The sequence below is a fragment of the Streptomyces canus 299MFChir4.1 genome, assembly GCF_000383615.1.
Classification (GTDB): Bacteria; Actinomycetota; Actinomycetes; order Streptomycetales; family Streptomycetaceae; genus Streptomyces; species Streptomyces canus_C.
Map to the genome: position 1 here is coordinate 114,435 of NZ_KB911600.1, position 52,682 is coordinate 167,116.

Here is a 52,682-nt window from a genome sequence, read left to right on the forward strand (position 1 = left end):
TGCATGCGTCACCCCATTGCCCGGGCGCTGGCCCGGCCGCTGATTCTGGCAGCCGTGGCGGCGGCCATACCGCTGGCGTCGGCCGCCCCCGTGGCCGCCGACAGCGTCGTCCTCGGGGGATTCCCCGTCGACGTGTCCAAGGCGCCCTGGACGGTGGCCCTGTCCAGCCGTGACCGGTTCGGAGGTACGCGCGCCGGGCAGTTCTGCGGCGGTGTCGCCGTCGGCCGGACCACGGTGCTCACCGCGGCCCACTGCATGAACGAGGACGTTCTGGGGGCACCGGCCGAGCAGGTGAGGGATTTCCGTGTCATCGCGGCCCGTACGGATCTGCTCTCGGACCAGGGCAAGGAGATCGCCATACGTGGAGCCTGGGTGAATCCCGGCTACGACCCGCAGAGCAACGCCGGGGACTTCGCCGTCCTCACCCTCGCCGAGCCGCTGCCGCAGAACGCGGTCGTCGCCATGGCGGCCGCCGGTGACGCCGCGTACGAGCCGGGAACCGGCGCCACGGTGTACGGCTGGGGTGATGTCACGGGCGGCGGCGACTACGCGCGCAGTCTGCGGGCGGCGAACGTGCACGTACTGGCCGACGCTGACTGCGAGACGGCTTATCCGGGCGGCGCCGAGGGCACCTACCGCGCCGACAGCATGCTGTGCGCCGGAGACGACTCGGGTGGTCGTGACGCCTGCCAGGGGGACAGCGGTGGGCCGCTGGTGGCCCGGGGGAAGCTGATCGGGCTGGTGTCGTGGGGGAGCGGCTGCGGGCGAGCGGGCCGACCCGGTGTCTACGCCCGTGTGTCCGACGTCACGCGGACGCTGGACTGGGACGGTCGCAACGCGGCCGACCGACGCCGGGGGACCGCGTGACAGCCCCTCGGGGGCGCTGAGCGCCTCGTGAAGGCATGAGCAAGGGCGGCTGCCCCTGGGAGCAGGGCAGCCGCCCTTGTGCCGGCCTGTGCCGGAGCTGGCTCGTCGTGGACGCGAAGTGTCAGCGCTCTTCTTCTGATACGGATGCGGGAACGGCCGTGAGCCGCTCCGTCTCGTCCTGTATCTCAGCGGCGATCTTCTTGAGTTCCGGCTCGAACTTGCGACCGTGGTGGGCGCAGAAGAGCAGTTCTCCGCCGCTGAGCAGCACGACGCGCACGTACGCCTGGGCGCCGCAGCGGTCGCAGCGGTCAGCGGCCGTCAGCGGGCTCGCGGGGGTCAGAACAGTAGTCACGTCGCCTCTTCTCTAGCTCGACGAGCTGTCGTACCAGGGTCAACATCCAACCAGCCCCAAAACGTTCCCGCTCGGGGCTTCACCCAGAGAGAAATTTTCCAGGCGGCCGGCTGCTGCCGGTTTGGCGGCGAATGTGCCGTATTGCGTGTCTGTGTGTCTTACGGTTTCGCGCTGTCGGTCAAGGTCGGTCCTCCCGGCTGGGTTGCCGGTTGTTCATGAGGACGTGCCCGGAGCCTAAATGGTTCATGCCCCCAAGGGAACGTGATATGTACTTCACCCCATCGAGGGATCGAACAGGCATGCGACCCTGGACTACTCTGTGTTTCCGCACGAGGGTGGCGTTACAACGGCTCTACCAGGCCTCGGTACCCTCTTGGCGGCGACCGAAGCCGCGCCCTTACCCACAAGGGCCCCACTTGAAATTCAGCGAGGAGCGAACCGCGTGACCGCCGAGACGTCCGTGCCGTCCACAGCTCTGCTGGCAGGAGCAGACCGGGACGGGTCCAACTACACCGCGCGGCACCTGCTCGTCCTCGAGGGGCTCGAGGCCGTACGCAAGCGCCCTGGTATGTACATCGGATCAACCGACAGCCGTGGCTTGATGCACTGTCTGTGGGAGATCATCGACAACTCCGTCGACGAGGCCCTGGGCGGATACTGCGACCACATCGACGTGATCCTCCACGACGACGCCTCCGTGGAGGTCCGGGACAACGGCCGGGGCATCCCGGTCGACGTCGAGCCCAAGACGGGCCTGTCCGGCGTCGAGGTCGTCATGACCAAGCTGCACGCCGGCGGCAAGTTCGGCGGTGGCTCGTACGCCGCCTCCGGCGGTCTGCACGGCGTGGGCGCCTCCGTGGTGAACGCCCTGTCGGCACGGCTGGACGTGGAGGTGGACCGCGCCGGCAACACCCACGCGATCAGCTTCCGGCGCGGTGTGCCGGGTGCCTTCGCGGCGAACGGCCCCGACGCCAAGTTCGACGCCGAGAGCGGCCTGCGCAAGACCAAGAGGATCCCCAAGACCCGGACCGGCACGCGCGTGCGGTACTGGGCCGACCGGCAGATCTTCCTCAAGGACGCCAAGCTCTCCCTGGACAACCTCCACCAGCGCGCTCGCCAGACCGCCTTCCTGGTGCCCGGCCTGACCATCGTCGTCCGTGACGAGTACGGCCTGGGCGAAGGCGGCAGCAAGGGCGAGGAGTCGTTCCGTTTCGACGGGGGCATCAGCGAGTTCTGCGAGTACCTGGCCTCCGACAAGCCGGTCAACGACGTCCTCCGCTTCTCCGGTCAGGGAAGCTTCAAGGAGACCGTCCCGGTCCTCGACGACCACGGCCAGATGACGCCCACCGAGGTCACCCGCGAACTCGGCGTGGACGTCGCGATGCGCTGGGGGACCGGCTACGACACGACCCTGAGGTCGTTCGTCAACATCATCGCCACTCCCAAGGGCGGCACCCACGTCGCCGGCTTCGAGCAGGCCGTCACCAAGACGATGAACGAGGTGCTGCGCGCCAAGAAGCTGCTGCGTGTCGCCGAGGACGACATCGTCAAGGACGACGCTCTCGAGGGCCTGACCGCGGTCGTCACCGTTCGTCTCGCCGAGCCGCAGTTCGAGGGTCAGACCAAGGAGGTCCTCGGTACCTCGGCGGCCCGCCGCATCGTGAACACCGTGATCTCCAAGGAGCTCAAGGCGTTCCTGACGTCCACGAAGCGGGATGCCGCGGCCCAGGCCCGGGTCGTCATGGAGAAGGCGGTCGCCGCCGCACGCACGCGCATCGCGGCCCGCCAGCACAAGGACGCACAGCGCCGCAAGACGGCTCTGGAGACCTCCTCGCTGCCCGCCAAGCTCGCCGACTGCCGCAGTGACGACGTGGACCGCAGCGAACTGTTCATCGTCGAGGGCGACTCCGCGCTCGGTACCGCGAAGCTCGCCCGGAACTCCGAGTTCCAGGCGCTGCTGCCCATCCGGGGAAAGATCCTCAACGTCCAGAAGTCGTCCGTCACCGACATGCTGAAGAACGTCGAGTGCGGTGCGATCATCCAGGTCATAGGAGCGGGGTCCGGCCGGACCTTCGACATCGACGCGGCGCGCTACGGCAAGATCATCATGATGACCGACGCCGACGTCGACGGCTCTCACATCCGGTGCCTGCTGCTGACGCTGTTCCAGCGGTACATGCGGCCCATGGTCGAGGCGGGCCGGGTCTTCGCCGCTGTGCCGCCGCTGCACCGCATCGAGCTGGTCCAGCCGAAGAAGGGGCAGGACAAGTACGTCTACACGTACTCGGACCGTGAGCTGCGCGAGAAACTGCTGGAGTTCCAGAGCAAGGGGGTCCGGTACAAGGACTCCATCCAGCGGTACAAGGGTCTCGGCGAGATGGACGCCGACCAGCTGGCCGAGACGACCATGGACCCGCGGCACCGGACCCTGCGGCGGATCAACCTCGCCGATCTGGAGGCCGCCGAGCAGGTCTTCGATCTGCTGATGGGCAACGACGTGGCGCCGCGGAAGGAGTTCATCTCGGGCTCGGCGGCGACGCTGGATCGGTCGCGTATCGACGCGTAGCGCTGCGCTGAGCTTCGGCGGACGCCCTGGTCGGCCTGGGCCTGAGGCCTCCGTGTGGAAGAGGAGAATCATCCTCGCCGCACGGAGGCCTTCGTTTTGCGTCGTGCCACCCGTTACGCCCGGCTGCCCCTTCACCGGGGGCGGGCGGCCCGTGGCAGGGCGGGAGAGGGCAGGCGGCAGCGGCCCGTGGCAGGACTGGCGCGGCGGCGTGGTCAGCCGTCGCGGCCCGGGTTCTCCACCCCTGGGTGGAGAACCCGGCAGCCTGGGAATCCACCCGTGATCCACCCCTGCTCCGATCTCCCGACCTGCGGATTTCCGTAGCTTCGAAGGTGTCGGCGGCGTCCGCTGCCGACAGACCCTTCCTCGCTCACGGAGGCTGTGATGTCCGGGCTCGTCGACACGTTGCTGATCGTGGTCGCGGTGGTCGTGGTGATCGCCCGGCAGTTCCGGGCGAGCCGGATCGACACCGGGCGGCGCTGGTGGCTGCTGCCCGTCGTCCTGGCCGTCGTGGCCCTGCGCGAGCCAGGGCTGGTGGACGCCCAGCACCGCACGGCATCGATCGCCCTGCTCACCGTCGAACTCCTCACCGGCCTCGCCATCGGGGCCGGCTGGGCCTGGACGAGCCGTATATGGACGGAGCCGGACGGCGCGGTGTGGAGCAGGAGCACCAAGGCGAGCGGGGCTGTCTGGGCCGTCGGAATCGGACTGCGTGTCGGCCTCTTCGCGCTCGGCGCGGCCCTCGGCGTCCACCAGGACTCCTCCGCGCTGCTGCTCGCCCTCGCGGCCACCCTGCTCGTGCGCTCCGGGACCCTCGACTGGCGAGCGCGTTCCCTGAGCCCTGCCGCCGCACCCGCCCCGGCGTACGGTCAGCCCATGGTCCGCTCCTCGGGGAAGGAACGTGTGTGACGGACAACGTCTGGACCCGCTGGCCCTCCCGGGAGGCGCTCGGGCGTGAGGCGACCACGCGTCCTCGGCGGCTGCTCGGCTGGGTCACGCGGTCGCTCGTGCTCGCCATGCTCATCTGGGGCGCTTTCAACAGCAGCCATGTGCACGGCTGGGGCGTGTTCGGAGCGGTGGCCGGAATCCTCCTGTCCGCAGTCGTCGCCTGGGCGCTCTACCGCACCACCCTGGCGCACCGGATCTGGCCCTCCCTGGCGCTCTTCGGCGTCCTCCTGGTGGTCGCGGTCGCCGCCCAGGCCGCTGACTTCGGGGTCGTCGCCCTCGTCCTGTGGTGCGGCTGCGCCATCACCGCTCTGGAACGGCTGCCCGTCGCCGCCGCCATGCCCGTGACCGCGGTCGCCCTCGCCCTCTACGCCGCCGTCAACGACGACGTGTGGCTGACGACCTTGGCCACGACCGCGGGTCTCGCCCTGGCCGGCTACGTCCTGCGGCTCGACGCCGAGGCCCGCGGCAACGCGCAACGGCTGCTCAACCAGGAGCGGGCCGCGCGGGCGGCCGAGGCGGAGTCGGCGGCACTGGCGGAGCGGGCCCGGATCGCTCGGGAGATCCATGACGTGCTGGCCCACAGTCTCTCGGCCCAGCTCGTCCACCTGGAGGCTGCCCGGTTGCTGATCGAAGGGGGTGCGGACCGGGATCAGATCCTCGAAAGGGTGGTGGCGGCCCGAGGCATGGCTCGCGACGGTCTCGCGGAGACCCGGCAGGCGCTGTCGGCTCTGCGCGGGGACATGACTCCGCTGGAGGACTTCCTGAACCAGCTCGTCGGGACGGCCGACGGAGCCGAGACCATCATTTCGGGTGAGCGCAGACCGCTGCCGGTCGAGGCGTCGCAGGCCGTGCGCAGGGTCGCGCAGGAGGCCCTGACCAATGTCCGTAAGCACGCTCCTGGCGCCAGGATCCGGATGCGGCTGGAGTACGCCGAGGAGCAGGTGACGCTGGTCGTGCGGGACTTGGGCGGTTCGCCGGGTGAACTCACCACCACCGGAGGCGGGTACGGTCTGCTGGGGATGCGGGAGCGCGCCGAACTGCTGGGCGGTTCGCTGCACGCCGGGCCGGACGACGAAGGGTTCGTGGTGACGTTGAAGGTGCCGGTATGACGGAGGCGGCGGAGACGAAGCCCGCGCGGGTGGTGGTCGCGGACGACCAGACCGTGGTGCGCGAAGGCATCGTGATGCTGCTCGGTCTGCTGCCCGGTGTCGAGGTCGTGGGCGCGGCCGGGGACGGGGAGGAGGCGGTGGCGCTCGTCGCCGAGCTCGCCCCGGACGTGGTGCTGATGGACCTGCGCATGCCTCGCTGTGACGGGGTGGAGGCGACCCGGAGGATTCGGGCCGAGTACCCCGGGACCCAGGTCGTGGTGCTGACGACCTTCGCGGACGACGAGTCGCTGTTCCCCGCGCTTAAGGCGGGCGCGCGCGGTTATCTCACCAAGGACGCGGGCGGTGACGAGATCGTGCGAGCCGTGCAGAGCGTGCTCTCCGGGGACGCCGGACTGTCGCCGAGCATCCAACGGCGGCTGCTGGAGCGGCTGTCCGAGCCCGAACCTCCGCAGCGGGCACCCGCGGAGGCGCCCGACGGGCTCACCGCCCGGGAGGTCGAAGTGCTGGCGCTGATCGCCGAAGGGCTGACCAATCAGGAGATCGCCCGGGCACTGCATGTCTCCACCGCCACGGTGAAGACCCACATCAACAACCTCTTCGCCAAGACGGGAATCAAGGACCGGGCACAGGCGGTGCGTTACGCCTATGCGAAGGGTCTTGTACGACCACCGATGAGAGGAGTCACCTGATGGGGTGAAGAGCGCCGGGAAGAAGAGTCAGGGATCTTCCCGTTCTGTCCATCCTTGGGCATGCAGTCAAGCAACGCTCGTCCCCGCGGAAGCGAGGGTGATGCCGAGAGCCCGGCCGAGAACCACGACGGCCTCGATACGGCCGGCGCCGAAGCGTCCGCCGGGGTGCGGTACGACGATCCCTGGTACGACGAGCTCGCCTCCGGCTGGGGTGAGACGGGCGGCGACGGCACCCCCGTGGCCCCGGTCGCCACGGCACGCGCTCAGCGCGAGGACCGGGCCGCAGCGGCGGCCGACGTCTACCTCGAGGTGCAGCGCAGCGCGGCCTTCCAGGAGGTGCGCAGCAGGTACCGGAGGTTCGTGGTGCCGGCGGGCATCGGGTTCTTCACCTGGTACGTGGCCTACGTCGTGACGGCGACGAGCGCGCCCGGACTGATGGCACGGCCGGTGGCCGGCGCGGTGAACGTGGCGATGGTCGCGGGGCTCGGACAGTTCCTCACCACCTTCCTGCTGACCTGGGCCTACGCGCGGCACGCGAGACTGCGCCGGGACCGGGCCGCACTCGAACTGCGGTGGGACACCCAGGAACTGACGCGTACGGCCCGGGGCGGTGCGTCATCGTGACGGGAGACCACCAGACTCTGGCGCTGCTGCTGTTCAGCGCGTTCGTCGCGGTCACGCTGGGGATCACGACCTGGGTGAGCCGCCACCGGCACGGTTCGGCTGAGGAGTTCTACGCGGGCGGGCGGTTGTTCTCGCCGATGGAGAATGGTTTTGCCATCGCGGGCGACTACATGTCGGCCGCGTCCTTCCTCGGTATCTCCGGGCTGATCGCGCTCTTCGGGTACGACGGGATGCTCTACTCGGTGGGCTTCCTCGTGGCCTGGCTGGTGGTGCTGTTCCTCGTCGCCGAACTGGTGCGCAACTGCGGGCGGTTCACCCTCGCCGACGTGGTCGCCGCGAGAATGAGCGAGCGGCCGGTGCGGATCGCGGCGGGAACGTCCTCGGTCACGGTGTCCGTGCTGTATCTGGTGGCGCAGATGGTGGGCGCGGGCAGCCTGGTCGCGCTGCTGCTCGGAGGCACCAGTCAGGCGGCCCAGTCCTGGACCGTGATCGCCGTCGGGGCGCTCATGGTGATCTATGTGTCCCTGGGAGGGATGCGGGCGACGACCTGGATCCAGATCGTCAAGGCGGTCCTGCTGCTCGGTGGGACCGTCGTGCTCACCGTCCTCGTGCTGGTGCGGTTCCACGGCGACGTCGACCAGTTGCTGCTCACGGCCGCGGAGCGCAGCGGCCACGGCAGGTCGTTCCTGGCACCCGGTCTGAAGTACGGCGGGGACTGGACCGCCCGCCTCGACTTCATCAGCCTGGGACTCGCTCTCGTGCTCGGCACAGCGGGGCTGCCGCACATCCTGTCCCGCTTCTACACCGTGCCCACGGCACGCGCCGCACGGCGTTCGGTGGTCTGGTCGATCGGGCTCATCGGAGGCTTCTACCTGATGACCATCGTCCTCGGGTTCGGCGCCGCGGCGATCGTGGGGCCCGAGACGGTCCGGGGATCGAACGCCGCGGGGAACACCGCGGTCCCCCTCCTGGCCCTCGACCTGGGCGGCGGCGCCGACTCCACGGGAGGAACGGTTCTGTTCGCGATCGTCGCCGCCGTCGCCTTCGCCACGATCCTCGCCGTGGTCGCTGGCATCACCCTCGCCTCCTCCGCCTCCGTCGCCCATGACCTGTACGCCTCACTACGGCGCCGACGCGCCAAGCCGCGCAGTGAGGTGGCCGTGGCCAGGACCGCCGCCGTCGGGATCGGCGTGATCGCGATCGCCCTCGGTCTGCTGGCCCGCGATCTCAACGTCGCCTTCCTGGTGGGCCTCGCCTTCGCCGTCGCCGCGTCCGCGAATCTGCCGGTGCTGCTCTACTCGCTGTTCTGGCGCGGGTTCACCACCCGGGGCGCCGTCTGGTCCGTCTACGGCGGACTGATCCCGGCCATGGCCCTGGTGCTGCTGTCGCCCGTGGTGTCCGGCAGCCCCGAGTCCCTCTTCCCCGGCGTCGACTTCCAGTACTTCCCGCTGCAGAACCCCGGTCTGGTCTCCATCCCCCTGGGCTTCGTCGCGGGCTGGCTCGGTACGGTCACTTCGGCGGAGGTCGCCGACGAGGCCAAGCACGCGGAGACCGAGGTGCGGTCGCTCACGGGGGCGGGAGCCGTGTAGGCGCGGCGACTGCGAGCGGGCGGCGCCCTCGTCGTCGTACGGCATCCGCCTTCGTCGTACGACATCTGCCGGCGAGGTCTTTCACGGCGTACGGCCGGCGTACGGCTATGGCGCCACCCAGGCGTACCGGTGCTCCGGGCGCCCCGTGTCGCCGTATCTGAGGGACAGGCGGAGGCGGCCGGCCTGTTCGAGGTGGCGGAGGTAGCGCTGGGCGGTGGAGCGGCTCAGGCCGGTCTCGGCGGCGACCTCGTGGGCCGACAGCGGGTGCTCGGCGTGGTGCAGGACGTGGCAGATGAGGTCCGTGGTCGGCTCCGAGTGGCCGCTGGGCAGGCCGGGGGAGGCCGGAGCCGGTGTGGTGCGCAGGGCGCTGAAGATCCGGTCGACCTGTTCCTGACCGGCGATGCCGCGGCCGCCGACCCGGTCGACGGTGCGGCGCAGGGCGGCGTAGGAGTCCAGGCGGGTGCGCAGGGCCGCGAAGGTGAAGGGTTTGACCAGGTAGTGGAGGGCGCCCAGGCGCATCGCGGCCTGGACGGTCGTCACGTCCCCTGCTGCCGTGACCATGATGACGTCGGTGCCGTGCCCCTGTTCCCGCATGCGGTGGACGAGTTCGAGGCCCGTCTGGTCGGGCAGGTAGTGGTCGAGCAGGACCAGGTCGATGGTCCCGCGCTGCACGCTGGCCAGCGCCTGGGCGGCGCTGTGGGCGCGGGCGGCGACCCGGAAGCCGGGAACCTTCCCCACGTACTTCGCGTTGATCTCGGCGACGCGGAAGTCGTCGTCCACGACCAGGACGTCAATCATCGGGCCTCTTTCCCTCAAGGCCTGGCGGGCGTAACGCCCGTGTTTCGGCTTCGCTGTTTGTAGCGCGCGCAAAACGAGCACAACAGGCTGTTGCAGGCAAAAGAACGGCATGTGCCCAGAAGACTGATGCCGTGGCGCAGGCCACATCTACCGTCCCCGGCCATGAGCGCAGACACCAGCCCCGCCATCGAGCTGCGGGGCGCGAGCAAGACATTCCGGACCCCGTCGGGGGGTCTGCACACGGCTGTCAGGGGACTTGACCTCACGGTGGGGCGTGGGGAGTTCGTGGCGGTCGTCGGGCCCACGGGCTGCGGCAAGTCGACTACGTTGACGCTGGTCAGCGGGTTGGAGGAGCCCTCCGAGGGTGAGGTCCTGGTCGTCGGGGAGCCGGTCCGGGGAGTCGGGGACAAGGTCGGTTTCGTGTTCCAGCAGGACGCCACCTTCCCCTGGCGCACGGTCCTGTCCAATGTCATGGCCGGCCCTCGCTTCCGCGGTGTGCCCAAGGCGGAGGCCAGGCAGAAGGCGCGGGAATGGCTGGCCCGGGTCGGGCTCGCGGCCTTCGAGGACCGCTACCCCCATCAGCTCTCCGGAGGCATGCGCAAGCGGGTCGCGCTCGCCGCCACCTTCGTCAACGATCCCGAGATCCTGCTCATGGACGAGCCGTTCTCCGCGCTCGACGTGCAGACCCGGGCCCTGATGTCCGACGAACTCCTCGAACTGTGGGAGGGCACGGGCGCCTCCGTCGTCTTCGTCACCCACGACCTGGAGGAGTCCATCGCGCTGGCCGACAAGGTCGTCGTGATGACGGCCGGACCCGCCACCGTCAAGCAGGTCTTCGACATCGACCTGCCGCGGCCGCGCAAGGTCGAGTCGGTGCGACTGGAGCCGCGGTTCATCGAGATCTACCGCGAGATCTGGGAGTCCCTCGGCGAAGAGGTCCGCATCACTCGCGAGAGGAGCGCCGCCCATGTCGCCTGACGTCATGCCCGAGGCCCAGGTCGCACCGGCCTCGACCGACCCCGGTGACAAGACCGACCGCGCGCACTCACGCGCGCGTGCCGCCCGCCGACGCCGGATCGTCGTCAGCGTGTCCCGGGTGCTGCTCCTGGTGGCCGTACTCGGTCTGTGGGAAGTGCTCTCTCGGACCGAGGCCATCGATCCCTTCAACTTCTCCATGCCCTCGAAGATCTGGGACCAGATCTGGACCTGGGTGACGCACGGGACCGCACTCGGTTCGTTGGGCGAACAGATCTGGTACACGCTGTACGAGGCGCTGCTGGGCTGGGTCGTCGGTGTGGTGGCCGGTGTGGTGTTCGGTATCGCGCTGGGGCGGATCACCTTGCTTGCCGACGTCCTTGGTCCATACATCAAGGTGCTCAACTCGATACCGAGGATCGTCCTCGCACCCATCTTCGTGATCTGGTTCGGGCTCGGACCGGCCTCCAAGGTGGCCTCGGCCGTCGTCCTGGTCTTCTTCCCGGTCTTCTTCAACGCCTTCCAGGGCGCCCGAGAGGTCGACCGCAACCTGGTCGCCAACGCGCGCATCCTTGGCGCGAGCGACCGCAGGGTGACGCTTCAGGTCGTCATCCCGTCCGCGACCTCGTGGATCTTCACCAGCCTGCACGTCAGCTTCGGTTTCGCCCTCATCGGCGCGATCGTCGGGGAGTACATCGGGGCGACCAAGGGCATCGGACTGCTCGTCGCGCAGTCGCAGGGCACCTTCAACGCGGCCGGTGTGTACGCCGCGATGGTCATCCTCGCCGTCGTCGCACTCCTCGCCGAAGGGCTGCTCACCTTCGCCGAGCGCCGCATCTTCCGCTGGAAGCCGACGGGTTCCGACAGCTGAGCCCGTCAACGGCAGCCGCCCCCTCCCCAGCTCCAGCTTCAGCCCTTCCCGCACCGCCCCTCACAAGGACGTGAACTCCATGCGCAAGACCGCCAGACTCACCTCCCTGGCCGCCGCCGGCCTGCTCGCCCTCTCCTCGCTCACCGCCTGTGCCAATGACGCCGCCAGTACGGCGTCGGCCGACTCGGGAAGCAAGGGCGACGGCAAGGGGACCAAGGTCAAGATCATGGTCGGTGGCCTCGACAAGGTCATCTACCTGCCCGCGATGCTCACCCAGCGGCTCGGCTACTTCGACTCCGAGGGACTCGACGTGGAGCTGCTGAGCGAGCCCGCCGGTGTCCAGGCCGAGACCGCGCTCGTCTCCGGACAGGTCCAGGGGGCCGTCGGCTTCTACGACCACACCCTCGACCTGCAGGTCAAGGGCAAGGACGTGGAGTCGGTCGTGCAGTTCTCCCACGCGCCCGGTGAGGTGGAGATCGTCTCGAACAAGGCGGCGAGCGACATCACCTCGGCCAAGGACTTCAAGGGCAGGAAGCTCGGCGTCACGGGGCTCGGCTCCTCGACCGACTTCCTCACCAAGTACCTCGCCGTCAAGAACGGCGTGAAGGTCAGCGACTTCACCCCGGTCGCCGTCGGCGCGGGACCGACCTTCATCTCGGCGCTCCAGCAGGGCTCCATCGACGGCGGCATGACGACCGACCCGACCGTCGCGACGATCCTGGACAAGAAGGCCGGCAAGATCCTCCTGGACATGCGCACGCCCCAGGGCTCCGAGGAGGCACTCGGCGGTCCGTATCCGTCGTCAAGCCTGTACATGCAGACGGACTGGGTCAACGGTCACAAGGAGACCGTCCAGAAGTTGGCCAACGCGTTCGTCAAGACGCTCAAGTGGATGTCCACCCACAGCGCCACCCAGATCGCCGACAAGATGCCCGCCGACTACTCGCAGGGCAACAAGCTGCTCTATGCGGTGGCCATCAAGAACACGCTGCCGATGTTCACCAAGGACGGCGTGATGCCCAAGGGCGGCCCCGAGACCGTCGAGAAGGTCCTCAAGGCGTTCAACCCCAACATCCAGAACGCCGACGTGGACCTCGACAAGACGTACACGACCGAGTTCGTCGAGAAGGCCGCGCAGGGCACCACAGGCTGAGCGCGAGGCCCCTCCTCACGCGCGGGTCGCCCACACGTAACGGTGTTCCGGGCGGCCCGCGTCGCCGTACTTGAGGGTCAGTCTGGCCCGCCCCGTGCGCTCCAGGAGCTTCAGATAGCGCTGGGCGGTCTGCCGGCTCACCCCGGTGCGGTCGGCGATCTCCTGAGCCGACAGAGGCCCCTCGGCGTTCATCAGAGACCTGCGGACCACCTCCACCGTGGTCGGGGAGTGCCCCTTGGGCAGATCGGGCTCCGCCGGCGAGGAGAGAGCGCCGAAGATGCGGTCGACCTCCGCCTGTTCCGCCTCGCCGCCGCCGTCCAGGGTGCGCCGCAACTCGGCGTACGCCTCCAGCCTGGCCCTGAGGCCCGCGAAGGCGAACGGCTTGACCAGGTACTGCAGCGCGCCGTGCCGCATCGCCGCCTGCACGGTCGTCACGTCCCGTGCCGCCGTTACCATGATGACGTCGGTCTGGTGGCCGCGCCGGCGCATCTCCTGGACGACCGCAAGACCCGTCTCGTCGGGCAGGTAGTGGTCCATGAGGACCAGGTCGACGTGGGGCAGCGCCTCCAGCTGCCGCAGCGCGTCCGCGGCGCTGTGCGCCTCGCCGGCCACATGGAAGCCGGGCACCTTCTCGACGTAGGCGGCGTTGACGCGCGCCACGCGGGTGTCGTCGTCCACGACCAGGACCTCGATCATCACGACTCCTCCTCGATGGCGGTCCGCTGGGCCGGCGGCGCGGTGAGCGCCGGTTGCGGCTCGGCCAGCGCGTCGGGCAGTACGACGGTGAACTCCGCGCCTCCGCCGTCCGCCTCCGCCACGGCCACGCTGCCCCCCTGGCGTTCGGCGAGCTTGCGCACGAGGGAGAGCCCGAGGCCGCGCCCCCGGTGCGCGGGGGCCTCCTTGGTGGACCAGCCCTCGGTGAAGACCAGTTCCCGCTGTTCCACCGGGATTCCGGGCCCGGTGTCCCGCACCCGGAGGACCGCGGCACGCCCCTCCGTGCGCAACTCGACCTCCACGCGCGCGTGGAGGTCGCCGGCGACCGCGTCCAGGGCGTTGTCCACCAGGTTGCCGACGATCGTGACCAGGCCGCTCGGGTCGACCAGCCGGTCCGGCAGCCGGGTCCGGTCGGAGACCCACAGGGCGACCCCGCGCTCGGCGGCGACGGTCGCCTTGCCCACCAGCAGTGCGGCGAGCAGGGGATCCTCGATCTTCTCGGTGACCTGCTCCGCGGTGGCCCGGTGGTCGCCGACGACCTCTCCGACGAACTCCACGGCGTCGTCGTACATCTCCAGCTCCAGCAGGCCCAGGAGCGTGTGCATCCGGTTGGCGTGCTCGTGGTCCTGGGCGCGCAGGGCGTCGATGAGACCGTGGGTCGAGTCGAGCTCCCGGCCGAGCTGTTCCAGTTCGGTGCGGTCGCGCAGGGTCGCGACGGCACCGCCGTCGTCGGTGGGCATCCGGTTGGCGACCAGCACCCGCTGGCCGCGCACGGTGACCAGATCGGTGCCCGTCACGCGACCGGCCAGGACGTCGGCCGTACGGCCGTCCCCGAGCGCCTCGTCGGGGGAGCGTCCGACGGCCTCGTCGCCGATGCCCAGCAGGCGCCTGGCCTCGTCGTTGAGCAGGCGGACGCGTCCGGCCCGGTCGAGGGCGACGACGCCTTCCCGGATGCCGTGCAGCATGGCCTCGCGCTCGGCGAGGAGGGCGGAGATGTCGGAGAAGGCCAGGTCACGGGTCTGCCGCTGCACTCTCCTGGAGATGAACCAGGCGGCCAGCGCGCCGACGGCGAGGGCCCCGCCGGCGTACGCGAACAGCCCCGGGATCGCGTGGATCAGCCGGGCGCGCACGCTGTCGTAGGCGATGCCGACGGAGACGGCCCCGACGATCCTGTGCCGGCTGTCGTACAACGGCACCTTGCCGCGGGCGGTGCGCCCCAGGGTGCCGCTGTCGATCTGCATGATCTCTTTGCCGGACAGGGCCTGGCCCGGGTCGGTCGAGACGGTCCTGCCCACCTCGCCGCGGGTGGGGTGCGACCAGCGGACGCCTCGCCAGTCCATCACGACGACGTACTCGGCCCCGGTCGCCCTGCGGATCCGCTCGGCCTCCCGCTGGACGGGGCCGTCGGGCAGCGGGGGCGTGTCCTTGACCTGCTCGGCGATCTGCGACTCCGCGGCGGTGGTCTGGGCGATGGCCAGCGCCCGGCGCATCGCCTGGTCGTCCAGCTGGTTGCTCAAGGGTGCGAGGAACAGACCGGTCGCGAGCACCACGACTCCCGCGGCGATCGCCAACTGCATCAGAAGCACCTGCGAGAACACCCGGCGGGGCAGTCCGAGTCGCAGGCGGCGGGCGGGGGGAGTGCGGCTCATACCCATGAACGGTACGGGGAGGCGACGGATTCGCCGCAGGGGGTGTGGCATGGATCTCTTGATCAACACATTGACGGACCGGTGCGGCGGACGAGCGGGAACCGGGGCGCCGTGATCAACCCGCCTGTCGTGTCAGCTCGCCATCGCCGGCGACGTCCTCAGCTCGCGCACCCCGACCACGTCCATCCGCGCGGGAGAGCCGAGCACCGCTGCCCCGCAGCTCTCGGGCCGGTGCGGCAGGGACGCCGTCTGGGCCACGAGGACGCGCCAGTGGCGGCCGTCGGTGTGCGCGACGGTCACCTCCCAGTGCGGGGCCGCGCCGTCCGTACGGACGACGGTCAGGGCCTCTGCCTCGTACTCGCGCACCGCCGTGCGGACGGCCAGCTCGGCCGCCTGGCCGGGACGCTCCCAGGCGGAGTTGCCGCGACACCCCTCGACCACGATCCGGCCCTCCTGGACGCTGTGGAGAACCTCCATGACGGCATGGGTCTCGGCGCGGCCGTAGGCGTAGCCGTACGGCAGGACGAGCAAGGTCGGGGAGAACCGGTGACCACCCAGATGGGTGACCTCCCAGGCACCCTCGACGCCGGAGGCGGCCAGTGCCGCGGCGAGCGGACGGCCGAGGAGCGCGCAGCAGCGGTCCCGCTTGCCGTTGGTGCAGACGAGCGCGAGCGGATCGCCGGTGTGGGGACCTCCGCCGAGCACCGCGTCGAAGCCGCTGTGATCGCCGCTGCCGAGTGCGGCGAGGTCCAGGCCGAGCAGGTCCCGCGGGTCGCGGGTCGTCGCGCTGTGCAGCCACACGTTGCCGGGCACGGTGTGGGCGGCGTACACCTGCCGGATGGTGGGTGTTCCGCTGTCGGCGTGCCGGCCGGGGCGGCGGATGAGCGCGATGCGCACGCCCGTGTCCTTCGCCGCGGCCTCCAGGGCGCGGCCCAGCGCGGGGTCGAGGTGGCTCGAAGTGAGCGCCTTGGCACCCCAGGGGCCGGACTGCTCCAGCAGCAGCCAGGTCCGCGCGGTGGCCGCGGTTCCGGAAACGGGCTCGTCGAGGTCGTGCGAGACCGTTGAGCAGGTACTCACAGAGGTGAGCCTAACCTGACTCGGTGCGAGGCGATTCCGGCCGCCTCCCCGTCAGGGCTCCGGCAGCGGTTGCGGTGGTTTCGGGCCCACATAGGTGCCGCTCGGGCGCATGCGCAGCGGGCGTTCCCCGTACTCCTCCAGCGCGTGGGCGATCCAGCCCGCCGTACGGGCGACGGCGAAGATCGTCTCGCCGGCCGTGGACGGCATCCCGGAGGAGGCGGTGAGTACGGCGAGGGCCAGGTCCACGTTGGCCTTCAGGGGAGTGTGCCGGGCGGTGGTGGCCACGATGTCCTGGGCCGCGAGGAGGGCGGGCTCGGCCCGTGGGATCTCCTCAAGGAGGGCGAACAGGGCGCGCGCGCGTGGGTCCTCGCCCGGGTAGAGCCGGTGGCCGAGGCCCGGGATGCGGCGGCCGGCCCGCAGCTCCTCCGCGATCACGGGGGCCGCGTCGCCACGGTCGAGCACGTCGAGCAGCAGCCGGTGCGCGAGCCCGCTGGCCGCGCCGTGCAAGGGACCCTCCAGGACACCGAGTCCGGCGGAGACGGCCGCGTACGCGTGCGCGCGTGCCGAGGCGGCGACGCGTACCGCGAGGGTCGAGGCGGCGAGGTCGTGGTCGACGAGAAGGCCGAGCGCGGTGTCCAGGGCGTGCAGGGACGCCTCGTCGGGCTTGCGTCCGCTCAGTCGCGTCCACAGCCGGGGGGCCAGTCGGCCGTCGTCCCTGCGGCGGTCGTGGAGCACGGGTGGCAGGGCGGCGACAAGGGTGGGGATGAGGGTCCGTGCGGTGCCGAGCACCGCCTCCTCGGACAGGTCGAAACGCAGCGGGTCGGCCGCCGCGGCTGCGATCGCGGCGACGCGCAACCGGTCGGTGGGGCCGGTGTGTTCGGGCAGTGCGTCCACCGCGCGGCGGGCCGTGTCGACGGTGGCGTCGGGGGCGGTGAAGGTGACGCCGGGCTGCATTCGTCCGGTCCAGAGCCACTCCGCGATCTCTTCGTAGGAGTGGCGCGCGGCGAGTTCGGTCGCGTCGACCCCCCGGAAGTAGTAGCGGTCCCGGTCGATGAACGTGATGCGGGTCCGTACGGACAGTTCGCCGCCGGAGCCCGGACTCGCGCCGCTCTCCCGGCGGTTGCGCCGGGCGAGGGTCTCCACCTCCTTGGCGTCGAAGGTGCTGCCCCGGCCGCCGGGGACACGTCGGCTGCTGAGCTGGCCGCGGCTCACATAGGCGTAGACCGTCTCGGGTTTCACGCCCAGCAGTTCGGCGGCTTCCTTGGTGCTGAGCCGGTGGTCGGCGGGACCGGGGAGGGGGTCTTGATCGCGCATAAGAGGTCACCGTATCCGCAGCCGGGTAGGTTGATCGGGATATGTTGATTCAATCAACATTGACAGCTATTGAGTCAACCATGGACAGTCGAATCAAGTCCAGGGAGGAATCATGTCGGTCAACAGGTCCACAACCCCACTCGTCGACGTACCACGAGGACTCGCCGGCGTCGTCGTCACCGACACCGAGGTCGGGGACGTTCGGGGGCGCGAGGGGTTCTATCACTACCGCCAGTACTCGGCCGTCGAGCTCGCGCAGACACGCACCTTCGAGGACGTCTGGCATCTCCTGGTCCACGGCGAACTGCCGGACGCCGGACAGGCCCTGGCCTTCCGCGCCGAGACCGCTGCGCCTCGGCGACTGCCGGACGGGGTGCGGGCGGCGCTGCCCGCGATCGCCGCGGCGAGCGGACGGTCGGGTCCTCTCGCCGGTATGCGCACGGCCTTGTCGCTGCTCGGTGCGGCGAAGGGGTTCCGGCCGGTGTACGACATCGGCCCGGACGAGCGGCGGCGGGACACACTCATGGCGGCCGCCGCGGTGCCGACGCTGCTCACCGCACTGCACCGGCTGGGCAAGGGGCTCGAACCGGTGGAGCCGCGTGAGGATCTCTCGTACGCGGCGAACTACCTCTACATGTTGACGGGTTCCGAGCCGGAGCCGCAGCGGGCCCGGGCGGTGGAGCAGTACTTGATCTCAACCATTGATCACGGATTCAATGCATCAACCTTTACGGCACGGGTCATCGCGTCGACGGGGGCGGATGTCGTGGCGTGTCTCGTGGGGGCCGTAGGAGCCTTGTCCGGGCCGCTGCACGGGGGAGCGCCGAGCCGGGCGTTGGACACCCTGGACGCGATCGGTACGCCCGACCGTATCGACCCCTGGATCCGCGAGCGCGTGCTCGCCGGTGAACGGATCATGGGCTTCGGCCACGCGATCTACCGCACGGAGGACCCGCGTTCCCGGATGCTCCGGGAGGTCGCCCAGCGGTTCGGCGGGCCCCGAGTGGATTTCGCCGTCGAGGTGGAACGGCATGTCGAGGCGATCCTGGCCGAGCTGAAGCCGGGGCGGGAGCTGCACACCAACGTCGAGTTCTACGCCGGTGTGGTCATGGAACTGTGCGGGCTGCCTCGCGAGATGTTCACGCCTACCTTCGCGGCGGGGCGGGTGGTGGGGTGGAGCGCGAACATCCTGGAGCAGGCGGCGGATTCGAAGATCATTCGGCCGGTGGCGCGGTATGTGGGGGCGGAGGCGCCGGTGGCGGTGCCGTTGATTTGACGCTCAGGCTGCTGGGGGCGTAGGCGCCAGACTGCCTCCGTCGGCCTCGGCTATGGCACGCTCGAACACCCTGAACATGCGTCCTTCGTCGGAGTCGGGTGCCAGAGACTCCTTCAAGGAGCGCGAAGCCGCCCAGTAGCGGCGAAACGCCGGGCTGCGCAACATGTATCTGGCTTCGCGGAGTAGGTCTGCCTCCGACCGATCGCCCCACTGGTGGACCAGTAGCAGGTGGCTGTACGTCAGATTGGCAAAGAGATGCTGTCTTATCACAGCAGGGGGCTGGCCTGGGTAGTCGTTCCACACCTCACTCAACGCAGGGTCGTCCATCTGCATTTGAGTGAGTTGTATGTGGAGCGCCCGCAGGTCCGCTGCGGCGCTTCGTCGAAGCTCGGTTCGAGAAGCAATCAACTCCTCGCGTTGTAAGGCAAGTTCCCGGCGCTGCAGCTGGATCTCTCGCTGCTGGAGCAGGACTGTCACCACCAGCAGGATCAGTGCGAGACCTGAGAAGACGGCGCTGGCAGCGCCGAAGTAGTCGCCCACGACGCTGCGCTCAATGGCAGTACGCCGACTACCGTTGGCCTGCTCCACTCCGTCGATGAGCCATCCACTGACGACAATGGAAGCTGCGCCTACCACTGCAATTCCAGCTACGGCCGCAGCTGACCATGCGCAGGCCTTGACGACTGAACGCGATGCGCGATCATTCGCCATGCCGGCCACCTCCCCCGAACCCGACCGGAACATACTGCCCGCACTGCGGGTAGAGAAACCGGCTGGGAAACGTCGCATGCTGCGGGACCGGGTTGTATGAGAGAGGTCCAGTCCCGCAGCGTGGGCCGTTGTCAGGCGGCCTTGATGTTCGACAGTGCACGTAGGAGCGTGCTACGCGGAATGATGATCGCTACCTCGCCTGGCTTGATCGGTCGGAGGTTGCCTGCTTCTTCTGCGGTCGTGCGACTCCCGATTGCTGCGTAGTGCTTGTTCGACAGTTCCAGTACTGCCGGACACGTCTGGCCGGTATGGCACTTGGAGATGCAGCGGACTATGTGGAGGTGGTCAGGGACGTCCATGGGCCTTCGTCCTGAAGAGTGTGCGGGAGGGATCGGTAGAACTGCGCGGTGCAGACTCAGGAGTTGGGAATGTCCCGTTTCGCGCGGAGAAGCGTTTCGCGAGTGATCATCACGATCCGCTCGTACTCGGCTCGTCCTGCGTCCGGCGGCAGTTTCCCGTCCAGTTCCTCAGTGACATCTGTCCCGATGACGGCGAAGTTGCCGTCCTGCAGCTCGAAGATGTCCGGACAGGTCTGGCCGGCGGCGCTTCCGCGCTCACGGGGGGACGCACCGAGTCGGCGCACGATCTTCACAGGGAGATACCACCTTCATGGCTCTGAATGATGAGGTGCTCTCCGAGCCTGGCCTGACTGTCCGTTGGGTGTGCCGGCAGGGCGATCTCTCCGAGCGCCTGGTGTCCGTCGGAGCGCCCGGAGAGGGCAGGGCACAACATATCGACTCTGGGGCGTATGGTGCGCGAGATATGGAGAGGCGAGTGAGTGAAGTTCTGCGCCCATTCTTGACTCGCGACGCTCCGCCCTGATCGTTTTGTGTCTGAGCTATGGGGCGTGAGGTGCGGTTTGTGACAGTGTGAACGCTGTCAGGTCGGTTCTTCCGGTGGTTCGCCCACAACCCACCACTCGTCTGTGTCCGCACCATCGAGTTCTTGGATCAGGTCGTCCATCATGCGTCCGAGAGTGGATTCCTCGGATGTATCCGGCAGGCTCTTGCGGTGATGTCGCGTGGCCTCCCAGTACTCGCGGAACACGCGGTTCTGGCAAATGACCCGCAGATGCCCATAGAGCTCCGGCAGGGTCAGGGCCCCGATGCGGTGGAAGTACAGGGCGTTGACGTACAGGGCGTTCGCGAACAGGAACTGACGCTGCTTCTCGAGCGGGATGTCGGCCTCGTATGTGTCGAGAACTGCAGCCAGGGTCGGGTCGTCCATCGCTTTGCAAAGCAGATCGAAGTGGAGCCTGTGCTGTTCGGTCAGCGAGGCCCGCCTGCGGTGGTACGAACGCGCAGAGACAAAACGTGCCCCTGCTGTCAACTTTGCCCTGGCAGTCGAGGCGATCCCCCGCATCCCAGACTTCTGTGTGGCCATGTCAATCCCCGATTCAAACGGCCGTCCGCCGGTCGTCGGGGTGCGGGTCGACTGATGGGGACCGGCGAGCGGTGGGCGGCGCTTGCCGTCTCCCAGGGTGCCGAGCGGCTCTGATCGGCGGGGGAGGCGGAGAGGAGGCGCACGGAGGGAAGTGAGGGTCGCACGGACCGGCGCCTTGCCCAACGTCTGCCCCGCAAGTGCTGCTAACAATCGTTCACTTCGCGGTGATTATTCCGGCTCGTATCCTGGTCCGGCAGAGAAACCTCGTACGTGCGCCGGGACCGCGATCCGGTGCACGCAGCAGCGCGAAAGAGGTCGTACGTTGAGTCAGCCGAGCGGGAGCCCCCGGCAGATCCCGGTCGTCGTGCTCGCCGGATTCCTGGGTTCCGGCAAGACCACGCTCCTCAATCACCTCCTCCACCGCAGCGGAGGCAGCCGTATCGGAGCCGTCGTCAACGACTTCGGTGCCATCGAGATCGACGCCATGGCCGTCGCCGGCGCGCTCGGCGACTCGACCGTCTCCCTCGGGAACGGCTGCCTGTGCTGCGCCGTCGACGTCGGCGAACTCGACCAGTACCTCTCCCGGCTCGCCCACCCCGATACCGGCATCGACGTCATCGTCATCGAGGCCAGCGGGCTCGCAGAGCCGCAGGAACTCGTCCGCATGGTGCTCGCAAGTGAGCAGCCCCATGTCGTCTACGGCGGCCTCGTCGAGGTCGTCGACGCCGCCGAGTTCGACGACACCCGCGCCAGACATCCCGAGCTCGACCGGCACCTCGGCCTCGCCGACCTCGTCGTGGTCAACAAGCTCGACCGGGCGGCTCCCCAGGATGCCGAGCGCGTTCTGGCCGTCGTCCGGTCCCTCGTCGACCGCGCCGCCGTCGTCCCGGCCACCTACGGCCGTATCGACCCCGAGTTCCTCTTCGACTGCCGGCCCAGCGAGGAGCGCATCGGACAGCTCTCCTTCGACGACCTCGACGACCTCGACGACCACACCGACGAGCACGGCCACGAGGACCACCTGCACTCCGGCTACGACAGCGTGGCGTTCCGTTCCGATGTGCCCATGGACCCCCGTCGGTTGATGGCCTTCCTCGACAGCAGGCCGGAGGGGCTGTACCGGATCAAGGGGTACGTCGACTTCGGGCCGTACGACGCCCGCAACCGTTACGCCGTCCACGCCGTCGGCAGCTTCCTGCGGTTCTACCCGGAGCCCTGGGACGCCGGGGACGACCGGCTCACCCAGCTCGTCCTCATCGGCTCCGGTATCGACACCCAGGCGCTCGGCAAGGAACTGGAGGCGTGCGGGGCGGACACGACAGACGCCCCGCACACCGCCGACGAGGCCGGTATGTGGGGCGTCCTGCGCTACGTCCAGGGCACCGAGGAGGACCCGGAGGAACCGGCCTAGACCGGACCCGCCACCACCGACACCGTCTTCGCCAGCGACACGCCCGAGCCGTCGCGGCGCGGGTCGATCTCAGGGAGGTCGGCCGGTGTGCCGTTCTTCTGCGCCGCGCGGGCCGGGACGGCGCCCGCCCAGGCCAGGGACAGGCAGTCCTCGCCCTTGAGGAACCGCTGGCAGCGGACGCCGCCCGTGGCGCGGCCCTTGCGCGGGTACTGGTCGAACGGGGTCAGCTTGGCCGTCGTCTGCACCGAGTCGTCGAGCGTGCCGCGCGAGCCCGCGACCGTGAAGACGACCGCGTCGGCCGCCGGGTCCACCGCCGTGAAGGAGATGACCTTCGCGCCCTCGGTGAGCTTGATGCCGGTCATACCGCCCGCCGGACGACCCTGCGGACGGACCTGTGAGGCCTGGTAACGCAGGAGTTGGGCGTCGTCGGAGATGAAGACCAGGTCCTCGTCGCCGGTGCGCAGTTCCACCGCGCCCACGATCCGGTCGCCCTCCTTGAGGGTGATGACCTCCAACTCGTCCTTGTTGGACGGGTAGTCGGGGACCACGCGCTTGACGACGCCCTGTTCGGTGCCGAGGGCCAGACCGGGCGAGGACTCGTCCAGCGTGGTGAGGCAGATCAGGGTCTCGTCGTCCTCCAGGGAGAGGAACTCCGCCAGCGGGGCGCCGCCCGCGAGGTTCGCGGCCGACTCCGGGAGCTGCGGCAGGTCGATGACGTTCAGCCGCAGCAGACGGCCGGACGAGGTGACCGCGCCGATCTCGCCGCGCGCGGTGGCCGGCACCGCGGAGACGATCACGTCGTGCTTGGCCCGATTGCCGCCTGCTTCCTCCGGGAACGGCTCGCCGTTCGCCGTACGGGCCAGCAGACCCGTCGAGGACAGCAGCACCCGGCACGGGTCGTCCGCCACCTGGAGCGGTACGGCGGCCACGGGGGCCGTCGCGCCGGCCTCCAGCAGGACCGTGCGCCGCTCGGTGCCGTACTTCTTGGCGACCGCGGCCAGTTCGGCGGAGACCAGCTTGCGCAGCTCGGCGTCCGACTCCAGGATCCGGGTCAGTTCCGCGATCTCCGCGTTGAGCCGCTCCTGCTCCGACTCCAGCTCGATGCGGTCGAACCGGGTCAGCCGCCGCAGGGGCGTGTCCAGGATGTACTGCGTCTGGATCTCGCTCAGCGAGAAGCGCTCGATCAGGCGCTCCTTCGCCTGCGCGGAGTTGTCGCTGGAGCGGATGATCCGGATGACCTCGTCGATGTCGACGAGCGCGGTGAGCAGGCCCTCGACCAGGTGCAGCCGGTCGCGTCGCTTGGTGCGCCGGAACTCGCTGCGGCGGCGCACCACTTCGAAGCGGTGGTCGAGATAGACCTCCAGGAGCTCCTTGAGGCCGAGCGTGAGGGGCTGTCCGTCCACCAGCGCCACGTTGTTGACGCCGAAGGACTCCTCCATCGGCGTCAGCTTGTAGAGCTGCTCCAGGACGGCCTCCGGCACGAAGCCGTTCTTGATCTCGATGACCAGGCGCAGACCGTGCGCGCGGTCGGTGAGGTCCTTGACGTCGGCGATGCCCTGGAGCTTCTTCGCGTTGACCAGGTCCTTGATCTTGGCGATCACCTTCTCCGGGCCGACCGTGAAGGGCAGCTCGGTGACGACCAGGCCCTTGCGGCGGGCCGTCACCGTCTCCACCGAGACCGTCGCGCGGATCTTGAAGGTGCCGCGGCCCGTCTCGTAGGCGTCCCGGATGCCGGAGAGACCGACGATCCGGCCGCCGGTGGGCAGGTCGGGGCCCGGGATGTGCTTCATCAGGGCGTCCAGATCCGCGTTCGGGTAGCGGATCAGGTGGCGGGCGGCCGCGATGACCTCGGTGAGGTTGTGCGGCGCCATGTTGGTGGCCATGCCGACCGCGATGCCGGAGGCGCCGTTCACCAGGAGGTTCGGGAAGGCGGCGGGCAGCGCGCCCGGCTCCTGCTCCTGGCCGTCGTAGTTGGGCGCGAAGTCGACCGTGTCCTCGTCGATGGACTCGGTCATCAGGCTCGCGGCCTCGGCGGCACGGCACTCGGTGTACCGCATGGCGGCCGGCGGGTCGTCGTTGCCCAGCGAGCCGAAGTTGCCGTGGCCGTCGACCAGCGGGACGCTCATCGAGAAGGGCTGGGCCATGCGCACCAGGGCGTCGTAGATCGACGCGTCACCGTGGGGGTGCAACTTACCCATGACCTCGCCGACCACGCGGGCGCACTTCACATAGCCGCGGTCGGGGCGCAGGCCCATCTCGCTCATCTGGTAGACGATGCGTCGGTGCACCGGCTTGAGGCCGTCGCGGGCGTCGGGGAGCGCGCGGGAGTAGATGACCGAGTACGCGTACTCGAGGTACGAGCCCTTCATCTCGTCCACGACGTCGATGTCGAGGATCCGCTCCTCGTACGAGTCGTCGGGCGGCGGGGTCTTCGTGCTGCGGCGGGCCATCGCTGCCGGCTCCTCTTTTCTGGTCGCTCGCCTACGGGTCGCTCACTTCGGCCCTTTGGCTCACTCTTGCTGAAGCGTGAACAGGATCTGACGCGGACCATTGTGGACCGCGGCACTGACAGTTCGGGCCGGGGCCCGGCCGGGCCGCCCGGACCGGCGACCGCACAGCGCCTCCCTCACGGTTGCCCGCAGGCTACGCGATCCGCTGTGGGCGTATGTGCTCCGGGAACTTCGCCGAGGGTCCGCACGCTTGCATACAGTGGCAGGACCGGCAGGAAAAACGCGGTTTTGACGACCGCGACCGCGATCGAAGGGACGTACATGCCCATGGGTCACACGGCCACAGACCAGGCAGGCACCGGGGGCCTGACAGCGACCGAGCACCGCCTGGCCAACGGGCTGCGCGTGGTGCTCTCCGAGGACCACCTGACCCCGGTCGCGGCGGTGTGCCTCTGGTACGACGTCGGCTCGCGCCACGAGGTCAAGGGGCGTACCGGCCTGGCTCACCTTTTCGAGCACTTGATGTTCCAGGGCTCCGGACAGGTCAAGGGCAACGGGCACTTCGAGCTCGTCCAGGGTGCGGGCGGCTCGCTCAACGGCACCACCAGCTTCGAGCGCACCAACTACTTCGAGACCATGCCGACGCACCAGCTGGAGCTCGCCCTCTGGCTGGAGGCCGACCGCATGGGCTCGCTGCTGGCCGCCCTCGACGACGAGTCGATGGAGAACCAGCGCGACGTCGTCAAGAACGAGCGCAGGCAGCGCTACGACAACGTCCCCTACGGCACCGCGTTCGAGAAGCTGACCGCGCTCGCCTACCCGGAGGGCCACCCCTACCACCACACCCCGATCGGTTCGATGGCCGACCTGGACGCGGCCACCCTGGAGGACGCGCGCGCGTTCTTCCGCACGTACTACGCGCCCAACAACGCCGTCCTGTCGGTCGTCGGCGACATCGACCCGGAGCAGACGCTCGCCTGGGTCGAGAAGTACTTCGGCTCCATCCCCTCGCACGACGGCAAGCCCGTGCCCCGCGACGGCTCGCTGCCCCAGATCATCGGCGAGCAGCTGCGTGAGGTCGTCGAGGAGGAGGTCCCCGCGCGCGCGTTGATGGCCGCCTACCGGCTGCCGCACGACGGCACCCGCGAGGCGGACGCGGCCGACCTCGCCCTCACCGTCCTCGGCGGCGGCGAGTCCTCCCGCCTCTACAACCGGCTCGTACGGCGCGACCGTACGGCCGTCGCGGCCGGCTTCGGTCTGCTGCGGCTGGCCGGGGCGCCCTCCTTGGGCTGGCTCGATGTGAAGACCTCGGGGGACGTCGAGGTGCCGGTCATCGAGGCCGCCATCGACGAGGAGCTCGCGCGGTTCGCCGAGGAGGGCCCCACGGCCGAGGAGATGGAACGCGCCCAGGCCCAGTTGGAGCGCGAGTGGCTGGACCGGCTCGGCACCGTCGCGGGCCGCGCCGACGAACTGTGCCGGTACGCCGTCCTGTTCGGCGACCCGCAGCTCGCCCTGACCGCCGTACAGCGCGTCCTGGAGGTGAGCGCCGAGGAGGTGCAGGAGGTCGCCAAGGCCACACTGCGCCCCGACAACCGCGCGGTGCTCGTCTACGAGCCCACCGCCCCGGCGGAGATCGCCGACAGCGCGGAGGACGCCGCCGAGGATCCGGAAGCCGCGGCGACCGTAGAAGCCACCGACGAGAACGAGGAGGCGGCCAAGTGACCGAGCTCGCCGCGATGGAATTCCACCCGCAGCCTCAGGCGGGCGAGCCCAAGGTCTGGGCCTTCCCCGCCCCCGAGCGCGGGACGCTCGACAACGGCCTCACGCTCCTGCGCTGCCACCGCCCCGGCCAGCAGGTCGTCGCCGTCGAGGTGCTCCTGGACGCGCCCCTGGACGCCGAGCCGGCCGGCCTGGACGGTGTCGCCACGATCATGGCGCGCGCGTTCTCCGAGGGCACCGACAAGCACTCCGCCGAGGACTTCGCCGCCGAGCTGGAGCGCTGCGGCGCCACCCTGGACGCGCACGCCGACCACCCGGGCGTCCGCCTGAGCCTCGAAGTGCCCGCCTCCCGCCTGGCCAAGGCGCTCGGTCTGCTGGCCGACGCGCTCAGGGCGCCCGCGTTCGCGGACAGCGAGGTGGAGCGGCTCGTCCGCAACCGCCTCGACGAGATCCCGCACGAGCTGGCCAACCCGTCCCGCCGCGCGGCCAAGGAGCTCTCCAGGGAGCTGTTCCCGGCCGACTCGCGTATGTCGCGCCCCCGCCAGGGCACCGAGGAGACCGTCGAGAACATCGACTCCGCGGCTGTGCGCGCCTTCTACGAGAAGCACGTGCGGCCCGCCACCGCGACCGCCGTGGTCGTCGGTGACCTCACCGGCATCGACCTGGACGCGCTGCTCGCCGACACCCTCGGCTCCTGGACCGGCTCCACCGGCCGGCCGCGCCCCGTGCCGCCGGTGACCGCCGACGACACCGGCCGGGTCGTCATCGTGGACCGCCCCGGCGCCGTCCAGACGCAGCTGCTGATCGGCCGTATCGGAGCGGACCGGCACGCACGCGTGTGGCCCGCGCAGGTGCTCGGCACGTACTGCCTCGGCGGCACCCTCACCTCCCGCCTGGACCGCGTCCTGCGCGAGGAGAAGGGCTACACCTACGGCGTACGGTCGTTCGGCCAGGTCCTCAGGTCCGCCCCGGACGGCTCGGGCGCCGCGATGCTCGCCATCAGCGGCTCGGTCGACACCCCGAACACCGGTCCCGCCCTGGACGACCTGTGGAAGGTGCTGCGCACGCTCGCCGAGGGCGGTCTCACCGACGCCGAACGCGATGTCGCCGTACAGAACCTCGTCGGTGTGGCACCGCTCAAGTACGAGACGGCCGCGGCCGTCGCGAGCACGCTGGCCGACCAGGTCGAGCAGCACCTGCCCGACGACTACCAGGCGACCCTGTACCAGCAGCTCGCCGCGACCGGCACCGTCGAGGCCACCGCCGCCGTCGTGAACGCCTTCCCGGTGGACCGGCTGGTGACGATCCTGGTCGGCGACGCGGCCGCCATCAAGGAGCCCGTCGAAGCCCTCGGCATCGGCGAAGTCAAGGTCGTGACGGCCGAGTAGAGGAACCCGGCTCAGGGGGCCCTGGTGGCGCACACGTCACCAGGGCCCTCAGATGTCCGGATTGGGCAGGAGGTTGCCTGTCTGCCCTGTGGGATTCGCTACAAACACCCTGATCGGTTTGGGGATTGAAAGCAGGCCCGCTTAGCGTCCTCTGGGCTGTCCGTCAGGCACCGCGCCGCGCCCGCGGCACCGGACAGTCATCGCCGAGTCCCCGCATGGCGCGAGCCAGGGGAGCCGGGGACCCACGTCCCTGGGGTGAATCGGACGCCCGCGCACCGCGAGGGGGTCCGTAGGAGACCTTCCTGCTCCGAACCCGTCAGCTAACCCGGTAGGCGAGAAGGAAGGAAAGGATCAGCCACCACATGGCGTTCACCTGCGCCGCCGGGAAGCACCGTCGTCCCAGCCGTATGAAGCGCACGACCGCCCGCGCCGCGGGCGTCGCGGCCCTTGCCACCACCGGCGTCCTCGGCGCCGTCGCGGCCCCGGCGCTCGCCGCCGACAACTCCGTCGAGCAGACCGGTCTCATGCCCGTCGTCACCGTCGGCGACTCCCTCGCGGACCAGCTCGGCGCCCAGGCCGAGGCCCAGGCGCAGGCCGCCGCGCAGAAGAAGGCGGCGGCGGAGGCCAAGCGCAAGGCCGAGGCGCGCGCCAAGGAGATACGCGAGGCCAAGGAGCGCGCCGCCCGTGAGGCCGAGCGCAAGCGCCTCAACGCCTTCGTCGCCCCGATCTCCGGCTCCTACATCTCCACCGGCTACAAGACCGGCGGTTCCCTGTGGTCCTCCGGCAGCCACACCGGTGTCGACTTCCACGCCGCCAGCGGCACCTCCGTGCACGCGGTCGGCCGCGGCACCGTCGTGGAGACGGGCTGGGGCGGGTCGTACGGGAACCAGATCGTGATCAGGATGGCCGACGGCACGTACACCCAGTACGGCCACCTGTCGTCCATCGGCGTCTCGGTCGGCCAGTCGGTCATCCCCGGCCAGCAGATCGGCCTCTCCGGCGCGACCGGCAACGTCACCGGACCGCACCTGCACTTCGAGGCGCGCACCAGCCCGGAGTACGGCTCGGACATCGACCCCGTCTCCTACCTGCGCTCGCACGGCGTGAACGTCTGACGACCCGTCGCGCACACTCCGCGAGACCCCGGCTCCCCGAGCCGGGGTTTCGTCGTTTCCAGCGGCCCGTTGTCCAAAAAATATCTCTGGATTCCGGTCCGCCGTCGGAAATTCCCGCTGATTGCAATAGAGTCACTGAACACACGTCAATCGGCGACGTTTCACGGGGATTAAGACGGAGGTCGGACATGCGTATTCCGGCGCACTCGGTATGCACGGCGATCCGGGACGACATCGTCGCAGGTGTCCACGAGCGCGGGAGCCGGCTCACCGAGGAACTGCTCGCCCGTCGCTACGGAGTCTCCCGCGTCCCCGTCCGCGAGGCCCTGCGCACCCTGGAGGCCGAGGGCTTCGTGGTGACGCGGCGGCACGCGGGCGCGTGCGTGGCCGAACCGACCGAGCAGGAGGGCGCCGACCTCCTGGAGATGCGCATGCTCCTCGAACCGCTCGGCGCCACCCGGGCCGCCCAGCGGCGCACCGAGGCCCATCTGAAGGTGCTGCGCGGCCTGGTCAGGCTGGGCCAGGAGCGGGCCAGGCGGGGCAACAGCGACGACCTGCGCTCCCTGGGGGGCTGGTTCCACGAGACGCTCGCCCAGGCCTCCGGCAGCCCCGCGCTGACCTCCCTGCTGACCCAGCTGCGGCACAAGATCGCCTGGATGTACGTCGTGGACGCCCCCGCCAACCCGGCGGAGTCCTGGGCGGAGCACGGCGCGATCGTGGACGCGGTGGCACGCGGGGACGCCGAGCGGGCGCGGGCGATCACGGCGCTGCACACCGAGCGCTCGGGCGCGGCGCACCGGCTGCGGTTCGCCTCGGGGCAGGACCGCGCGGACCGTGTGAGGACCTCGCAACCTCCTGTAAACGTGACGGGTGTGCGGCATTAACACGGGCGCCGTATACAAAGAGGAGTAATTCGCGGGGGAGTATTTCTGCTGCCCGCAAAAGGGAAAAGCGAAGGGCCCGCCCGATAATTCGGACGAGCCCCTCGGTGCTTTTCGGGAAACCCGAACTCAGACGGTCTCGGGAAGCTCCTCGAGTCCCTCGGCGACCAGCTTCGCGAGCCGGTCGAGGGCCGCGTCCGCACCCTCGGCGTCGGAGGCGAGGACGATCTCCTCGCCGCCCTGGGCGCCCAGGCCGAGAACGGCCAGCATGGAGGCCGCGTTGACGGGCTTGCCGTCGGCCTTGGCGATCGTCACCGGGATACCTGCGGCCGTGGCGGCCCGGACGAAGATGGAAGCGGGGCGGGCGTGGAGGCCCTCGGCCCAGCCGACGTTGACGCGGCGCTCAGCCATGTGATGCTGCCCTTCGGTTCTCAAGGTTGTCTAGACCAGTTTCCCACACGTGAAGTGTCTCCGGACAGGACCCGAAGTCCCTCCGGGGCAAGTCGTCGGACCGCGGCCTCGGCCCGACGTCCGTCCTCGCGCGTTCTCCACAGACTGCCTCGCGCCGTTGTCGTACGCGAGCCGTACGCTGGGGCCCATGCAGAGCGCGTCGGACCGGCACGAGTACCCCGCCCACTGGGAAGCCGACGTGGTGCTGCGCGACGGCGGCACCGCGCGCATCCGGCCCATCACCGTCGACGACGCCGATCGCCTGGTCAGCTTCTACGAGCAGGTCTCGGACGAGTCGAAGTACTACCGTTTCTTCGCGCCCTACCCGCGCCTGTCCGCCAAGGACGTCCACCGCTTCACGCACCACGACTTTGTGGACCGGGTGGGTCTCGCCGCCACCATCGGAGGCGAGTTCATCGCCACCGTACGCTACGACCGCATCGGCGCCGACGGCCTGCCCGCATCGGCTCCCGCCGACGAGGCCGAGGTCGCTTTCCTCGTGCAGGACGCCCACCAGGGGCGCGGTGTGGCCTCCGCCCTCCTCGAACACATCGGGGCCGTCGCCCGCGAGCGCGGCATCCGGCGCTTCGCCGCCGAGGTGCTGCCCGCCAACGTCAAGATGATCAAGGTGTTCACCGACGCCGGGTACACCCAGAAGCGCAGCTTCGAGGACGGCGTCGTACGCCTGGAGTTCGACCTGGAGCCCACCGACCGCTCGCTCGCCGTGCAGTACGCGCGCGAGCAGCGCGCCGAGTCGCGCTCGGTGCAGCGGCTGCTCACCCCCGGTTCCGTCGCCGTCGTAGGCGTCGGACGCGCCGAGGGCGGTGTGGGCCGCAGCGTGCTCGGCAACATCAGGGACTACGGCTTCACCGGTCGCCTGTACGCCGTGAACAAGGCGTTCCCCGAGGACCAGAAGGACCTCGACGGCATCCCCGCACACCGCTCGGTGGGGGACATCGACGGCCCCGTGGACGTCGCGGTCGTCGCCGTACCGGCCGAGCACGTCCCCGAGGTCGTCGCCGAGTGCGGGGCACACGGCGTCCAGGGGCTCGTCGTGCTCTCCGCCGGGTACGCCGAGAGCGGCCCCGAAGGGCGCGAGCGCCAGCGTGAACTCGTGCGGCACGCACGCGCGTACGGCATGCGGATCATCGGCCCGAACGCCTTCGGGATCATCAACACCAACCCGGACGTCCGCCTCAACGCCTCACTGGCCCCCGAGACCCCCCGGGCCGGCCGGATCGGCCTCTTCGCCCAGTCCGGCGCCATCGGCATCGCCCTGCTCTCCCGGCTGCACCGGCGCGGCGGCGGCGTCACCGGCGTCACCGGCGTCTCCACCTTCGTCTCCTCCGGCAACCGCGCCGACGTCTCCGGCAACGACGTCCTTCAGTACTGGTACGACGACCCGCACACCGACGTCGTCCTCATGTACCTGGAGTCCATCGGCAACCCCCGCAAGTTCACCCGCCTCGCCAGGCGGACGGCGGCGGCCAAGCCCCTGGTCGTCGTGCAGGGTTCCGGCACCGCCCCGCAGGGCCACGCCGTCCGCGCCACGCGCCTGCCGCGCGCCACGGTGTCCGCGCTGCTCCGGCAGGCCGGCGTGATCCAGGTCGACACCATCACCGAACTCGTGGACACCGGCCTCCTGCTGGCCCGCCAGCCGCTGCCCACCGGACCCAGGGTGGCGATCCTCGGCAACTCCGAGTCGCTCGGCCTGCTCACCTACGACGCGTGCGTGGCCGAGGGGCTGAGGCCGTCGGCCCCGCTGGACCTGACCACGGCGGCCGTGCCGGAGGACTTCCACGCGGCCCTCGCGCGCGCGTTGGCCGACGACTCCTGCGACGCGGTGATCGTGACGGCCATCCCAGCGGTCGGCGAGGGGACCGCCGGCGACGCCGCCCTGGCCGAGGCGCTCCGGTCCGCGGCGGAGCAGGTCCCCGGCAAGCCGGTCCTCGTGGTCCATGTCGAGCTCGGCGGGCTCGCGGAGGCCCTGTCGGCGGCGACCAGCACCGCGCCCCAGGCCGCCGCGGGCCCGCCGAAGATCCGTGCCGACCACCCGTTCCGCGCCCTGGACCGGCTGCGGGCCACCCAGGCCCCCGCGCAGCCGCCCGCGCCCGGGAACAGCGACCGCCTCATCCCCGCCTACCCCGCAGCCGAGCGCGCGGTGCGGGCCCTCGCCGACGCCGTGCAGTACGCGCAGTGGCGCCGGGAGGCCGCCGAGCCCGGCAAGGTGCCCGAGTCCATCGACGCGGACATCGACGAGAAGGGCGCCGCGACCCTGATCGACGGCCTGCTCACGCGCGGGCAGGGACTCACCCTCGGCCCCGAGGAGACCTGCGAGCTGCTCGCCAAGTACGGCGTCCAGCTCCACCGCGCCCTGCCCGGCACCACCGCCGACGCCGCCGTCCAGGCTGCCGCCGCCCTCGGCTACCCGGTCGCCCTCAAGGCCACCGCCCCGCACCTGCGCCACCGCGCCGACCTCGGTGGCGTACGCCTCGATCTCGCGGACGAGGAGCAGCTGCGGCGGGCGTACACCGAGCTGACCGAACTGTTCGGCACGCCGGACGAACTGCGACCCGTGGTGCAGGGGATGGCCCCGCGCGGGGTGGACACCGTGATCCGGGCCGTCATCGACCCCGCCGCCGGCGCCGTGCTGTCCTTCGGGCTGGCCGGGGCGGCCTCGCAGCTGCTCGACGACACCGCGCACCGGCTGATTCCGGTCACCGACCGGGAGGCGGCGACCCTGGTCCGCTCGATCCGGACCGCGCCGCTCCTCTTCGGCTGGCGCGGTTCCACCCCGGTCGACACACCCGCGCTGGAGGAGCTCCTGCTGCGGGTGTCCCGGCTGGTCGACGACCATCCCGAGGTCGTCGCGGTCACCCTGGAGCCGGTCGTCGTCGCCCCGCGCGGCCTGAGCGTCCTCGGCGCCTCCGTACGGCTCGCGCCGCCGCCCGCCCGCGACGACCTCGGCCCGCGGACCCTTCCCGCGTACTGAGCGGCGGCGACCGGTGCCTCGCAGTCAGCGCGCCACCGTAGGATGGACGGCATGGCCAAGACCAGTACGACGACCCAGGGGCTGCGTGCGGCGATCGAGCGCAGCGGCTACTACCCGGCCCTCGTGGCCGAGGCGGTGGAGGCCGCCGTGGGCGGCGAGCCCATCCGGTCGTACCTGGTCCACCAGGAGACGACGTTCGACCAGAACGAGGTGCGGCGGCACGTGACCGTGCTCGTCCTCACCGGCAACCGCTTCATCGTGAGCCACACCGACGAACAGGCCGCGGACACCACGTCCCCGACGCCGTACGCCACCACCTCCACGGAGTCCGTGAAGCTCGGCCGGATCTCGTCGGTCGTGGTCAGCCGGGTCGTCGCGAACCCGGAGCAGTACCAGCCGGGCACCCTGCCCCGCGAGGTCGTGCTGACCATCGGCTGGGGCGCCGTCTCCCGCATCGATCTGGAGCCCGCCGCCTGCGGCGACCCCAACTGCGAGGCGGACCACGGCTACACCGGCAGCTCCACGGCGGACGACCTCAGCCTGCGCGTCAGCGAGGCCGGGGACGGCCCGGACACCGTGCGCCAGGCGCTCGCCTTCGCGCAGGCCATCTCCGAGGCGACCGCGGACGTCACCCCCTGATGGTGCAGCCTGCCTCCGCCTGGGACCACCCGGAACCCCTCGCCCTCGACACCGCGCCCGTCCCCGAGTACGGCAGCGGCTCCCTCGCCGACCTGCTGCCCACCCTGGCCGCCGGCATGGCCGTACCGGGCACCGCCGCCGCGATCCACGAGCTCACCCCCGCCGACCGGAACTGCGTGTTCCTGATCGACGGCCTCGGCTGGGAGCAGCTGAAGGCGCACCCGGACGAGGCGCCCTTCATGACCTCCCTGCTGGCCAGCTCGCGCGGCGGCACCGGCCGCCCCCTGACCACCGGCTACCCCGCGACCACCGCGACCTCCCTCGCCTCCGTCGGCACCGGACGCCCGCCCGGCGCCCACGGCCTGCCGGGCTACACCGTGCGCAATCCGGCCACCGGCGAGCTGATGAACCAGCTGCGCTGGCAGCCGTGGACCAAGCCGCACGTCTGGCAGCCGTACCCCACCGTCTTCCAACTCGCCGACCGGGCCGGGGTGCACGCCGCCCAGGTCTCCTCGCCCACCTTCCAGAACACCCCGCTGACCAAGGTCGCGCTCAGCGGCGGGACGTTCCACGGGCGGCTGTCCGGCGAGGAGCGCATGGACCTCGCGGCCGAGCAACTCGCCGCAGCGGACCGCTCGTTGGTCTACACGTACTACGCCGAGGTCGACGGCGCGGGACACCGCTTCGGCGTCGACTCCGACACCTGGCGCGGCCAGTTGATGTACGTCGACCGCCTGGTCCAGCGCCTAGCCGAGCAACTGCCGCCGCACAGCGCGCTGTACGTCACCGCCGACCACGGCATGGTCGACATCCCCTTCGACGAGCAGCACCGCATCGACTTCGACGAGGACTGGGAACTGCGCGCCGGGGTCGCCCTGCTCGGCGGCGAGGGCCGGGCCCGCCATGTCTACGCGGTACCCGGCGCCGCAGGCGATGTGCTGACCTGCTGGCGGGAGGTCCTCGGCGAGCAGTTCTGGGTCGCCTCCCGGGACGAGGCCATCGCGGCGGGCTGGTTCGGGCCGCCGGACCACTTCGACGAGCGGGTGTACGGCCGGATCGGCGACGTGGTCGCCGCCGCCCGCGACGACGTGCTGCTCATCGCCTCCGAGCGGGAGCCGAAGGAGTCGGCCATGGTCGGCAACCACGGTTCGATGACCCCCGCCGAGCAGCTCGTCCCGCTGCTCGAAGTACGCTCCTGAAGCCGATCCGGCCCTTCCGCCGCAGAAACCGAAAGGTGCTCGACCACCCATGCCCGAGCTGGTGTTCTTCTCCGGAACCATGGACTGCGGGAAGTCCACGCTGGCTCTCCAGATCGAGCACAACCGTTCGGCGCGTGGTCTGACGGGCATCATCTTCACCCGCGACGACCGGGCGGGCGAGGGCAAGCTGTCCTCGCGGCTCGGTCTGGTCACGGACGCGGTCGAGGTCGAGGACGGTCAGGACCTGTACGCCTACCTCGTCGACCACCTCTCCCAGGGCGGCCGCGCGGACTACGTGATCGCGGACGAGGCGCAGTTCCTCGCGCCGGAGCAGATCGACCAACTCGCCCGCGTGGTCGACGACCTGGACCTCGACGTCTACGCCTTCGGTATCACCACCGACTTCCGCTCCAAGCTGTTCCCGGGCTCCCAGCGCCTGGTGGAACTGGCCGACCGGGTCGAGGTCCTCCAGGTCGAGGCCCTGTGCTGGTGCGGCGCCCGGGCCACCCACAACGCCCGTACGGTCAACGGTGAGATGGTCGTCGAGGGCGCCCAGGTGGTCGTCGGTGACGTCAACCAGGCCGACGACATCGGCTACGAGGTCCTGTGCCGCCGGCACCACCGCCGCCGTATGACCGCGGGCACGGCACGCGCGGCCGCGCTGTCCCCGGACGTCCTGCCGGTTCCGTCGGCCGGGGCGCGCTTCTGACCCGAGTCCTTCAGGGTCTCAGTGCGGGTTCTCGATCAACGAGAAACGCGCTCCCTCCGGGTCCGCCACCGTCGCCACACGGCCGTGCGGGCTGTCGTGCGGCGGTGCCAGCACATGGCCGCCGAGGTCGGTGAGGAGGCGGGCGGAAGCGGTCACGTCGGCCACCTCGAAGTACGTCATCCAGTGCGGCCCCCGGTCGCGGGGGAGCGCGTGGCCGACACCGTGGAGACCGGCCACGGGACGGCCGCCGGCGTGGAGGATGACGTAGTCGAGGTCGGCGGAGGCCACCGGCTCCCCCTCGCAACCGAACACAGTCTCGTAGAACTTGGTGACGCTCACCGTCTCGAAGGTGAGCAGCTCGTGCCAGGCGGGAGTGCCCGGTACGCCGGCGACGGAGGTGCCGAGGTGGGACGCGGCCTGCCACACGCCGAACACGGCACCGGACGGGTCCGAGCCGATCACCAGCCGCCCGGCGTCCCCGGCGTCCAGCGGCCCCACTCCCACCGTGCCGCCGCACAGCCGTACCGACTCGGCGGTCAGGTCGATGTCGTCCGAGGCGAGGTAGGGCGTCCAGGCGACCGGAAGATGGCGGTCGGGCGGCAGCTGTCCGATCCCTGCTACGTCCTGGCCGTCCAGCAGGGCCCGGACATAGGGCCCGAGCTGCTGCGGGCCCGGCACGAACTCCCAGCCGAACAGCGACCCGTAGAACTCCTGGGTCGCGGCCGGCCCGTGCACCATCAGACTCACCCAGCAGGGTGTACCGGGCGTGTGCCGAGCGGGCGGGGCGGCCGACCCCCTTGCCTCGGTCATCGTCACTCTCTCCCCGGCCCCTCGCGGTGGCCGTCTCGTGTCCGCTGTCCGGACCTCCGTGCCGATGCTCGCACCACCCGCGGCGCAACGCGCTCCGGGCGCGCCGCCGCACGGCCTCCCGCGCCGGGAGGGTGCCTGTCGTGCGGCTGCCTGGCCCCTGCCACGCGATGGCCGACGGATGTCGATCGGCTGTACAGCATGTGCCCGTTCCCGTACGCCTGGTGACCGGGCCTGTCCGGCGGAGCAGAGTAGCCGGACATGGACGACGCGGCCACCCCGTGCGCGAGGATGGTGGCCATGAACGCCATCATCTCCGCATCCGAACTCGCGAGCGACCTGGCCGGCCCGAACCCGCCCGTCCTGCTCGACGTCCGCTGGCAGCTGAGCGTGGCCAACGCGGCCGGCGAGCCGCCCTTCGACGGCCGGGCCGAGTACGCGGCCGGGCACATCCCGGGTGCGCACTACGTCGACCTGGACCGGGAGTTGGCCGGGCGGGCCGGCACCGGCGGGCGGCACCCGCTGCCCGACCTCGCGGAGTTCGGCGCCGCGATGCGCCGGGCGGGTGTCTCCTCGGGCACGCCGGTCGTCGTGTACGACGGCGGACAGGGCTGGGCGGCCGCCCGCGCGTGGTGGCTGCTGCGCTGGACAGGTCACCCGGACGTGCGAGTCCTCGACGGCGGATTGACGTCCTGGCAGGGGCCGCTGCAGTCCTCCGTGCCGGGTCCGGCTCTCGCCGAGGGCGACTTCGAGCCGGTGCCCGCGGCGGCCGGTCTGCTCGACGCCGACGCGGCCGCGGCGCTGGCCCGCGCAGGCGTGCTACTGGACGCGCGCGCGGGGGAGCGGTACCGCGGCGAGGTGGAGCCCATCGACCGGGTCGGCGGCCACATCCCGGGCGCCCGCTCCGCGCCCACCACGGACAACGTCGGCCCGGACGGCCGCTTCCTGCCCCCGGAGGAGCTGAACGCCCGCTTCAAGGCCCTCGGCGCCACCGAGGACGCGGCGGTCGGCGTCTACTGCGGCTCCGGCGTCTCCGGCGCCCACGAGGTCCTGGCCCTGGCGGTCGCGGGCATCCCGGCGGCGCTGTACGTCGGTTCCTGGTCGGAATGGTCCTCGGACCCGGAGCGCCCGGTCGCCGTGGGGCCGGATCCCCAGTAGCTCCCGGGCCGTACGACGAGAAAGGGCCGCACTCGACGAGCGCGGCCCTGATCCTCGTACGACGGACTAATCCTGCTTCTTCCGCCGTGTGCCGAACACGATCTCGTCCCAGCTCGGGACCGCCGCTCTGCGGCCCGGACGGACGCCGTCGGCTTCGGCCTGGCGGTCGGTCGCGCCGATGAGGCGGTCGCGGTGGCTGGCCACCGAACGCGGCATGAGGACGTCCGCGTAGGCGGAACCGGCCGAGGCCGCGGGAGCCGGCGGCTCCTCCGCCTCGGGCTCCTCCTCAAGTGCGGGCGGTTCCTCGATGCTCGCCGTCTCGGACGGCCGCTCCGGTACGACCATGTCGCCCCGGAAACTCGGCACGGCCTCCAACAGGCTGGTCAGCGAGTCCCGTTCACCGACGGCCTCCTCGGTGGGCTCGGCCGGGGGCAGGCTCGGCCGGTCGAGGGCGCGGTCCAGCGGACGGTCGCGCGGCAGTCGCGCGATACGCGGCACGAACGGGAAGCTGGGCTCCGGCGCGCCGAGGTCCTCGGACTCGCCGATCAGCGAGCGGGCCTCCTCGTCGACGGCCTGGACGAGCCGCCGGGGCGGGTCGTAGGTCCAGCTCGCCGAGTGCGGTTCGCCCGCGACGCAGTAGACCAGCAGCACCTCCCAGGTGCCGTCGTCACGGCGCCATGAGTCCCACTGGACGGTGTCCTTCTCGGCGCCGCGCAGCAACAGCCGCTCCTGCACGGCCTCGCCGAGCTGCGGCCCCGCGTTCTCGCCGGGCCGGCGGACCGGGGTCTTGCGGGCTCGTTCGGCCATGAAGGCGCGCTCGGCGAGCACGGGGCCCTCGAAGCGCCGTACACGGTCTACGGGGATACCTGCGAGCTGGGCTACCTCTTCCGCGGTGGCACCCGCGCGTATACGCGCCTGGATGTCGCGGGGACGGAGATGGCTTTCGACCTCGATCTCGATCTGGCCGAGGCGGGGACGGTCGCCGCGCACCGCTGCGCGCAGACGTTCGTCGATCGGAAGCGTGTACTCCGTTGCGTCGGCAGCCTTCAGCACCAGCCGTGTGCCGTCATTGGAGACGGCCACGACACGCAGTTCGGGCATGGGGACCTCCCGGGTGGTGCCTGCCGACGTCACGTGCGTCGCTGCTTCCGCTAGTCGAGTGTGGCCTGCCCGGGTGCAGCCTGCCACAACCTTGCCGAGTTGCCCGGCGTGTCGGGCACTGGCCCTGGAACGCCGTTATGGCACGGTTACCTATTCGCAACGCTAAGTGACCAACTCCGTCACCCTGTGCAACTAGCCCCCTCCCGGCCGCCCTTGAAGGCCACGGACGCCCTGGCGGGAGACCGGACCCAGGGCTCGCAACAGTACTCCATTTGGGCCACGTGCGTGGATTGGCGCGCCACTCAACTTCGTTCAAGAAACGCTGCCCGGCCCTTCGTTGAGCGGATTCCGCGATCTTGAAGTGGTGCACTTCACGGAATCACCAGAAACGGAACTATTGGCTTCGGATGTATGTCCGGCAACCGTCCGCTTATGCCCCCAATACCCGGCGCAAGTAGTCGTTCTGGAAACGCCGGTCGGGGTCGAGACGGTCGCGGAGTGCGGTGAACTCGCCGAAGCGGGGATAGACGCCGGCGAAGTATTCGGCGTCGCGCGTGTGCACCTTCCCCCAGTGCGGGCGTCCCTCGTGCGCCGTGAAGATCCGCTCCGCGGCCGTGAAGTACGCCTGGTACGGCGTCCCCTTGACCATGTGGACAGCGATGTACGCGCTGTCCCGGCCCGAGGCGGTGGACAGCGTGATGTCGTCGGCGGGCGCGGTGCGCACCTCCACGGGGAAGCTGACCCGCAGCCCGGAGCGGTCGACCATCGTCTTCAGTTCCTGCAGCGTCTCGACCACGGCCTCGCGCGGGACGGCGTACTCCATCTCCACGAACCGCACCCGGCGGGGCGATGTGAAGACCTTGTACGGGATGTCGGTGTAGGTCCGCGAGGACAGCGCCTTGCTGGAGATCCGCGCGATCGAGGGGATCGTGCCCGGCGCCGCGCGGCCGACCCACTGGGCCACCTGGAAGACGCCGTTGGAGAGGAACTCGTCCTCGAACCAGCCCTGGAGCTGCGGCACCGGCTTCTCCGGGCCCGCGCTGCGGTTGTTGCGCTTGGTGTTGGTGGAACCGGTGTGCGGGAACCAGTAGAACTCGAAGTGTTCGTTCTCGGCCCAGAGTTCGTCGAAGGCGCTGGTGACCTTGTCGAAGCTCATGGGCTCCTCGCGGGCCGTGAGCAGGAAGATCGGCTCGACGGCGAACGTGATCGCGGTGACGACGCCGAGCGCGCCCAGACCGATCCGGGCGGCCGCGAAGACCTCGGGGTTCTCCTTCTCGGAGCAGGAGAGCACCGAGCCGTCGGCCGTGACCAGTTCAAGGCCCTTGATCTGGGCGGCTATCGAGCCCGACTCGCGGCCCGTGCCGTGGGTGCCGGTGCTGGTGGCCCCGGAGACCGTCTGCTCCATGATGTCGCCCATGTTGGTCAGCGACAGTCCCTCGCGCGCGAGAGCCATGTTGAGCCTCTTGAGCGGCGTACCGGCCTCCACCGTGACGGTCATGGAGTCCCGGTCAATGGTGCGGATACCGGTCAAGAGGTGAGGGCGGATCAACACACCGTCGGTCGCGGCGATCGACGTGAAGGAGTGCCCGGTGCCGACGGCCTTCACCTTGAGACCGTCCTCGGCGGCCTTCCGCACGGCGGCAGCCAGCTCGTCGACCGAAGCGGGCGTGACCTCCCGCGCGGGACGCGCGGCGACATTGCCGCCCCAGTTACGCCACGTGCCGTTCTTCGCGCTCGCTGCCGTGCTCAACGCTGCCTCCCCGACGCGGAACCGGCCTCGTGAGCCGGCGGTACCCCAGGAAACCGACCGCGACCGCGACGGCCCCGGACACCGCCGGAACCCCGTACCCGGCGCGCGCACCGGCCGCGTCGATCACCCAGCCGGCCACGGAGGAGCCGAGCGCGACCCCGACCGCGAGCCCCGTACTGATCCAGGTCATGCCCTCGGTCAGTTGCGCGCGTGGTACGTGCTGTTCGATCAGCGACATCGTCGTGATCATCGTGGGAGCGATGGACAGGCCCGCGACGAACAGCGCCACGGCCAGAAACGGCAAGTTTCCGACCAGTAGGAGGGGGATCATACTCACGGCCATGGCGCATATGCCCAGCAGCCAGCGAGGTTCGGGCCGCCCCCCGAAGTGCAACAGGCCGAACACGAGACCCGCGACGCACGAGCCCGCCGCGTAGAGCGCGAGCACGAGGCTCGCGGCACCCTTGTGGCCCTGCTCGTCGGCGAAGGCCACGGTGACCACGTCCACCGCCCCGAAGATCGCGCCCGTGGCCACGAAGGTGAGCACCAGGACCTGCAGACCCGGCGCCCGCAGCGCCGAACGGCCGCCGTCCTGCCCGCGCGGGTGCGGGGCCGGCTCGGTGGCCCGCTGCGCGGTCAGCCAGAAGACACCGACCGCCAGGAAACAGGCGGCGAGCAGCGGCCCCGCCTCGGGGAACCAGGCCGTGGACAGCCCGATGGAGATGATCGGCCCGAAGATGAAGCAGACCTCGTCGATCACCGACTCGAAGGAGTACGCGGTGTGCAGCTGCGGGGTGCCGCGGTACAGGGCCGCCCACCGCGCGCGGATCATCGCACCGAGGCTCGGCACCGCGCCGATGCCGACGGCACACACGAACAGCACCCAGTCCGGCCAGCGGAAATGCGCGGCGAGCAGCATCCCGGCGGACGCCACCAGCGCGACGAGCGTCGCCGGGCGCAGCACCCGCCGCTGGCCGTGCCGGTCCACCAGCCGGGAGACCTGCGGGCCGATCACCGCGGCGGCCAGAGCGATGGTCGCCGACAGCGAGCCCGCCAGGCCGTACCTTCCGGTGAGCTGGGAGATCATCGTGACCACGCCGATGCCCATCATCGACAGCGGCATCCGGCCGACGAAGCCCGCGGCTGAGAAGGTCCTGGAGCCGGGGGCGGCGAACAGGGCGCGGTAAGGGCTGGGCACAGGGTCTCCGGTCGGCCGGTGAGCAGCGGCTCGGGTGGCGGTAAGGCGCGAACGCGCCTCATACAGCTTACGGGTGCGGGGCCCCGACGCACCCGGCGGGACGGCCGGGAACCCGGCCGTCCACCCGGCCGGTTCCCGGCTGTCAGTACCGGATGACAGGATCGACCCATGCGAGACGCGCTCGACGCCACCCCCTACGACGCCCTGCTCCTGCTCTCGTTCGGAGGCCCGGAGGGCCCGGACGACGTGGTCCCGTTCCTGGAGAACGTGACGCGCGGGCGTGGCATCCCCAAGGAACGTCTGAAGGAAGTCGGTCAGCACTACTTCCTGTTCGGCGGGGTCAGCCCCATCAACGACCAGAACCGCGCCCTGCTGGACGCCCTGCGCAAGGACTTCGCGGACCACGGCCTGGGCCTGCCGGTCTACTGGGGCAACCGCAACTGGGCGCCCTACCTCACGGACACCCTGCGCGAGATGGTCGCCGACGGCCACCGCCGCGTCCTGGTCCTCGCCACCAGCGCCTACGCCTCCTACTCGGGCTGCCGCCAGTACCGCGAGAACCTCGCCGAGTCACTGGCCACCCTGGAGGCCGAGGGCCTGGAACTGCCGAGGATCGACAAGCTGCGGCACTACTTCAACCACCCCGGCTTCCTGGAGCCCATGATCGACGGGGTGATCGCGTCCCTCGCCGAGCTCCCCGAGGACGTCCGCGACGGCGCCCACATCGCCTTCTCGACCCACTCGATCCCGAACGCGTCCGCGGACACCTCCGGGCCGGTGGAGGGCCACGGAGAGGGCGGCGCGTACGTCGCGCAGCACCTGGAGGTCTCCCGGCTGATCGCCGACGCCGTCCAGGAGCGCACCGGCGTCGACCACCCCTGGCGGCTCGTGTACCAGTCGCGCTCCGGCGCGCCGCACATCCCGTGGCTGGAGCCCGACATCTGCGACCACCTGGAGGAGCGTCACGCGTCCGGCGTCCCGGCCGTGGTGATCGCGCCCATCGGCTTCGTCTCCGACCACATGGAGGTCCTCTACGACCTCGACACGGAGGCCAAGGCCAAGGCGGAGGAGCTCGGCCTGCCGATGCGCCGGTCGGCGACCGTGGGCGACGATCCCCGCTTCGCCGCCGCCGTCCGCGACCTGGTGCTGGAGCGGGCCGCGGTGGAGCGCGGCCAGGAGGTCACGCCCTGCGCCCTCGGCGCGCTCGGGGCCGGCCACGACGTCTGCCCGGTCGGCTGCTGCCCGACCCGCGCCGCCAAGCCCGCCGCCGCGGGCGTCGACAGCCCGTACGCGTGAGGAGCCCCGTGACCGACCCCCTGCACGCGGAACTGCTTCGGCTGGCCCAGGAGGCCGCCCGTCGCGCCGGCACCCTGCTGCGCGACGGCCGCCCGGCCGACCTCGCGGTTGCCAAGACGAAGTCCAGCCCCATCGACGTGGTGACCGAGATGGACATCGCGGCGGAGAAGCTGATCACCGATGTGATCTCCCAGCACCGCCCGGACGACGGCTTCCTCGGCGAGGAGGGTGCCGCCACCGAGGGCACCAGCGGCGTCCGCTGGGTCGTCGACCCGCTCGACGGCACGGTCAACTACCTTTACGGGCTGCCGACTTGGTCCGTCTCCATCGCCGCCGAGCAGGACGGCGAAACCGTCGTCGGGGTCGTCGCGGCGCCGATGCGCGGCGAGACGTACCACGCGGTCCGAGGCGAGGGCGCCTGGGCCACGGGAGCGTGGGAGGGCGAGCGCAGGCTGGCCTGCCGCCCGGCGCCGCCCCTGGAGCAGGCCCTGGTGTCGACCGGCTTCAACTACGTCACCGAGGTCCGCACCCACCAGGCCGAGGTGGCCCGGAAGATGATCCCGCTGCTGCGCGACATCCGCCGCGGCGGCTCGGCGGCGGTCGACCTGTGCGACCTGGCCGCGGGCCGCCTGGACGGGTACTACGAGCGAGGTCTGAACGCCTGGGACTACGGGGCGGGCGACCTCATCGCCCGGGAGGCGGGCGCCCTGACCGGCGGCCGCCCCGGAGAGCGACCGAACCCCGCCCTGACCGTCGCCGGCAGCCCGGGGGTCTTCGAGCCCCTCCAGCAGCTCCTGGAGGACTTCGGGGCCTGGCACGACTGACCGGCCGACCGCGGGCGAACACCAGGTGAACAGGCCCGTGCACCGACGCAGCGGGCCCCCGGCGCTGGATTCGCCGGGGGCCCGCTGTCGTGCCGCGAAGCCGATCAGACGCTAGGCGCTGACCTCCACACCGTGTTCGGCCGCGAGGCGGCGCAGGTCGTCGAGCTCGCCCTGCTCCACTTCGACGAGGAAGTCGTCGCCCTCGTTACGGGCCCGCGTCAGGTCGGTCTCGGTCGCCCTTATCCGCTGCAGAAGTCCTGCGGTGAATGCGTCCATGCTGCGCCCCCTCGTCCTGGGTCGTGGGTCGGTGGCACGGGGGTGTGCCGTTCGGAAGGGGCGATCACGTCTCTTGCGGGTGCCCAGCGCTGCCCAGGCCGGGCGGCGACGGTGCCGGACACCCACGCCCGCTCTGCGGAAGCGGATCGCGCCGTGCCGCATGGTGGTACGGCACATGCAGAGCGTGATCGCGGGGTGTAAAGCCGTCCTCCCCCCGCTCCCTCCGACGGAAACCTCAACCGCGAGAGAAAATCCCGCATTCCCGCTCTCACACCCGTCTTTCAGGCGCCCCTCACCCGCCTTACAGCCGACTTATGGCCGAAAAGGGCAGGATGGAGACCAACACTCACCCGAACCCCTGCCCGCGCGTTCCCGAAGCGCGCTACGCGGGTGGACACAGGAAGGACAAGCGACGTGCGCGTACTCGTCGTCGAGGACGAGCAGCTGCTCGCCGATGCGGTGGCCACCGGACTGCGCCGGGAGGCCATGGCCGTCGACGTCGTGTACGACGGCGCGGCCGCCCTGGAGCGCATCGGCGTCAACGACTACGACGTGGTCGTCCTCGACCGTGACCTCCCCCTGGTCCACGGCGACGACGTCTGCCGCAAGATCGTCGAGCTCGGCATGCCCACGCGCGTGCTGATGCTCACGGCCTCCGGCGACGTCAGCGACCGCGTCGAGGGCCTGGAGATCGGCGCCGACGACTATCTGCCCAAGCCCTTCGCGTTCAGCGAGCTGACGGCACGCGTGCGTGCTCTCGGCCGGCGCACCAGCGTGCCGTTGCCGCCGGTCCTGGAGCGCGCCGGGATCAAGCTCGACCCCAACCGCCGCGAGGTGTTCCGCGACGGCAAGGAAGTCCAGCTCGCCCCCAAGGAGTTCGCCGTCCTGGAGGTGCTGATGCGCTCCGAGGGCGCCGTCGTCTCCGCGGAGCAGCTCCTGGAGAAGGCCTGGGACGAGAACACCGACCCGTTCACCAACGTCGTGCGGGTGACCGTCATGACCCTGCGCCGCAAGCTGGGCGAACCCCCGGTGATCGTCACGGTCCCCGGCTCGGGCTACCGGATCTGATCCCGTGGCCTCGACTCCCGCGCCTCCCCAGGCGCCCCCGAAGCCCACCTGGGATCCCAGGAGGCCGGCGCCGCCGCTGCCGTGGCTGCGCCCGACCATCCGCATAAGGCTCACCCTGCTGTACGGCGGCATGTTCCTGATCGCGGGCATCCTGCTGCTGTCGATCATCTACCTGGTGGCGGCGCAGGCGCTGAACGTCGGCAGCCAACTGCCCTTCAAGATCACCGAGGGCAGAGTCGCGAGCGACATCTGCAACCTGCCCACGGGCGTCTCGCCCGACGTCATGAACAAGGCGATGGACAACTGCGTCAACGACCAGCGCCAGCACGCCCTGGACGACCTGCTCAGCCGCTCCCTGCTGGCGCTCCTCGGTCTCGCGATCATCGCCTTCGCCTTCGGCTACGCGATGGCGGGGCGGGTTCTGTCGCCGCTCGGCCGGATCCTGCGCACGGCGCGCGCGGTGGCCGGTTCGGACCTCTCCCGCCGTATCGAGCTGGACGGCCCGGACGACGAGCTCAAGGAACTGGCCGACACCTTCGACGACATGCTGGAGCGTCTGGAGCGGGCTTTCACGGCCCAGCAGCGCTTCGTCGGCAACGCCTCGCACGAGCTGCGGACACCGCTGGCGATCAACCGCACTCTGCTGGAGGTGCACCTGTCCGATCCGGGTGCCCCGGTGGAGCTCCAGCAGCTGGGCAAGACACTGCTGGCCACCAACGAGCGCAGCGAGCAGCTCGTGGAGGGTCTGCTGCTGCTCGCGCGCAGCGACAACCAGATCGTCGAGCGCAAGCCCGTGGACCTCGCCGAGGTCGCCGGGCAGGCGGTCGACCAGGTGCACGGCGAGGCGGCGGCCAAGGGCGTGGCGATCCGCGGCGAGCAGAAGTCGGCAGTCGTCCAGGGCAACGGCGTCCTGCTGGAGCGCATCGCCCTGAACCTGGTGCAGAATGCCGTGCGCTACAACGTGGCCGAGGGCGGCTGGGTCGAGGTCACCACGGAGATCCAGCACGGGCACGCGGTGCTCACGGTCTCCAACACGGGCCCGGTCGTGCCGGCGTACGAGGTCGACAATCTCTTCGAGCCCTTCAAGCGGCTGCGCGGCGCCGACCGCACCGGCAGCGACAAGGGCGTCGGTCTCGGACTGTCCATCGTGCGGTCCGTGGCACGGGCGCACGGCGGGCACATCACCGCTCAGCCACGCGAAGGGGGTGGACTGGTGATGCGAGTCACCCTTCCGGTCTGAGACCATGGCCCCCGCACCGGGATCGATATACAGGGATGTTCGCTTTGCGCGGAATTTCCCGGGCAGCGTAAGGACTGCCGCATGTGTGATCGATCACAAGGGAGATTTTCCCGCCATCCACTCTCCGTGATCATGCACCCTGTCGGAAAGCCGGGAAACTCCGGGTTTTCAGGGGTCCTGATCACGGGAAGTACACGGTGAGACGCCTTTGAAGTGCGGGATTCGGACCGTGTACGGTCCCGATCGCCATCCAACCCGATCACTCAAGAGGAGTCCGGTTGGGTGTCGATTGAGTAACAGACCTTGATGTGAGGCAAAATCTCCGCCTCGGGTCGGGCACAAGTCCGGCCTCTCACGCGTTACGTGCGCTGGAGACACCGCAGACACCCAGAGGGGGAGAGCGACATGGCAACGGATTACGACACCCCACGCAAGACCGACGACGACGTCGACTCGGACAGCCTTGAAGAGCTCAAGGCGCGTAGGAATGACAAGTCGACCTCCGCAGTGGACGTCGACGAGTTCGAGGCCGCCGAAGGCCTGGAACTGCCCGGAGCGGACCTCTCGAACGAGGAGCTGGCCGTCCGGGTGCTGCCCAAGCAGCAGGACGAGTTCACCTGCATGAGCTGCTTCCTGGTGCACCACCGCAGCCAGCTGGCCCGGGAGAAGAACGGCCAGCCGATCTGCCGCGACTGCGACTGAGGGCGGGTCGGGCATGACTGGCTCGACCCCTCCTTGGAAGCGCCGCTCCCTCCGGCAGGGAGCGGGGCAGGGACCGTCCGACGGCCCCCACCGCGCGCGTGACGACGAGCGGGGCTCTTTCGACCCGGGAGCCTCGCTCGAACCGGCGGCCGACCGGACCGACCATCCGGCGCCGACCGATTCGACCAGGACGCCCGCGCCCGTCGCGAAACGACGGGTGGCGGCGATCCGGGACAAGGCCCGGGAAGGGGCCCGCAAGGGCGGTAGCCGGGCCAGGGCGGGCCTGGCGTACCTCACCGACCGGATCATCGAGAACGCCCCGCGTGTCCCCGTACGGGACCTCGCGACCCTCCGTCGCCAGTTCCCCGGTCTCGGACCCGAGGAGCTCGCGGACAAGCTCGTCACGGGCGCCGCGAGCGCCACGGCGACGGTCGGAGCGGGGGTCGGTGCGGCGGCGATGCTTCCCGTGCCGCCGGCGATGCCGACCGAACTGGCCGCCGAGATCACCGGCGTCGCCGCGATCGAGCTGAAGCTGATCGCCGAACTCCACGAGGTCTACGGCCTACGGCCGCCCGGCAACCTCAAGGAGCGCAGCACCGCGTATCTGAACTCCTGGTCAGGAGAGCGCGGGATCGACGTGAAGAAGCCGTCGACCGTGAGCGGCTCGCTCAACACCCAGATGAAGCATCAGCTGCGGCAGCAGATCATGAAGCGGATGATCCGCGACCTGCCGAACCTCATGCCGTTCCTGGTCGGCGCGGCCGTCGGGGCGGTCATGAACCGCCGGGACACCAGAAAGCTCGCCGAGCGGATCCGCAAGGACCTGCGCAGGGCCCAGGTGCCCTGGGGCGAACTTCCCGCGCTGCCGGCCCTGGAGATCCCGGCGAACCCGCTGGAGCTGGAGAAGTAAGACTTCCGTGAGAAGTCCGGACCTCAACCGTCCCTACGGTCGGGTGAAGTCCTGCACGAACGTTCTAGGCGGCGGCCGTGCGGGCCGTCTTCAGCGCCTCGGCCAGCCGCTCCGGCGCGCGCGTCGACAGGTACAGATACGGCGTCGGGTCGTCCGGATCGGTGACCTCCACCTTCAGCGCCCTCGGAATGTAGGCGCGCAGCAGCAGGAAGGCGCGGGTGTCGGCCTTGTAGGTCCGCCAGGCGCGGGCCTCCTCCGGGTCCAGGATCTCCGCCTCGCCCAGCGCCGACACCGGGATCTTCGCCTCGCCCGCGATCAGCGAGTCACCCACGATCCGGATGCGCAGCGAGCCGTAGGAACTGGCGACGACCGCCGCCGCGGCGGTGCCGCCGACCAGGCCGCCGAACAGCGGCAGGGTGCCGAAGGGGAGCAGGATCAGCGCGAAGGAGACCCCGACCAGGAAGGAGATCAGCCACCAGGAGCGGGGGGCGGTGAGGCGTTCGTCGTACGGGACGGCGGAGGGCTGCATGAAACCAAGCTTGGCACGGTGTCCTGATAGACCCGACGCGCGGGTAAGGTCTGCGCCTGTGAGTGGTACTTCCCCGGCTCTCCAGCCTCCCGCCGACGCGGCGCAACCTGTGCGCCACCCGGACGCCCCCGCGCCCGGTGAGCTGCTCGGTGCGCACTACGGCCAGTGTTTCGGCTGTGGCGGCGAGCAGTCCCACGGGCTGCACCTGGAGGCGCGGGCCGGCGAGGGGGTCTCGGTGACGGCCGAGTTCACCGTGCGCCCCGCCCACCAGGGCGCTCCCGGACTCGCGCACGGCGGAGTGCTCGCGACCGCCCTCGACGAGACCGTGGGCTCACTCAACTGGCTGCTGCGCACGATCGCCGTGACCGGACGCCTGGAGACCGACTTCGTACGGCCGGTGCCCGTCGGCACGGTGCTGTACCTGGAGGCCGAAGTGACCGCGGTGGCCGGGCGGAAGATCTACTCGAGCGCCACCGGCCGGATCGGCGGCCCCGAGGGGCCCGTCGCGGTCCGCGCGGACGCCCTGTTCATCGAGGTCAAGGTCGACCACTTCATCGACAACGGCCGCCCGGAGGAGATCCGGGCCGCCATGGACGACCCGGACCAGGTCCGGCGTGCCCGTGCCTTCGAGGTGAACCCGTGAGCCGTGAGCCCCTGAACGTGCTGATCCGGCGCGTCGACCCCGACGTACCGCTTCCGTCGTACGCGCACCCCGGTGACGCGGGGGCCGATCTGCGGACCACCGAGAGCCGTGAACTGAAGCCGGGGGAGCGGGCCGTGCTGCCCACGGGGGTGTCTGTGGCGCTCCCGGAGGGGTACGCGGCCTTCGTGCACCCGCGATCCGGTCTCGCCGCCCGCTGCGGTGTCGCTCTCGTGAATGCCCCGGGGACGGTTGATGCCGGGTACCGTGGGGAGATCAAGGTGATCGTGGTGAATCTCGACCCGCACGAGTCGGTGCGGTTCGAGCGTTTCGACCGGATCGCCCAACTCGTCGTCCAGCAGGTCGAGAGGGTCCGCTTCCAGGAGGTCGCGGAGCTTCCCGAGTCGGCGCGGGCCGAGGGGGGCTTCGGGTCCACCGGCGGTCACGCCGCCGTGGGCGACGGGGGCGATACAAGCGCTGAGGCCGCCATGGGCGGCACAACGGGTGGGAATCGATACGCATCGGTCGTATCCGACCGGGAAGGACAGTGACGTGTTCGGACGTCGCAAGAAGAAGGGTGCCGCCGAGGACGCGGCCGGCGAGGCCGAGCAGGTCGTCGACAGCGTCGACACTGAGGCGGACGACGTAGAGCGCGAGCGCGTACGGCTGGAGCCGGAGCCGCGCCCCGACGGGCCCTGGGACGACACCGAGGTCCGCGACCCCGCCGAGGGCCGCGTGGACCTGGGCGGAATGTTCGTCCCGGGTGTCGACGGCATGGAGCTGCGGGTCGAGGTCGCGGGCGACGCGATCGTCGCGGCCACCGTCGTGCTGCGCGACAGCGCCATCCAGCTCCAGGCCTTCGCCGCTCCCAAGCGCGAGGGCATCTGGGGCGAGGTGCGCGAGGAGATCGGCTCCGGCATCACCCAGCAGGGCGGCATCGTCGACGAGGTCGAGGGTCCGCTGGGCTGGGAGCTGCGCGCCCAGGTACCGGTGCAGCTGCCGGACGGGACGGGCGGCTTCCAGGTCGTGCGGTTCGTGGGTGTGGACGGCCCGCGCTGGTTCCTGCGCGGTGTGATCTCGGGTCAGGGCGCGGTGCAGCCGCAGGCGGCCGGGCTCCTGGAGCAGATCTTCCGGGACACCGTCGTGGTCCGCGGCGAGGGCCCGATGGCGCCCCGCGACCCGATCGTCCTCAAGCTGCCGAACGACGCCCAGATGGTCCCCGAGGGCATCCAGCAGCAGGAAGAGGGCTCCCGCTTCTCCGGCGGCATGGGCCAGCTCCAGCGTGGACCGGAGATCACCGAAGTCCGGTAGTCGTACGACGTCGAGGCCCGAGGGCCGTACCCCGTGAGGGGTGCGGCCCTTTTTCGTGCGTGCTCGTGCGCGGGACCTTGACGCCGGATTGGTCTGTACCTACCTTCTCGGCTCAGCGCGCCTGTTCACACAGGCACTTTGTGTTCATATACGAGAACGGAAGGCCCCCCACGTATGCGCAGAACCGCTCTTGTGGCCGCTGTCGTGGCCCTCGCCGCCGGTGCTCTCGCCGTGCCCGCCGACGCCGCGCCCGCCACCTTCGTCCATCCTGGAGTCACTGTCTCCGAAGGGCAGTTGGCCTTCGCTCGCAGCAAGGTCAACGCGGGTGCCCAGCCCTGGAAGGGTGCCTTCGACCAGATGCTGGCGAGCAAGTACGCCGACCTGAACCGCACGCCCAAGCCGCGGGCGGTCGTCGAGTGCGGCTCGTACTCGAACCCCAACTACGGCTGCACCGACGAGCGCGAGGACGCGATCGCCGCCTATACCGACGCCCTCGCCTGGTACATCACCCGGGACGAGCGGTACGCCAAGAAGGCCATCCAGCTCATGGACGCCTGGTCGGCGGTGATCACGGACCACACCAACAGCAACGCGCCCCTCCAGACCGGCTGGGCCGGCTCCTCCTGGCCCCGGGCCGCCGAGATCATCAAGTACACGTACACCGGGAGCTGGGCGAACTCCGGACGCTTCGCGACCATGCTGCGCAACGTCTACCTGCCCGAGATCATCAACGGCTCGAACTCCAACGGCAACTGGGAGCTGTCGATGATGGAGGCGGCCGTCGGCATCTCCGTCTTCCTGGAGGACAAGACGTCGTACGACAAGGCCATGACGAAGTTCCGCACCCGTACCGCGGCTTACGTCTATCTCGACTCCGACGGTGAGCTGCCGAAGACCGTGCCGAGCCAGAACCTCAACACCCGGGACAAGATCGTCGGTTACTGGCAGGGGCAGTCCACGTTCGTCACCGGGCTCACCCAGGAGACCTGCCGGGACTTCACGCACACCGGGTACGGCATCTCCGCGATCTCGCACGTCGCCGAGACGAGCCGGATCCAGGGGCAGGACCTGTACGGCACGGACGTGGGTGAGCGGCTGCGGCAGGCGCTGGGGTTCCAGGCCAGGTACGAGCTGGGGACGGCCGTGCCGAGCTGGCTGTGCGGCGGGTCGCTGAAGCTGGGGCTCGGGCCGGTCACCGAGGTCGGGTACAACGCGCTGCACAACAGGCTTGGCATGGGCATGACTAACACGCAGGCCCTGACCGAGCGGAACCGCCCGGCGGGCAGCAACAACCTCTTCGTGGCCTGGGAGACGCTCACCCACGGGGACAACCCGAGCTGAAACCGTTGTAGGCCGGGCGCCGCGCGGTTGATACTGGCGCCCGGTTTCGCGGTTCGCGGTTCGCGGTTTCACGGGGGAGGACGCATGACTCAGGTGGTCACCGAGACCATGGTGCGGGTCGAGGACATCCACAGGTCGTTCGGTGAGGGGGCCGCCGCGGTGCACGCGCTGCGCGGGGTCTCCTTCGAGGTGCCGCGCGGTGAACTGGTCGCCCTCAAGGGGCGCTCGGGCTCCGGGAAGACCACGCTGCTCAACATCGTCGGCGGGCTCGACCGGCCCGACCGGGGGCGGGTCGAGCTCGACGGGGTCGACATCGCGGGGCTGGACGAGGACGGGTTGCTGGCCCTGCGCCGGGACCGTATCGGCTTCGTGTTCCAGTCCTTCGGGCTCATCCCGATCCTCACCGCAGCCGAGAACGTCGGCGTGCCGATGCGGCTGCGCCGGATGGACGCACGCGCGCGTGAGGAGCGCGTCGAGCTGCTGCTGGCCCTGGTCGGCCTCGCGGACCACGCGAAGCAGCGGCCCGGTGAGCTCTCCGGCGGCCAGCAGCAGCGAGTCGCCATCGCCCGCGCGCTCGCCAACGAACCCTCCCTCCTCGTCGCCGACGAGCCGACCGGCCAGCTGGACGCGGAGACCGGGCACGCGGTCATGGAGCTGCTGCGGGCGGTCGTCCGCAGTGAGAACGTCACCGCGCTGGTGGCCACCCACGACGCGACCCTGCTGGACCTGGCGGACCGGGTGCTGGAGCTGGGGGACGGGGAGATCGTGGGGCACTGAGGGACGTCCATGGGGCGCGCTTCCGGGCGGGTCGGGGTGGGAGCGTCGCGGCGGCGAGCGGTGTGCGCTCCGGGACGCG

Annotated in this window: 49 protein-coding genes and 1 riboswitch; of the genes, 32 read left to right on the forward strand and 17 right to left on the reverse strand. The window is 70.5% G+C overall.

The window, feature by feature from the left end:
- The first annotated feature begins 3 nt into the window (after nt 1–3).
- Nucleotides 4–867 carry a serine protease gene (locus H293_RS0131895; RefSeq protein ID WP_020121883.1) on the forward strand — a complete coding sequence of 288 codons (864 nt, stop codon included), beginning with the start codon at nt 4–6 and terminating at the stop codon, nt 865–867.
- A gap of 121 nt (nt 868–988) precedes the next feature.
- Here the strand turns inward: H293_RS0131895 and H293_RS0131900 are convergent, their stop codons facing one another.
- On the reverse strand, nt 989–1,219 hold the full coding sequence (locus tag H293_RS0131900) for a DUF7455 domain-containing protein (protein ID WP_007385181.1): 231 nt from the start codon (nt 1,217–1,219) through the stop codon (nt 989–991).
- Between the two features lie 442 nt (nt 1,220–1,661).
- Here H293_RS0131900 and H293_RS0131905 point away from each other — a divergent pair, with 442 nt between their 5' ends.
- The 6 genes from H293_RS0131905 to H293_RS0131930 all read left to right on the forward strand — a co-directional run bounded on the left by H293_RS0131905 (nt 1,662) and on the right by H293_RS0131930 (nt 8,741).
- Nucleotides 1,662–3,785: a DNA gyrase/topoisomerase IV subunit B gene (locus tag H293_RS0131905; protein ID WP_020121884.1), complete on the forward strand. Its 2,124-nt coding sequence runs from the start codon at nt 1,662–1,664 to the stop codon at nt 3,783–3,785.
- 381 nt (nt 3,786–4,166) lie between these two features.
- Nucleotides 4,167–4,691, forward strand: a complete 525-nt coding sequence (locus H293_RS0131910; RefSeq protein WP_020121885.1) for a DUF1453 family protein — start codon at nt 4,167–4,169, stop codon at nt 4,689–4,691.
- Nucleotides 4,688–5,839: a sensor histidine kinase gene (locus tag H293_RS0131915; RefSeq protein ID WP_020121886.1), complete on the forward strand. Its 1,152-nt coding sequence runs from the start codon at nt 4,688–4,690 to the stop codon at nt 5,837–5,839. The genes H293_RS0131910 and H293_RS0131915 overlap by 4 nt, the downstream gene beginning before the upstream one ends.
- A complete protein-coding gene (locus H293_RS0131920; protein WP_020121887.1) occupies nt 5,836–6,528 on the forward strand; it encodes a response regulator transcription factor in 693 nt (230 codons plus the stop codon). The genes H293_RS0131915 and H293_RS0131920 overlap by 4 nt, the downstream gene beginning before the upstream one ends.
- 60 nt (nt 6,529–6,588) lie before the next feature.
- Nucleotides 6,589–7,152, forward strand: coding sequence for a DUF485 domain-containing protein (locus tag H293_RS0131925; protein WP_020121888.1), 564 nt, complete (start codon nt 6,589–6,591; stop codon nt 7,150–7,152).
- Nucleotides 7,149–8,741 (forward strand): solute symporter family protein, encoded by a 1,593-nt coding sequence (locus H293_RS0131930; protein ID WP_020121889.1) that lies wholly within the window; start codon nt 7,149–7,151, stop codon nt 8,739–8,741. The genes H293_RS0131925 and H293_RS0131930 overlap by 4 nt, the downstream gene beginning before the upstream one ends.
- A gap of 105 nt (nt 8,742–8,846) precedes the next feature.
- On the opposite strand, the gene H293_RS0131935 is transcribed toward H293_RS0131930, so the two are convergent.
- On the reverse strand, nt 8,847–9,539 hold the full coding sequence (locus H293_RS0131935) for a response regulator (protein WP_020121890.1): 693 nt from the start codon (nt 9,537–9,539) through the stop codon (nt 8,847–8,849).
- A gap of 162 nt (nt 9,540–9,701) precedes the next feature.
- Between H293_RS0131935 and H293_RS0131940 the strand changes: the two genes are divergently transcribed.
- The 3 genes from H293_RS0131940 (at nt 9,702) to H293_RS0131950 (ending at nt 12,538) form a co-directional block, all read left to right on the forward strand.
- Nucleotides 9,702–10,517, forward strand: a complete 816-nt coding sequence (locus H293_RS0131940) for an ABC transporter ATP-binding protein (RefSeq protein WP_020121891.1) — start codon at nt 9,702–9,704, stop codon at nt 10,515–10,517.
- On the forward strand, nt 10,507–11,385 hold the full coding sequence (locus H293_RS0131945; RefSeq protein WP_020121892.1) for an ABC transporter permease: 879 nt from the start codon (nt 10,507–10,509) through the stop codon (nt 11,383–11,385). Before H293_RS0131940 ends, H293_RS0131945 begins: the two co-directional genes overlap by 11 nt.
- Before the next feature lie 79 nt (nt 11,386–11,464).
- Nucleotides 11,465–12,538, forward strand: a complete 1,074-nt coding sequence (locus H293_RS0131950; protein ID WP_020121893.1) for an ABC transporter substrate-binding protein — start codon at nt 11,465–11,467, stop codon at nt 12,536–12,538.
- Nucleotides 12,539–12,553: 15 nt separating this feature from the next.
- Here H293_RS0131950 and H293_RS0131955 read toward each other — a convergent pair whose 3' ends face one another.
- The 4 genes from H293_RS0131955 to H293_RS0131970 form a co-directional block, all read right to left on the reverse strand.
- On the reverse strand, nt 12,554–13,234 hold the full coding sequence (locus tag H293_RS0131955; protein WP_020121894.1) for a response regulator: 681 nt from the start codon (nt 13,232–13,234) through the stop codon (nt 12,554–12,556).
- The gene (locus tag H293_RS0131960; protein ID WP_051138185.1) at nt 13,234–14,901 is read right to left on the reverse strand and encodes an ATP-binding protein; all 1,668 of its coding nucleotides are present in this window, start codon (nt 14,899–14,901) and stop codon (nt 13,234–13,236) included. Before H293_RS0131960 ends, H293_RS0131955 begins: the two co-directional genes overlap by 1 nt.
- A 132-nt stretch (nt 14,902–15,033) precedes the next feature.
- Nucleotides 15,034–15,978, reverse strand: a complete 945-nt coding sequence (locus H293_RS0131965) for a sucrase ferredoxin (RefSeq protein WP_020121896.1) — start codon at nt 15,976–15,978, stop codon at nt 15,034–15,036.
- Nucleotides 15,979–16,029: 51 nt separating this feature from the next.
- Nucleotides 16,030–17,292, reverse strand: coding sequence for a citrate synthase (locus H293_RS0131970; RefSeq protein WP_020121897.1), 1,263 nt, complete (start codon nt 17,290–17,292; stop codon nt 16,030–16,032).
- Nucleotides 17,293–17,404: 112 nt separating this feature from the next.
- On the opposite strand from H293_RS0131970, the gene H293_RS0131975 reads away from it, so the two are divergent.
- Entirely contained in the window at nt 17,405–18,568 is a 1,164-nt protein-coding gene (locus tag H293_RS0131975) for a citrate synthase/methylcitrate synthase (protein ID WP_020121898.1), read from the forward strand.
- A 3-nt stretch (nt 18,569–18,571) separates the two neighbouring features.
- On the opposite strand, the gene H293_RS0131980 is transcribed toward H293_RS0131975, so the two are convergent.
- From H293_RS0131980 to H293_RS0131990, 3 genes are all read right to left on the reverse strand, one after another.
- Nucleotides 18,572–19,279: a DUF6082 family protein gene (locus H293_RS0131980; protein WP_220450796.1), complete on the reverse strand. Its 708-nt coding sequence runs from the start codon at nt 19,277–19,279 to the stop codon at nt 18,572–18,574.
- 415 nt (nt 19,280–19,694) lie between these two features.
- Nucleotides 19,695–19,931: a hypothetical protein gene (locus tag H293_RS0131985; RefSeq protein WP_020121900.1), complete on the reverse strand. Its 237-nt coding sequence runs from the start codon at nt 19,929–19,931 to the stop codon at nt 19,695–19,697.
- Between the two features lie 287 nt (nt 19,932–20,218).
- Nucleotides 20,219–20,722, reverse strand: coding sequence for a DUF6082 family protein (locus tag H293_RS0131990; RefSeq protein ID WP_028808375.1), 504 nt, complete (start codon nt 20,720–20,722; stop codon nt 20,219–20,221).
- A gap of 322 nt (nt 20,723–21,044) precedes the next feature.
- Here H293_RS0131990 and H293_RS0131995 point away from each other — a divergent pair, with 322 nt between their 5' ends.
- Nucleotides 21,045–22,133: a CobW family GTP-binding protein gene (locus H293_RS0131995; protein ID WP_028808376.1), complete on the forward strand. Its 1,089-nt coding sequence runs from the start codon at nt 21,045–21,047 to the stop codon at nt 22,131–22,133.
- Here the strand turns inward: H293_RS0131995 and H293_RS0132000 are convergent.
- Complete coding sequence (locus tag H293_RS0132000) at nt 22,130–24,583, reverse strand: DNA gyrase/topoisomerase IV subunit A (RefSeq protein ID WP_020121903.1); 2,454 nt, start codon at nt 24,581–24,583, stop codon at nt 22,130–22,132. The genes H293_RS0131995 and H293_RS0132000 overlap by 4 nt on opposite strands.
- 327 nt (nt 24,584–24,910) lie before the next feature.
- Here H293_RS0132000 and H293_RS0132005 point away from each other — a divergent pair, with 327 nt between their 5' ends.
- The 4 genes from H293_RS0132005 (at nt 24,911) to H293_RS0132020 (ending at nt 29,689) form a co-directional block, all read left to right on the forward strand.
- Entirely contained in the window at nt 24,911–26,305 is a 1,395-nt protein-coding gene (locus H293_RS0132005) for a M16 family metallopeptidase (protein ID WP_199790219.1), read from the forward strand.
- Nucleotides 26,302–27,690 carry a M16 family metallopeptidase gene (locus H293_RS0132010; RefSeq protein ID WP_020121905.1) on the forward strand — a complete coding sequence of 463 codons (1,389 nt, stop codon included), beginning with the start codon at nt 26,302–26,304 and terminating at the stop codon, nt 27,688–27,690. Before H293_RS0132005 ends, H293_RS0132010 begins: the two co-directional genes overlap by 4 nt.
- A gap of 191 nt (nt 27,691–27,881) precedes the next feature.
- Nucleotides 27,882–28,039: riboswitch (cyclic di-AMP (ydaO/yuaA leader) on the forward strand.
- Between the two features lie 13 nt (nt 28,040–28,052).
- Nucleotides 28,053–28,805: a M23 family metallopeptidase gene (locus H293_RS0132015; RefSeq protein WP_020121906.1), complete on the forward strand. Its 753-nt coding sequence runs from the start codon at nt 28,053–28,055 to the stop codon at nt 28,803–28,805.
- Nucleotides 28,806–28,993: 188 nt separating this feature from the next.
- A complete protein-coding gene (locus tag H293_RS0132020; RefSeq protein WP_020121907.1) occupies nt 28,994–29,689 on the forward strand; it encodes a GntR family transcriptional regulator in 696 nt (231 codons plus the stop codon).
- Between the two features lie 126 nt (nt 29,690–29,815).
- Here H293_RS0132020 and H293_RS0132025 read toward each other — a convergent pair whose 3' ends face one another.
- Nucleotides 29,816–30,097, reverse strand: a complete 282-nt coding sequence (locus tag H293_RS0132025; RefSeq protein WP_020121908.1) for an HPr family phosphocarrier protein — start codon at nt 30,095–30,097, stop codon at nt 29,816–29,818.
- Nucleotides 30,098–30,284: 187 nt separating this feature from the next.
- Here H293_RS0132025 and H293_RS0132030 point away from each other — a divergent pair, with 187 nt between their 5' ends.
- The 4 genes from H293_RS0132030 to H293_RS0132045 are packed head-to-tail and all read left to right on the forward strand — an operon-like array spanning nt 30,285 to nt 35,675.
- The gene (locus H293_RS0132030) at nt 30,285–33,128 is read left to right on the forward strand and encodes a bifunctional acetate--CoA ligase family protein/GNAT family N-acetyltransferase (protein WP_020121909.1); all 2,844 of its coding nucleotides are present in this window, start codon (nt 30,285–30,287) and stop codon (nt 33,126–33,128) included.
- A gap of 51 nt (nt 33,129–33,179) precedes the next feature.
- On the forward strand, nt 33,180–33,767 hold the full coding sequence (locus H293_RS0132035) for a DUF5998 family protein (protein WP_020121910.1): 588 nt from the start codon (nt 33,180–33,182) through the stop codon (nt 33,765–33,767).
- Nucleotides 33,767–34,966 (forward strand): alkaline phosphatase family protein, encoded by a 1,200-nt coding sequence (locus H293_RS0132040; protein ID WP_020121911.1) that lies wholly within the window; start codon nt 33,767–33,769, stop codon nt 34,964–34,966. The genes H293_RS0132035 and H293_RS0132040 overlap by 1 nt, the downstream gene beginning before the upstream one ends.
- Before the next feature lie 49 nt (nt 34,967–35,015).
- Nucleotides 35,016–35,675, forward strand: a complete 660-nt coding sequence (locus H293_RS0132045) for a thymidine kinase (RefSeq protein WP_020121912.1) — start codon at nt 35,016–35,018, stop codon at nt 35,673–35,675.
- A gap of 18 nt (nt 35,676–35,693) precedes the next feature.
- On the opposite strand, the gene H293_RS0132050 is transcribed toward H293_RS0132045, so the two are convergent.
- Nucleotides 35,694–36,485 carry a VOC family protein gene (locus tag H293_RS0132050; protein WP_028808377.1) on the reverse strand — a complete coding sequence of 264 codons (792 nt, stop codon included), beginning with the start codon at nt 36,483–36,485 and terminating at the stop codon, nt 35,694–35,696.
- A 297-nt stretch (nt 36,486–36,782) separates the two neighbouring features.
- On the opposite strand from H293_RS0132050, the gene H293_RS0132055 reads away from it, so the two are divergent.
- A complete protein-coding gene (locus H293_RS0132055; protein WP_028808378.1) occupies nt 36,783–37,640 on the forward strand; it encodes a sulfurtransferase in 858 nt (285 codons plus the stop codon).
- A gap of 66 nt (nt 37,641–37,706) precedes the next feature.
- On the opposite strand, the gene sepH is transcribed toward H293_RS0132055, so the two are convergent.
- The 3 genes from sepH to H293_RS0132070 all read right to left on the reverse strand — a co-directional run bounded on the left by sepH (nt 37,707) and on the right by H293_RS0132070 (nt 41,689).
- On the reverse strand, nt 37,707–38,741 hold the full coding sequence (gene sepH / locus H293_RS0132060) for a septation protein SepH (protein ID WP_020121915.1): 1,035 nt from the start codon (nt 38,739–38,741) through the stop codon (nt 37,707–37,709).
- Between the two features lie 430 nt (nt 38,742–39,171).
- Nucleotides 39,172–40,491 carry a D-arabinono-1,4-lactone oxidase gene (locus H293_RS0132065; protein ID WP_020121916.1) on the reverse strand — a complete coding sequence of 440 codons (1,320 nt, stop codon included), beginning with the start codon at nt 40,489–40,491 and terminating at the stop codon, nt 39,172–39,174.
- Complete coding sequence (locus H293_RS0132070) at nt 40,451–41,689, reverse strand: MFS transporter (protein ID WP_020121917.1); 1,239 nt, start codon at nt 41,687–41,689, stop codon at nt 40,451–40,453. The genes H293_RS0132065 and H293_RS0132070 overlap by 41 nt, the downstream gene beginning before the upstream one ends.
- Before the next feature lie 168 nt (nt 41,690–41,857).
- Between H293_RS0132070 and H293_RS0132075 the strand changes: the two genes are divergently transcribed.
- Nucleotides 41,858–42,985, forward strand: coding sequence for a ferrochelatase (locus tag H293_RS0132075; protein ID WP_020121918.1), 1,128 nt, complete (start codon nt 41,858–41,860; stop codon nt 42,983–42,985).
- Between the two features lie 8 nt (nt 42,986–42,993).
- Nucleotides 42,994–43,809 (forward strand): inositol monophosphatase family protein, encoded by an 816-nt coding sequence (locus H293_RS0132080; RefSeq protein WP_020121919.1) that lies wholly within the window; start codon nt 42,994–42,996, stop codon nt 43,807–43,809.
- A gap of 111 nt (nt 43,810–43,920) precedes the next feature.
- On the opposite strand, the gene H293_RS59310 is transcribed toward H293_RS0132080, so the two are convergent.
- Entirely contained in the window at nt 43,921–44,085 is a 165-nt protein-coding gene (locus tag H293_RS59310) for a hypothetical protein (RefSeq protein ID WP_020121920.1), read from the reverse strand.
- A 414-nt stretch (nt 44,086–44,499) separates the two neighbouring features.
- Here H293_RS59310 and H293_RS0132090 point away from each other — a divergent pair, with 414 nt between their 5' ends.
- The 4 genes from H293_RS0132090 to H293_RS50330 all read left to right on the forward strand — a co-directional run bounded on the left by H293_RS0132090 (nt 44,500) and on the right by H293_RS50330 (nt 48,005).
- Nucleotides 44,500–45,153 carry a response regulator transcription factor gene (locus H293_RS0132090; RefSeq protein WP_007385219.1) on the forward strand — a complete coding sequence of 218 codons (654 nt, stop codon included), beginning with the start codon at nt 44,500–44,502 and terminating at the stop codon, nt 45,151–45,153.
- A gap of 4 nt (nt 45,154–45,157) precedes the next feature.
- Nucleotides 45,158–46,393 carry a sensor histidine kinase gene (locus tag H293_RS0132095; RefSeq protein WP_028808379.1) on the forward strand — a complete coding sequence of 412 codons (1,236 nt, stop codon included), beginning with the start codon at nt 45,158–45,160 and terminating at the stop codon, nt 46,391–46,393.
- 405 nt (nt 46,394–46,798) lie between these two features.
- Nucleotides 46,799–47,095 carry a DUF4193 domain-containing protein gene (locus H293_RS0132100; protein WP_005481602.1) on the forward strand — a complete coding sequence of 99 codons (297 nt, stop codon included), beginning with the start codon at nt 46,799–46,801 and terminating at the stop codon, nt 47,093–47,095.
- Between the two features lie 13 nt (nt 47,096–47,108).
- Nucleotides 47,109–48,005, forward strand: a complete 897-nt coding sequence (locus H293_RS50330; protein ID WP_028808380.1) for a hypothetical protein — start codon at nt 47,109–47,111, stop codon at nt 48,003–48,005.
- Nucleotides 48,006–48,069: 64 nt separating this feature from the next.
- Here H293_RS50330 and H293_RS0132110 read toward each other — a convergent pair whose 3' ends face one another.
- The gene (locus H293_RS0132110) at nt 48,070–48,534 is read right to left on the reverse strand and encodes a DUF3093 domain-containing protein (RefSeq protein ID WP_020121923.1); all 465 of its coding nucleotides are present in this window, start codon (nt 48,532–48,534) and stop codon (nt 48,070–48,072) included.
- Between the two features lie 58 nt (nt 48,535–48,592).
- On the opposite strand from H293_RS0132110, the gene H293_RS0132115 reads away from it, so the two are divergent.
- The 5 genes from H293_RS0132115 (at nt 48,593) to H293_RS0132135 (ending at nt 52,603) form a co-directional block, all read left to right on the forward strand.
- Complete coding sequence (locus H293_RS0132115; RefSeq protein ID WP_028808381.1) at nt 48,593–49,177, forward strand: PaaI family thioesterase; 585 nt, start codon at nt 48,593–48,595, stop codon at nt 49,175–49,177.
- Nucleotides 49,174–49,725 (forward strand): dUTP diphosphatase, encoded by a 552-nt coding sequence (gene dut / locus H293_RS0132120; RefSeq protein ID WP_020121925.1) that lies wholly within the window; start codon nt 49,174–49,176, stop codon nt 49,723–49,725. Before H293_RS0132115 ends, dut begins: the two co-directional genes overlap by 4 nt.
- 1 nt (nt 49,726) lies before the next feature.
- Nucleotides 49,727–50,485: a DUF3710 domain-containing protein gene (locus H293_RS0132125; RefSeq protein ID WP_020121926.1), complete on the forward strand. Its 759-nt coding sequence runs from the start codon at nt 49,727–49,729 to the stop codon at nt 50,483–50,485.
- 174 nt (nt 50,486–50,659) lie between these two features.
- The gene (locus H293_RS0132130) at nt 50,660–51,826 is read left to right on the forward strand and encodes an alginate lyase family protein (RefSeq protein WP_028808382.1); all 1,167 of its coding nucleotides are present in this window, start codon (nt 50,660–50,662) and stop codon (nt 51,824–51,826) included.
- Between the two features lie 84 nt (nt 51,827–51,910).
- A complete protein-coding gene (locus tag H293_RS0132135; RefSeq protein WP_007385227.1) occupies nt 51,911–52,603 on the forward strand; it encodes an ABC transporter ATP-binding protein in 693 nt (230 codons plus the stop codon).
- The last annotated feature ends 79 nt before the right edge of the window (nt 52,604–52,682 follow it).

Bases quoted from the DNA above. Each gene is read 5' to 3' on its own strand.
- H293_RS0132030 (WP_020121909.1), top strand. From the start codon at position 30,285: ATGCAGAGCGCGTCGGACCGGCACGAGTACCCCGCCCACTGGGAAGCC.
- H293_RS0132055 (WP_028808378.1), top strand. From the start codon at position 36,783: ATGAACGCCATCATCTCCGCATCCGAACTCGCGAGCGACCTGGCCGGC.
- sepH (WP_020121915.1), bottom strand. From the start codon at position 38,741: ATGCCCGAACTGCGTGTCGTGGCCGTCTCCAATGACGGCACACGGCTG.
- H293_RS0132050 (WP_028808377.1), bottom strand. From the start codon at position 36,485: ATGACCGAGGCAAGGGGGTCGGCCGCCCCGCCCGCTCGGCACACGCCC.
- H293_RS0132045 (WP_020121912.1), top strand. From the start codon at position 35,016: ATGCCCGAGCTGGTGTTCTTCTCCGGAACCATGGACTGCGGGAAGTCC.
- H293_RS0131895 (WP_020121883.1), top strand. From the start codon at position 4: ATGCGTCACCCCATTGCCCGGGCGCTGGCCCGGCCGCTGATTCTGGCA.
- H293_RS0132025 (WP_020121908.1), bottom strand. From the start codon at position 30,097: ATGGCTGAGCGCCGCGTCAACGTCGGCTGGGCCGAGGGCCTCCACGCC.
- H293_RS0132135 (WP_007385227.1), top strand. From the start codon at position 51,911: ATGACTCAGGTGGTCACCGAGACCATGGTGCGGGTCGAGGACATCCAC.
- H293_RS0132130 (WP_028808382.1), top strand. From the start codon at position 50,660: ATGCGCAGAACCGCTCTTGTGGCCGCTGTCGTGGCCCTCGCCGCCGGT.
- H293_RS0131940 (WP_020121891.1), top strand. From the start codon at position 9,702: ATGAGCGCAGACACCAGCCCCGCCATCGAGCTGCGGGGCGCGAGCAAG.
- H293_RS0131920 (WP_020121887.1), top strand. From the start codon at position 5,836: ATGACGGAGGCGGCGGAGACGAAGCCCGCGCGGGTGGTGGTCGCGGAC.
- H293_RS0131980 (WP_220450796.1), bottom strand. From the start codon at position 19,279: ATGGCGAATGATCGCGCATCGCGTTCAGTCGTCAAGGCCTGCGCATGG.
- H293_RS0132075 (WP_020121918.1), top strand. From the start codon at position 41,858: ATGCGAGACGCGCTCGACGCCACCCCCTACGACGCCCTGCTCCTGCTC.
- H293_RS0131955 (WP_020121894.1), bottom strand. From the start codon at position 13,234: ATGATCGAGGTCCTGGTCGTGGACGACGACACCCGCGTGGCGCGCGTC.
- H293_RS0132000 (WP_020121903.1), bottom strand. From the start codon at position 24,583: ATGGCCCGCCGCAGCACGAAGACCCCGCCGCCCGACGACTCGTACGAG.
- H293_RS0132005 (WP_199790219.1), top strand. From the start codon at position 24,911: ATGGGTCACACGGCCACAGACCAGGCAGGCACCGGGGGCCTGACAGCG.
- H293_RS0131925 (WP_020121888.1), top strand. From the start codon at position 6,589: ATGCAGTCAAGCAACGCTCGTCCCCGCGGAAGCGAGGGTGATGCCGAG.
- H293_RS0131970 (WP_020121897.1), bottom strand. From the start codon at position 17,292: ATGCGCGATCAAGACCCCCTCCCCGGTCCCGCCGACCACCGGCTCAGC.
- H293_RS0131910 (WP_020121885.1), top strand. From the start codon at position 4,167: ATGTCCGGGCTCGTCGACACGTTGCTGATCGTGGTCGCGGTGGTCGTG.
- H293_RS0132100 (WP_005481602.1), top strand. From the start codon at position 46,799: ATGGCAACGGATTACGACACCCCACGCAAGACCGACGACGACGTCGAC.
- H293_RS0131950 (WP_020121893.1), top strand. From the start codon at position 11,465: ATGCGCAAGACCGCCAGACTCACCTCCCTGGCCGCCGCCGGCCTGCTC.
- H293_RS0131945 (WP_020121892.1), top strand. From the start codon at position 10,507: ATGTCGCCTGACGTCATGCCCGAGGCCCAGGTCGCACCGGCCTCGACC.
- H293_RS0132040 (WP_020121911.1), top strand. From the start codon at position 33,767: ATGGTGCAGCCTGCCTCCGCCTGGGACCACCCGGAACCCCTCGCCCTC.
- H293_RS0131935 (WP_020121890.1), bottom strand. From the start codon at position 9,539: ATGATTGACGTCCTGGTCGTGGACGACGACTTCCGCGTCGCCGAGATC.
- H293_RS0132020 (WP_020121907.1), top strand. From the start codon at position 28,994: ATGCGTATTCCGGCGCACTCGGTATGCACGGCGATCCGGGACGACATC.
- H293_RS0132110 (WP_020121923.1), bottom strand. From the start codon at position 48,534: ATGCAGCCCTCCGCCGTCCCGTACGACGAACGCCTCACCGCCCCCCGC.
- H293_RS0131975 (WP_020121898.1), top strand. From the start codon at position 17,405: ATGTCGGTCAACAGGTCCACAACCCCACTCGTCGACGTACCACGAGGA.
- H293_RS0131960 (WP_051138185.1), bottom strand. From the start codon at position 14,901: ATGAGCCGCACTCCCCCCGCCCGCCGCCTGCGACTCGGACTGCCCCGC.
- H293_RS0132015 (WP_020121906.1), top strand. From the start codon at position 28,053: ATGGCGTTCACCTGCGCCGCCGGGAAGCACCGTCGTCCCAGCCGTATG.
- H293_RS59310 (WP_020121920.1), bottom strand. From the start codon at position 44,085: ATGGACGCATTCACCGCAGGACTTCTGCAGCGGATAAGGGCGACCGAG.
- H293_RS0131990 (WP_028808375.1), bottom strand. From the start codon at position 20,722: ATGGCCACACAGAAGTCTGGGATGCGGGGGATCGCCTCGACTGCCAGG.
- H293_RS50330 (WP_028808380.1), top strand. From the start codon at position 47,109: ATGACTGGCTCGACCCCTCCTTGGAAGCGCCGCTCCCTCCGGCAGGGA.
- H293_RS0132035 (WP_020121910.1), top strand. From the start codon at position 33,180: ATGGCCAAGACCAGTACGACGACCCAGGGGCTGCGTGCGGCGATCGAG.